Below are 57,671 nucleotides of genomic sequence, written 5' to 3'. Positions count from 1 at the left end.
AAGCGGCCTACCGGGGCGTACAGCTAAAGATCAGTTTATTGTTTTGTTGGCCGATATTGATGCTGAAACCGCAAACTTAATAGCTGAAAAAGTGCGTAACGGTGTTGAAAAACTTCGCTTTGTGAGCTCAAAAACAGGTATTAAACTGCCTAGTATTGACCTATCACTAGGAATTGCTCAGCATCAACATGAAGATGATTTTAATAAGTTAGCTAAAAAAGCCTCCCAAGCGGCATTTAAAGCTCGCTCTTTAGGGCTTAGCAGCTACACCGCTGGTCAATAAATTACCTGATAAATCATATTCAAATTGCACCTACCGCGTACAATCAAGTACACTAACCTCTATTGTCACGATAGAGATTAATCATGAACGAAACCGAACAAAAGACCACGCATTTTGGATATAAAACAGTAGCCGAGAACGACAAAGCTTCTATGGTTGCTGATGTATTTCACTCAGTTGCTGCAAAATACGATGTAATGAATGATTTAATGTCTTTTGGTGTGCATCGTTTGTGGAAACGCCAAACCATTGCAAGCTCAGGTGTTCGTAAAGGCCATCACGTTCTTGATTTAGCCGGAGGCACTGGCGATTTAACAGCAAAATTTAGTCAATTGGTTGGCGAAACTGGCCAAGTTGTATTGGGTGATATCAACTCATCTATGCTTAAAGTTGGTCGTGAAAAACTGCATAATCTTGGCTTAGTTGGCAATATTGATTACGTTCAAATGAACGCCGAAATGCTACCATTTCCAGATAATAGCTTTGATGTGATCACCATCGCCTTTGGGTTACGTAATGTAACCGATAAAGACAAAGCATTACGCTCTATGTACCGTATATTAAAGCCAGGTGGTCGCTTACTTGTATTAGAGTTTTCAAAACCTGAGCATGAACTACTTAGTAAAGCTTACGACTTTTACTCGTTTAATTTATTACCAACCATGGGCAAAGTAGTTGCTAATGACAGCGAATCGTACAAATACTTAGCTGAATCCATTCGTATGCACCCAGACCAAGACACTCTAAAAGCAATGATGGAAGATGCAGGGTTTGAGCAAACAACATATCAAAACCTTACTGGCGGAATTGTTGCTCTACACCGTGGTTTTAAATATTAAGGCAGGCATTTATGGCGCTTGATAACACAGCTAACAATAATAGTGGCGTAACACCCGCTGAGTTTTTTATGTTACCTAATTTTATACTGTCGCTTATTGAGCGAGTACTAAATCAAGCGCTTAATCTTGACCCGCAATTATCACAAAAGCTAAGTACAGTTAAACATCAGCGCTTAGTAGTTGAAGTAAGAGACTGGCAGCAAAGTATTCAGCTAATTTACAGTGATGAACAATTGCATTTATACAGCGCACTAAATAACGAAAATGCAGATTGCATGATAAGCGCCGATATAAATACGCTGTTAGCACTTAAAAACCCTGCAATGCTTACTCAATTGATTCGCCAAGATAAGCTCGACTTACAAGGCGATTTAAACATTGCACAAACCTATAGTAGTGCGTTTTCAAGCCTTGATATTGATTGGCCTGAGCAACTATCTAACTACATTGGTGATGCTCCTGCTCAACTGTTATTTCAAAACTTAACGATGCTCAAACATCAAGGCACTAAAGCTCACACAAAAATAAGTACAATGCTTAGCAGCTTATTCCAAGATGAGCTCGCGATAACCATTCATCCGTTAGAGCTCGAGCAATTTAAACAGCAAAATAGAGCGCTAAAAAGTAAAGTAGCGGCTGTTGAGCAGCGCATAAACACCTTGTTAAACTCTTTCTCACCTTCTGATACACGCTAAGGACTTTTTTGTGTCGACTGCACGTTTGTATTACATCACTAAAACACTACTTAGCTATGGATTAGACGAGTTAGTACCTAAACACAAAATCCCTTGGTTTGGTAAAGTAGCGCGAGGTAGTTTGTTTTGGTTACGTAACCAACATAAGGAAAAACCAGCTGGTTTACGCCTACGCTTAGCATTACAAGAGCTTGGCCCTGTGTGGATTAAGTTTGGCCAGATGCTCTCTACTCGCCGTGATCTACTCCCACACGATATCGCACTAGAGCTTGCTTTTTTACAAGACCAAGTTGAGCCATTTGAAGGTGAGCTTGCACAACAAATAATAGAAAAAGCACTCGAAATTAACGATATAAGCGAGCTATTTAGTGAGTTTTCACAAACACCACTCGCATCAGCTTCTATTGCGCAAGTGCACACAGCGAAATTGATTGATACTCAAAACATTGAGCAAGATGTAGTAATAAAAGTAATTAGACCCAATATTCACGAACAAATTAATGCCGATTTAGCGCTAATGGAAAAGCTCGCTAAAGTACTGGCTAAAATACTTAACGAAGCTAAGCGTCTTCGCCCTGTTGAAGTAGTAAAAGAATACAAAAAAACACTACTCGATGAACTCGACTTAATGCGCGAAGGGGCCAATGGCATTCAATTAAAGCGTAATTTTGAAGGCTCAGAATCATTATATATACCTGCAGTTTATAGTGATTATAGCCGAAGCAATGTGCTCGTAATGGAGCGTATTTACGGGATACCAGTATCGGATACCGAATCATTAATTGCGCAAAACACGAACATGAAATTGCTAGCTGAGCGCGGTGTAGAGGTATTTTTTACACAAGTATTTAGAGACAGTTTTTTTCATGCAGATATGCACCCAGGCAATATATTTGTTTCTCGCGAACACCCTGAAAACCCGATGTATATTGGTATCGACTGTGGCATTGTTGGCACGCTAAACAAAGAAGATAAGCGCTACCTCGCTGAAAATTTTATTGCCTTTTTTAATCGCGATTACCGTCAAGTTGCACAGCTTCATGTTGACTCTGGCTGGGTACCACCCGATACCAGCATCGAAGAGTTTGAATTTGCAATACGTACCGTGTGCGAACCTATTTTTAATAAGCCACTGGCTGAAATTTCATTTGGCCATGTACTAATTAATTTATTTAATACAGCAAGACGTTTTAATATGCAGGTACAGCCGCAACTGGTATTACTGCAAAAAACATTACTTTATGTTGAAGGGCTAGGCCGACAGTTATACCCACAGCTCGACTTATGGAAAACGGCTAAACCATTTTTAGAAGAATGGGTAAAACAACAAGTAGGCCCATTATCAGTACTGAAACAAATGTATGCTAACTTGCCGTTCTGGGCTGAAAAAATGCCAGAGCTGCCTGATTTAATTTATCAAAATTTAAAGCGCACACCTCAGGTTTACCCTCAAGAGCAAAAGGGTTCTCATAAACCTTTAATATTGAGTGTATTTGGTGGTGCGACTATGGTTATGGCAACGCTTTGTTACTTGCAACATGATTTTATCGTTGCGGGTATTGCTATTAGCTTATCAACAATAAGCTTTATAGCAGCATGGCGTAGCTCATAAACAAAGTGCTATTTGTGCTATTGGGCGTATAATTAATTTTTAAAATACGTATTTAATCGTTTATTTATTGGAGAAAAACATGGGTCTTGGTGGTATTAGCATTTGGCAGTTATTAATTGTTTTGGCAATTATTGTTTTAATCTTCGGCACGAAAAAATTACGTGGTATGGGTGGTGATATTGGCGGTGCTGTTAAAGGCTTTAAAAAAGCAATGTCGGACGATACGACAACCGAGCAAGAAAAATCAGAGCAAATTCAGCAATCAGAGAAAAGTACAGTTCACGATACTACCACCACTGAAAAAGCCAAAGAAAACGATAAGGCTTAATTAGAATGGGAATGTGGGAACTTGTTGTTATTTTTATTGTTGGCTTAGTGGTACTGGGTCCTGAGCGTTTACCGGTTGCTATAAGAACAGTGAGTAAATGGATCAAAACAGCTAAGTCGATGGCTAATTCAGTTAAAGCCGAAGTAAGCGAAGAGCTGCGCGTTCATGAACTTCATGAAAACCTAAAAAAAGCAGAACAACAAGAGCTAAAAGATTTAAGCCCAGAGCTACAAAACTCATTAACAGAGCTACAAAAAGCAGCTAAATCTGTTACCCACAGCTACAAAAAAAACCAACCTGATGCACCAAACAACAACGAACGTGATGAAAAAAAGTGAAATTTATTTCTCACTTTGTGGTCAACTTACTACATGGTATAAAAAATAATGGCTGAGGAAGTTAAATCGGGATTTGTAGCGCATTTAATTGAGCTACGTGATCGGCTTATTAAATCACTGCTTAGTATTTTAGTGATATTTATTGCGCTAGTATATTTTGCAAACGATATATATGCATTTGTGGCTGCACCTTTGGTTTCACATTTACCAAGTACTGCAACTATGATTGCAACCGATGTAACTGCACCCTTTTTTGCCCCCTTCAAATTAACGTTATTTGTGGCTTTATTCGCCTCTATACCGTGGATATTGCATCAAATTTGGGGGTTTATAGCGCCAGGGCTCTACCAGCATGAAAAGAAAATGCTGATGCCTATTTTGGCTTCAAGTATTTTGCTGTTTTATGGTGGTATCGCATTTTGTTACTTTGTAGTGTTGCCAATTATATTGGGGTTTTTTACAAGTGCCGGCCCCGAAATGATGACACTTGCACCGGATATAAGCAGCTATTTGGGCTTTGTACTTAAGCTGTTTTTTGCTTTTGGTGTAGCGTTCGAAATACCTGTAGCTATTATGCTGCTATGTTGGAGCGGTGCAACAACAACTAAAAGCTTAAAAGAAAAGCGCCCTTACATTGTGGTTGGTGTATTTGTTGTGGCTATGTTTTTAACGCCACCCGATGTATTATCACAGACTTTATTAGCACTTCCCATGCTGCTTTTATTTGAGCTAGGGCTAATTTTAGCGAAATTTTATACAGTTAAAGAACAACAAGAATCTGAGGAATAAAATGAAAAAGCAACTACTCTCACTACTGGTTTTAATAAGCGCGCCCACATTTGCAGCACAAGAAATTAACGTTCAAGCATTGCAAGCATGTAGCTTTATTGAAAATGATTTTAATCGCTTACTTTGCTACGACAACACGGTTGCAGGCAAACCACTAACAAAACCAAGCGAGAAAAAAACACTTACTCCGCCAAAACCAGTTGCTAATATAACGCCTAACGTAAGCGCTCCCGTTGCAGCAGTTGCAACATCAGCAGCAAAAACTGATGACTTTGGTCTAGAGCATAAAGAAGCAGATGAAGAAAAAGATACGCAGGTAAAGGCAGTTGTTACATCTGTAGAGAAAGCAGCTTATGGCGAGCTAATAATTACATTAGATAATAATCAACAATGGCGCCAAATCGGCTCTGATAGCATGCGCTTGAAAGAAACAGATACCGTGACTATTAGCCGAGGTGTATTTAATTCATTCCTACTACGTAAAGAGGGTCAAAACCGCTCTATTCGTGTGAAGCGCACTCAGTAATGACTAATACCTTAATTGATGCAGGTGTTAATTTAACTAATCATCAATTTGATCAAGTTCATGATGACGTAATTGCCCGCGCAGATGCTGCGGGCGTTTCAAAAATGCTCATTATAGGTTGTGATATCGCAAGCAGCCAACAATCGTTAGAGCTAGCGATTAAGTACAACCAATATGCAACAGCAGGTATTCATCCACATGATGCTAAATTGGCGACGAGTGAATTAGAAGAGCAATTAACCACGCTTGCAAATAACAATCAGGTTATAGCTATTGGTGAATGTGGGCTGGATTATAACCGTGATTTTTCACCTCGTGATGTGCAACGTGACGTTTTTAAACGCCAACTCGCTTTGGCTGAAAAGCTAGATTTACCAGTATATTTGCATGAACGCGATGCAAGTGAAGACATGCTAAATATTTTGCGAGAATATAACGTACGCGGTGTTCTTCATTGCTTTACAGGTAATACACACGCATTAAAAAACTATTTAGAGTTGGGCCTTTATATTGGCATAACCGGCTGGGTGTGTGATGAAAGGCGCGGTCAAGAACTGCAAAAATTAGTTCCAAGTATTCCTTTAGAACGACTGTTAATAGAAACAGATTCACCTTTTTTAATTCCACGAACAGTAAAGCCAAAACCGAAATCACGTAAAAATGAGCCCGCGTTACTGCCTTATATTTGCCAAACAATTGCTCAGCTTTATCAAATTGATGAAAGCGAAGTTGCAGATCAAACGACAAAAAACTTTTACCATGTTTTTGGTTTAGAGAATCGTTAATGACGCACGCAAAGGTATTTTTAGGCCTGTTATTGCTTCTTTGTTCTTTTTGCTCTTTTGCTAATCCTGTTGTAACTAAAAACTTTAAATCTGTAAAAGTAGATACATTAAGTTATTCTTTCTCACCTACCTCTGCACAAGATGCCTATATAAATAATAAGTCTAATTGGCGAGCAATAACTAATGAGCCTCTAAACTTAGGTTTTGAGCAGCGCCCTGTATGGCTAGCATTTACAATTAAAAATACGTTAACAGTGAATACCTCTTCTTTGCTTTCTTTAGATAACCCGCTTTTAAATGAAGTACAGATTTATCACTTTTACAACTCCAAATTACTATCGCATACTCAGCTTGGCGATGCATTTGCGCTTTCACAGCGAACGCTTAAGAGCGAATCTCTACTAGCAAAGCTAACACTACCCGCAAACAGTGTGAGTACTATAATTATAAAAGTAAGTAATTCTGCAGGATTACGTGTGCCTATTACACTTTGGCAACAAGACGCATACCTTGTCCATAAATCAAAACTTAATTTGATTTATGGACTACTCATAGGCTTTTTGTTTTCACTTGCTATCAGCTGCTTAGTTTTATATGGTTTTTCGCGCAAGTTATACTTTGCTTACGCTGGTGTAATCACTCTCATTTTAGGCGTGTTACTAGCGTATTTGTGCGGTTTTGGGGTGCGTTACTTTCACCCTAACACGCCTGCTGCACAGCAGTTTATGATCCCTGTATTACTCATGCTTACAACACTTGTGTTTTTACCACTTCAAAATCAAATATGTGAAATAAAAACATCTAAACTTGTTAAAGGGCAAAACATAATAACGAGTATATTTGCAGTGACCTTACTATTTACTTGGGCCCTGCCTAACGCACTACTGACTATTTTTTGCTTAACAGCTACACCTATTGTTATTTGCTATTATCTCGCTACAACAATAATGTACATGCACCATACACCATCAAAACCAGTACAAGCGTTAACCGTTGCCCTGATATTCTTTTTACTCGCTCTTGCTTACCTAATTATTGTTGTTTTTGGGTTGTACCCGCTGAGTATAAGTAGCTTAGCGTTTATATTTATTTGCTTTTTTAGCAGTACATTCTGTTTATGCTTTGGCGTTTTGAAGCAGTTTATATTAGAGCGCGATGAGCAAGTAATTACACAGCAAACCCTAATTGCTGAAAATGCCGCCCAAGATACACTTCTAAAAGAGCGTTTAATGCTACAAGAACAAGCGCAAAAAGAGCTTGAATCGCAAGTTGATGAGCGTACTTTTGAGCTGCAGGTTACACTTCGCGAGCTTGAAGATAAAAATCATGAGCTCGAGCAGCTTAATATGGAGGATGCGCTTACAGGTGTAAAAAACCGCCGCTTTTTTGATAAAAAACTCATTATGGAACTTCGTCGCTCACGACGTGAACAAACGCCATTAAGTATAATTATGCTTGATATAGATAGATTTAAAAGCATCAACGATAATTACGGACATTTAACTGGTGATCAAGTTATTCGCGCAGTTGCTGATACAATTAAACAACATTTAAAGCGCCCCCTTGATGATGTTGCACGCTATGGTGGTGAAGAGTTTGTGATTTTGTTACCAAATACTGCCCATAATGGCGTACTTGATATTGCTGAAAAAATACGTAAAGCAATTGAAATCAACCAAATAAATGTGGCTGGCACATTTATTAATACTACCGTAAGTGCGGGGACATACACCGCCGTTATAGATGATATAAACAACCCTGAGCTTTTTACTCATAACGCCGATAAAGCACTTTATTACGCAAAACAACACGGTCGTAACCAAGTAATTAGTTTTCCAATACCACAGTAGGAGCATAGATTATGGCCCAATCAGGACTCGACCTTTTCCCATATACCCGCATGCGTAGAATGCGCCGTAGTGACTTTTCTCGCCGATTAATGGCTGAAAATCAACTATCTGTAAACGACCTTATATTTCCCGTATTTGTGCTCGAAGGTAAAAACCGCCGTGAAGCTATTGAATCAATGCCGGGTATTGAGCGCTTATCTATTGATTTACTTTTAGACGAAGCGAAAGAACTTGTTGAATTAGGCGTGCCTGCCATAGCTATTTTCCCGGTAACACCTTCTGATAAAAAATCTCTTTTTGCTGAAGAGGCTTATAACGATGATGGGCTTGCACAGCGAACTGTCCGTGCACTAAAAGAAGCCTTTCCTGAACTAGGTGTAATTACTGATGTAGCACTTGACCCATTTACCACCCATGGTCAAGACGGCATTATTGATGATACAGGGTATGTAATAAATGATGTAACAACCGAAATTTTGGTTAAGCAGGCACTTTCACACGCGCAAGCTGGCGCAGACGTAGTTGCTCCTTCGGACATGATGGACGGTCGTATTGGCGCTATTCGTGAGGCTCTTGAAGCGGATGGTCACATTCATACTCGTATAATGGCGTACTCGGCTAAGTATGCATCAAGCTATTACGGTCCTTTTAGAGATGCCGTTGGTTCAGCAGGTAATTTAAAAGGTGCCGATAAGAAAACCTATCAAATGGATCCAGCTAACTCAGATGAAGCGATTCGTGAAGTGGCTCTTGATTTACAAGAGGGCGCAGATATGGTGATGGTTAAGCCAGGTATGCCATATCTGGATGTGGTACGCCGTGTAAAATGTGAGTTTGGTGTACCTACTTTTGCTTATCAGGTAAGTGGGGAATATGCAATGCATAAAGCTGCAATCGATAACGGTTGGTTAGCGGAAGAAGCCACCATAATGGAGTCTTTACTTGCTTTTAAACGCGCTGGCGCTGATGGTATTTTAACCTATTTTGCAAAACAAGCCGCATTGTACCTATCTAATAAGTAAATATTTTTAAGAAGGGCGTTCTGCGCCTTTTCATTTACATCCATTAACAATCATTAACACTTTTGTGTTATTTTTATCATTTATATTCTCTACACTGTTGTCCCATTTTGGGATTGATACACGGGAATAATTAAAAATGTTTAAAACAAAAATAACACCATTAGCACTTGTAATAGCAAGCCTCAGTGCGCCAGCATCTGCTGATCTAATCATTTCAGAATATATAGAGGGAAGCAGTAACAACAAGGCAATTGAGCTTTATAATAATGCTGACACTGAAATTTCTCTTGAAGGTTATAATTTAGGACTCTACTCAAATGGTAGTAGCTCGGTTGGTAACTCAATTGATTTAACAGGTACATTAGGTGCTAATACCACCTATATTATCTCAAACCCTAGTGCAGCAGCTGCAATTCTTGATATTGCAGATGCAACTAGCACAGCCACTTATTTCAACGGTGATGATGCCCTTGTTTTAACTAAAGACGGTGTGATTGTTGATAGTTTTGGTCAAGTGGGTGTTGATCCGGGCTCTGAGTGGTCTGAAGGCGGTGTAGCGACAGTTAACAAAACATTGCGCAGAAAAAATAGTGTTACAACGGGCCGAACTGACTCGACCGGCGCATTTGATCCTAGCGATGAATGGGAACAGTTTGATATAGACACTTTTGATGGATTAGGTTCGCACGCTGGTGACGGTGGCACGGCCCCTGAGCCAGACCCTGAACCAGAACCACTAGAACCCCTTGTTTGTGGTGCAGATAAAACCCTAATTAGTGCAGTACAAGGCGCAGGCGATGCAAGCCCACTAGTCGATACCATGGTTGAAATTGAAGGTATTGTAACGGCTGATTTTCAAGGTGAAGATGGCTTAGATGGTTTCTTTATTACATCACTAGCTGCAGACGTAGATAGCGATCCAGTGACCTCGGAAGGCCTATTCGTATACTCTACCGATACCGACGTTGATGTAGGTAACTACGTACGCGTACAGGGTACTGTTGATGAATACTTCGACTCAACACAGCTAGCAGATGTAACTCAAATTGCTATATGTGGTACTGGTGAAGTAGCTTCTGCAACCACTGTAAGCTTACCTTTAGAAAGCCAGGCAGACCTAGAAGCCTATGAAGGAATGTTGGTAAGCCTAGATCAAACATTGGTTGTTACTGACAACTATGGTTTAGGTCGCTACGGAGAAGTTGAACTTGCCACTGAGCGTTTGTACCAAGGTACACAAGTTGCATTGCCAGGCGATGCAGCAAATGCTGTTGAAGCGGCTAACTTAACTAAAAAAATCTTATTAGATGATGGCTCTACAGCTCAAAACTCGGAGTTATCAGCTTACCCAGCAGCAGGTTTATCTGCAGAAAATACACTACGTACTGGTGATACTGTAAATGCAGTAACAGGCGTAATTGCATACAGCTTTAGCACGTATCGCATCCACCCAACGGTTACACCACAGTTTATAGCAACGAATGCGCGTGAAGATGCGCCAGAGCAAAGTGAAGAAGCCGATTTACGAATCGCCAGCTTTAACGTACTTAACTACTTTAATGGTGACGGACAAGGCGGTGATTTTCCTACTAGTCGTGGTGCTGACTCAGAAGAAGAATTTGTACGTCAAGAAGCAAAAATTGTAAGTGCAATTAGTGCCATGCAGGCAGATGTTGTTGGCCTAATGGAAATTGAAAACGATGGCTTCGGTGAGTTTAGCGCTATTGCAAGTTTAGTAAATGCATTAAACGAAGCAGATACCGCTAACAACTACGCCTATGTTGATTTTAATGTAAGCCAAATTGGTACTGATGCAATTACCACTGCCCTTATTTACCGCGCAGATAAAGTAGAAGAGGTAGGCACAGCGGCAATCACTACTGATTATCCATTTGATTACAGCAACCGTGCTCCTATTGCACAAAGCTTTAAATCACTCTCTACCGATGAAGTGTTTACGGTTTCTGTTGCGCACCTTAAATCTAAAGGTAGCTGTGGCGATGACAATAACGACGACCTAGGTGATGGCCAAGGCTGTTGGAATGAAATTCGTACAGAAGCTGCAACGGCATTTAGTAGCTGGCTTGATGGTAAACCAACGGGTGTAGACGATGAAGATATTATTCTTGTGGGTGATATGAATGCTTACGCAATGGAAGATCCAATCCGCAAGTTCGATGAAAAAGGCTACAAAAATATAGTCGCTGAACTTGATGGCAATACGCTGGGTTATTCTTATAGTTTCTCAGGCCGTGCAGGTAGTCTCGATCATGCATTGGCAAGTGAGTCACTACTAAGTAAAGTAGTCGCGGCGACTGATTGGCACATTAATGCAGATGAACCTATCGTGCTTGATTACAACGTTGAGTTTAAGAGCGACGGCCAACAATCTACACTTTACGCCGAAGGCCCTTACCGTGCCTCTGATCACGACCCGGTGATCATCGATATTAAGTCTGAGGTTTTGCTAACACCAGAAGAGCAAACACCTGTTATCACTCCGGATCAGGTTTTCGCAATTGATGAAGGTACCTCACTTGATACCGTGATTGGACAGCTGGCTTTCAGCGATCCTAACGCAGATGTTTCTCCTGTTATTGGTTTTACGTTGACAGGAAGTGATAAAATTTCAATCAATGAACAAGGACAGCTAATTGTGGCCTCAGAGCTTGATTACAGTGTCGAGAATACAATTACACTGTCAATACAAGCAACAGATAGCGCTAACAATGTTTCAGAGCCCACTTCTGTAGTAATCAATATCAATGAAGTGCAAAATGATGATGACTCAGGCTCACTACTTTGGTTAACGCTTCTTTTAGCACCGCTATCTGTGTTACGCAGATTGAAAAAGAAATAACGCACCTAGTTAACAATAAAAGCCGCTTTATTAAGCGGCTTTTTTCGTTTTATACAAATGTAATTCAGATAAGCTTCATTAAAGCCCTCGTAATATGTACATATTGTCTATAAATGCCCTAATAAGTAATCTGTACTCTTATAAACCAGAGCAAATTCACTCAATTTAATCTGTGCTTATACTTTAAAATCAGCTACTTATTGAATAATTAATTTTTTAAACAGGCTCACATTTTGCTGTAATTGGTAAGCCGATATTTACAATCTATAACAAAAATCAATATTTACCCTAATACGTAAAAATAAGTGTGTTTTTATTAAGGAATAAGAATGAAACAATTAACCCAAAAACTGCCACAATGGCCAAAAAAGTCAGCGCCATTACTGGGTCTACTTATTATTTTTTCTACTTGGGGCAATAGCAATCAAGCAATTGCTGCAACCGGCGACGTTGCCATACCACAAAGCAGTTTATTTGATGTAATCAGCGCTCGTGCTAAAAAGTTAGCAAGCGAAGAGTACATAGCGCCTAAAAACATTGAACTTGAAGCGCTAAATAATATTGATTATCAAGATTATCGTTCAATTCGATTTAAAAAAGATAAGTCAGTTTGGAAAGATGAAGGCCTATACGAATTGCAACTCTTCCACCCTGGGTTTTTATATAAAACACCCGTTACTATAAATACTGTTGATGGCGACTCTAACCGTAGCCGCTTACCTTTTAGCACCGATTTTTACCAATACGATGGGACAGCAGCCCCTTTACAAGAAGAAATAGCAAAAAGTGTTGCTGGCACTCAGTTAGGTCATGCAGGCTTTCGTGTACATTTCCCATTGAATACTAATGAATACAAAGACGAAGTAATGGTATTTCAAGGAGCATCATATTTTAGGGTTGTTGGGCCAAATCAAGTGTATGGTTTATCTGCCCGTGGCTTAGCTATAGATACCGCTGAAAACTCGGGAGAAGAATTTCCAGTGTTTAAAGAGTTTTGGCTAGCTAAACCAAAACCTGAACAAACTAATATTACTATTTTTGCTCTGCTAGATAGCCCGTCAGTTTCTGGTGCGTATAAGTTTAACGTAGACCCGACAACAAATATGCTTGTTGATGTTGATATGCAAATTTTTGCCCGTAAGGATATTAAAAAGCTGGGCGTGGCACCGCTAACAAGTATGTTTTATCACGGTGAAAACAGCACTAAGTTCTTTGATGATTACCGCCCTGAAGTTCATGACTCAGACGGCTTATTAACTCAATCAGCTGATAATAAATGGGTATGGCGCCCACTTAACAATCCTTCTCAGTTGAGTGTTACATCGTTCTCTTACAATAATCCAAAAGGTTTTGGTTTAGCGCAGCGTGACCGTGAATTTAATAATTACCTTGATACAGAAGCGCATTATCATAACCGCCCTAGCCTATGGATTGAACCAAAAGGTGAATGGGGAAATGGCCGTGTAGAGCTAGTAGAAATACCAACCGATACAGAAACTAACGACAATATTGTAAGTTACTGGGTACCTGAAAAGCCAATGAAGGCAGGTGACTCGTTAAAGCTAAGCTACAAAATGACTACCTTTAATGCTTTTTTAACTCAGCACAAAAAAGCACGCGTACTAAGAACCAGAATTGGCAGTGCAGCCTTGCCAGGTGAAGATAATCCGCCGCCACCAAGTCACCGCCAGTTTACCGTGGACTTTACAGGCTCAGATATAAATCACCTTTCTGAGCAGTTAAAACTAGATGCAGACATTCAACTTACAACGGGCGAAGTAACCGATGTAAATGTGCAAAAACTGCCAAATTCACAAGGATGGCGTGTAGCCTTTAAAATTGCACCACAGGACGATCAACCTGTTGATATGCGTTTATCGTTAAAACTACGTGACAAAGAAATTAGCGAGGTATGGAGTTATGTTTGGTACCCAAATGACATCAAGTAATAAAGGAAAAGGCACACCCATGCCATTCAAAACATTAAGAGTATGGCTGTTTGCCATTGCTGCCTTGGGCACATCTGGGTACGGCATATCAATTATGTTTGAGATTTTGAGCTCAAACGGCATGACTTTGCTTGAATATGCCCTTTTGGTTTTATTCTCTATTACCTTTGCATGGATTGTAACGGCTTTTTGTAGTGGAACCATTGGTTTTGTGCTGCAATTGTTGCGTATCGACCCACTCACATTAAAACGTATTAAACCTATTGAGTTTGATAATGCAGCCCTTGCTAAGCAAAAAACGGCTGTAGTTATGCCTATTTATAACGAAGATACTCACCGAGTTATTGCGGGCTTTGAAGTAAGCTTACAATCTTTAAAAGAAACGGGTCAGCTTGATAATTTTGATTTTTATTTACTAAGTGACACACAAGACTCAGAAATAGCCAAAAATGAGTTAAGTGCGTGGCATGCATTATGTGAACGTCTTGGTGATACTGCCAAACATGTATTTTATCGTCGCCGTGAAGACAACAAACACCGTAAAGTAGGTAATCTTACCGACTTTTGTGAACGCTGGGGTAGCCAGTACGATCACATGATTGTACTTGATGCCGATAGCGTAATGACGGGTAAATGTATGTTAGAGCTAACAACTAGCATGCTTAATAACCCACAAGCCGGTTTGATTCAAACAATCCCTATTCCTGTACGCCAAGACACCTTTTTTGGTCGTTTTTTACAATTTGCTTCAGTGCTTTATAGCCCAATGCTCGCCACTGGATCTGCATTTTGGCAAACAGATAAAGCCAACTATTGGGGTCATAACGCAATTATAAGAGTCGAGGCGTTTATTACCTGTTGTGGTTTACCAACGCTTAAAGGTAATGCACCTTTTGGCGGCGAAATTTTAAGCCATGACTTTGTTGAAGCTTCGTTACTTCATAGTGCTGGTTGGGATGTACTACTGTTATCTGAAATTGAAGGTAGTTATGAAGAAGTACCTAGTAATATTCTAGACTATGCTGTACGCGACAGACGTTGGGTACAGGGTAATATTCAGCACTTAGCCTTATTATCTTCATCAAAATTAAAACTCATGAGCAAACTGCATTTTTTATTAGGTGCAACAGCGTATATCTCGTCATTAATTTGGCTTTCAATGCTTGCACTTAGCACTATAGATGCTGTTACTCGTGCGCTAAACAGTGATGTTTACTTTAACCGCGTTTATCAGTTATTCCCAACTTGGCAAATAGCTAAAACAGATCTAATTGATTCGTTACTTTACTTAACCATTGTTATTTTGTTAATGCCTAAATTAATGGGCGTCATTGTTACTCTGATCCACAGGAACAAACGCTTTGGAGGCTCAATTAAACTTATACTGGGTTCAATTATCGAAACCGTATTTGCAATTGTTGTTGCACCATTAATGATGGTCTTTCATGCTTATTTTGTACTATGTGTATTTTTAGGTAAGAAAGTAAAATGGGATGCGCAACCTCGCGAAGGACGAATGGTTCCGTGGAAAGAAGCGTTTGGTTACACATTATTTTCAACCTTGGTAGCCATAGCCTGGGGTAGCGTTGCCTATTACTTCACGCCTGTATTCTTTTGGTGGTTATCCCCTATTTTACTTGGTTTGATTTTAGGGGCTCCAATTATTCGCTACACAAGCAGCATTAAACTAGGTGTACAATTAAGAAAAATGGGAATATTTATTTGTCCTAGTGAAGTCGATAACGACACAACTCTAGAGGCACTTAAAACACACTTAAAAGAGATTTCTGTACCAGAGGAAGGTTTATACCCACAAACCACACCTGCTCTTCCTCAAGAGCATATGGTCACGATGCCTATTCAAAGCTTTAGTAAGCCTCGCAAGCTAAAGATGAAAGCGCTAAAAGCTAAAGCAATTAAAAAGTTCAATTAGCGCTAAATCGATAGTCATCAGTAACTAACAAAAAAGGAGCAATGAATTGCTCCTTTTTATTACCTAAAATTTAGCCGAATCGAAATAACCGTTTTTTTAATTAGAGAACGGCTCTAATAAAGTATGTTATTGAATAAGTACACAGGCACTTACATAGGGTATGTAGCAATGATTTACTGTGTCTTTACTTTAACTCTATAAATTATAGGCAATAAAAAACCCGCAATATGTGCGGGTTTTTTTAAAGAATTAAAGCGCTAATTACTTAGCCGCTTTTTTCTCTTTTTCTGCAGCGATTACCGTTTCAGATACGTTAGCTGGACAAGGTGCATAGTGTGAGAACTCCATAGAGAACTGACCACGACCTGATGTCATAGTGCGTAGTGAACCGATGTAACCGAACATTTCTGATAACGGTACGTCAGCTTTAATGCGAACGCCAGTTAAACCAGCTTCTTGGTCGCTTAGCATACCACGACGACGGTTAAGGTCACCGATTACGTCACCAACGTGATCTTCTGGCGTGAACACGTCAACTTTCATGATTGGCTCAAGAAGTTGTGCGCCCGCTTTAGGGATCGATTGACGGAAAGCGCCTTTAGCAGCGATTTCGAATGCGATTGCAGATGAATCCACGGCGTGGAAGCCACCGTCGAAAAGTTCTACTTCAACGTCAAGTACAGGGAAGCCAGCTAGCACACCTTCTTGCATCATTGATTTAAAGCCTTTCTCAACTGCAGGCCAGAATTCTTTAGGTACGTTACCACCAACAACTGATGATGTGAACGTGAAGCCTGAACCCACTTCGCCTGGCTTGATGCGGTAATCAATTTTACCGAACTGACCAGAACCACCAGATTGTTTCTTATGCGTGTAGCTATCTTCGATTTCACGAGTGATAGTTTCACGGTAAGCAACCTGTGGTTGACCAACGATAAGGTCTACACCGTAAGTACGCTTAAGGATATCTACTTTGATATCTAAGTGAAGCTCACCCATACCTTTAAGGATAGTTTCGCCTGAATCTTCATCAGTCTCAACTTGGAAAGATGGATCTTCTGCAACCATTTTACCGATAGCAACACCCATTTTCTCATTACCGCCTTTATCTTTAGGCTGTACAGCAATCGAGATTACTGGAGTTGGGAATACCATTGGCTCAAGAGTTACTTTGTCTTTCGGATCACATAGAGTGTGACCAGTTTGTACGTTTTTCATGCCTACGATTGCAATGATGTCACCAGCTTGTGCGCTAGTTAACTCTTTACGTTCGTCAGCTTGCATCTCAACCATACGGCCAACACGCTCTGTTTTACCAGTAAACGAGTTAAGGATAGTATCACCCTTGTTAAGTTTACCTGAGTAAATACGTACGAATGTTAATGCACCAAAACGGTCATCCATGATTTTAAATGCTAATGCTTTAAATGTTTCATCAGCAGATACGATTGCATGGTCGCCAGTTTCGTTACCTTCTTCATCCATAAGAGGTTGAGGGTCAACTTCTGTAGGAGATGGTAAGTAATCAACAACAGCGTCAAGTACTAGTTGAACACCCTTGTTTTTAAATGCAGAACCACAGAACGTTGGAAAGAACGCAAGGTCACGAGTACCTTTACGGATACAACGCTTGATATCTTCTAAAGAAGGTACTTCACCTTCCATGTACGCTTCCATTAGGTCATCGTCTTGCTCTACAGCAGTTTCGATAAGCATTTCATGGTATTCTTCAGTTTTTTCTACCATATCTGCAGGAACGTCTGTGATTTCGTAGTTTTCTGGAAGACCAGTGTCATCCCAAACGTATGCTTTTTTAGTAAGAACGTCTACAACACCAACGAAGTCATCTTCAATACCGATTGGTAAAGTCATAACTAGTGGTACAGCACCAAGTACTTTACGTACTTGCTCAGTTACACGGTAAAAATCAGCACCCATACGGTCTAATTTGTTTACGAAGATAATACGTGCAACTTCTGATTCGTTAGCGTAACGCCAGTTAGTTTCTGATTGTGGCTCAACACCACCAGAACCACAGAATACACCAACACCGCCGTCTAATACTTTAAGTGAACGGTAAACTTCAACTGTGAAGTCAACGTGTCCAGGAGTATCGATAACGTTGAAACGGTGATCTTTCCAGAAACAGCTTACTGCCGCAGACTGGATAGTAATACCGCGCTCAGCTTCTTGATCCATGAAGTCAGTAGTAGATTCACCATCATGAACCTCACCTGTTTTATGGATAGTACCTGTAAGCTTCAGGATACGCTCAGTAGTAGTGGTTTTACCCGCATCAACGTGCGCGAAAATACCAATGTTTCTGTACTTCGATAAATCTGCCATTATTTTACTCTTAATAAAGTCGATAAATTATTCGGCGGGAGTATAGCATTACTTCAAGCGAACATCACCATACAAGTCGCTTAAAATGCAATCAATTCAATAATTTTTTTAAAAGGGTCAAGTAAACTCAGTATGAACACTCTGAAATATTATATAACTCATTAAATAACTTAATTTTTATTTTATAGTTCTTAGACTTTAGCCATTACTTTTATAAAGATTAAAACAAAAGTTAATATACCTACAGTAGTACCTAGCCTAATAAAAACGTAATTATTTAAAACCCCGTAAGTAAAATAGCATTTACCTAGCCCGCCCTTAATGTCACCAACTTAGTCTTAATTTTTACTCAAACTCAATGGAATAGAAAACATACAATAAAGTTGTATCTTCAGTTATGTGTGATTCTGGCTAAACAACGCATATGCAGTGCGATCATAACTTGTAAGTGACGGATAAAAAGCATTTTTAAAAGCACTAAAGATTGTTTGTACGTTTAGGGAAGGACCTACTGAGCCTACCTGATTACAAACCTCGTGCAGCGATTAAACATCCCTAAATAGAAAAAATCTTAGTACTGAATACTCAAATAACAATAAGCTTTCACAATAAGTAAAAACTGACTGCAGTGATTTTTTTACTTATTGTAAGGGGCTTTGATAACCAAGATAAAGTACTTTAAAGCAAATTAATCTAAGAAAAATGGCTAATAAAATGCCATATCTTGACTAAATTTAATTCAATACATACTATTGATTTGCTCACAAAAAAAACAATTGTAAATGATATTGGATATAATCATCGAGGGAAATAATATGATCAAGTTAATAGCTAAATCTTTAATACTAAGTACGCTGCTGTCAGCCCCGTGTTTTGCTGAAAACGATAATACAACAAATTCTTTAAACAGTAAGAATCAAGCAACTGCTAATTTTGCAGTTGACTACTCTCAATACAATACTATTTTAGAAGCCTCTGTTCTTGAATTAGCTCGTTCAGATAGATCGTATATTTCCTATGATGAAAATGAGCAAGGTCCTAATTTAGGAAGTAACCGAGCAACTGATGCAGAAGCAAACCGCTTTTATTATGAGCAATTTATTGATCATCCAGAATTGACAAAGTCAATTGCAGCTATAAAAAGTAACCTTCTTAGTTATTTACAAAATAACCAACTTAGTAAATTAAGTAATGAAGAACAAACTGCATTTTGGCTGAATCTACATAATGTAACAGTAATAAACGAATTAGCTCAGCGCTATCCAAAAAACACGAACAGTTTATCTTATGCCGTGGCTGATAAAAGTAGCTTCTTTTATAAAAAGCAATTTACATATAATGGTCAAGCACTGAGTTTAGATGACATCGAATACAAAATATTAATGCCATTAAATAAGAATAACCCCCTTGTTATGTATGGCTTATACAAAGGTTATATCGGTTCACCAAATATTAGAACTCAGGCATATACAGCTAATAACTTAATGCCTTCGTTAATTGACAACGCTCAAGAGTTTATTAATTCAAATAGAGGAACTAATTACAGCAGTAAGCTTCTTAATGTATCGACCATGTATAAAGATAAAAAAGCATATTTTAATGACTTTAATAATGATTTACTTGTTCACCTGAGTTTGTATGCAGATAACGATTTGCTCAATAAGTTAAAAAATAAAAAAACGGCTATTTTTACCATCGATAACTATGATATTACTGATGTAACAGGTCCTAAACTCCGAGACTCTTACGATATTATTATTAGCAAGTGGGACAAAGCATTGCAAATTCCTCAGCATAGCTTTCCTCGCTTAAACAATCTCAATATTCCAGCTAAACGAATAGTTATTCTTAGAGAGTTACAAAGAAAAAATGATTTGTTAAAAACAAACGTTAGTGGTGAAAACGCCTATTACGCTAATAACCAATAATATAAATTAGTTTAAAAATATACCGTAAATAAAGCGACCCTCTGTAGTTGGATATACCAATTGCAGAGGGTCTTTTTATATCCACACACAAATATTATTTAAATAATGCATGTACTACCTTTCAACAGCACAACGCCATGCTAACAGGCAGATCTTATGGGATGGTTATTCCCCTTAAATAGGCGATAACGCAGCATAAACATCAAACATGCACTGCCCTTTAGGTTCTTTATAGAGATAATTAACTCTCTGTTACCTGCATAGATGTAGGTAAGGACGAGAGCGTTGCTCAATTTTTATTGCTTCTTACATAAATGTGAGTCAGTAGAGTAACGTAAGCGCAGTTGTAGCGACCACTAGATTACAAACCTCGCGCCGCTATAACCTTTCTTGGATTAAACAAAGTTCAATCCACAAAATTCAAAATCTCACTATTAACTTTAAAAATAAATTGCTATTAGGTAGGGCAAACCAGCGCTTTATTAAATTATTAGGCAGTTTCAATTTATATTATTTTTATATTTAACATTAGCTTATAAAGTAAACACAAAGATAATAGGAACTATTTGCATTTAGATGTTGACAGATAATTAAATCTAACTGATAATCAATATCAACAAGACGGAATGCATACCCCTTGTTAAGGAATGAACTGATTTGTTTCTCGACCCTGAAACAACGTGTGGCGCACGTAAACAGCTATGGTTACTTGTTATGAACCGCAACGCCCCTTGATGTTGATGATAAGTAACCGCCCTACTATTTTACTTGCTACATTGCTCATATCGGTGACGGTAGATATGAAACTAAAAAAGCCCTTTCGGGCTTTTTTTATGTCTGTAATTTAGTGAGTTGCTTACTCACATAAATTTCCCATTAACGGCGGTTTTTTCGGGCGCGTGCACGGCGCTGTTTTTTCTCTTCTTCTTTAGCTGCTTTTTTAGCTTCTGCTGCGGCTCGTAATCCTGCTACCATAATTTCTTCTTCTTCACGCATAGCGGGGGTTTCCATGGTGATGCGGCCAATAATGCCGTCACGAAGTTCGTTAATTAGTATTTCAGACATTTTGTACGTGTCTATTTGATTACCACCCCGAATACAGCCACGCTTTTTACCGGCCATTTCTACAAATTCCCAGTCACTTTCTGGCAGTTCGGCAATTTTATAGCGTGCTTTTAAAAGCTCTGGGTATGCACGTAGTAAATACTCAGCGGTGTAACTTGCTACTTCTTCGTATTCCAGCGCTGTGTCGCGTATTGCACCAGTGGCACCTAAACGATAACCCGAATTTTCGTTCTCTACTTTAGGCCAAAGCATTCCTGGTGTGTCGTAAAGCATAATGCCATCTTCAAGCTTAATGCGTTGCTGCGCTTTAGTAACTGCAGGCTCATTACCTGTTTTTGCCACTATGCGCCCAACTAATACATTAATTAATGTAGATTTACCGACGTTTGGAATACCCATTATCATGGCTTTAATCTGCTTATCAGCACCTACTTTTTGCGGCACTAGCTTTTTACACAGCTCGTTAATACGGTGTACTTCAGCAGCTTTATCATGCCCAAAAGCAATGGCTTTAACGCCACTTTCTTGCTCAAAGTAATCTTTCCACGCTTGGGTCATTTTAGGATCGGCTAAATCAGCCTTATTTAATATTTTGATGACCGGTTTGCCTTCGCGCAAAGTTGTCACCATTGGATTTTCGCTACTATAAGGAATGCGTGCATCTAGCACTTCAATGATCACATCCATTTGTGGCATTATTTCTTTAATTTCATTTCGGGCTTTATTCATGTGCCCAGGGAACCACTGGATAGCCATTTTTAACTCCTAACATATAATTTGACGCTATTTTAACTGGCAATTCATTTAATTGCGCTATACTGGCGCAAATTTTTTCAGATTAGACATTATGGCTCTTAAATCTACCATTATTAAAGCGCAATTATCGCTAAGCGATATGGATCGTTACGTGTACCAAGATTTTAATTTAACCTTGGCGCAGCACCCCTCAGAAACAGAACAACGCTTGATGATTCGCTTACTCGCTTTTGCGCTAAATAGTTGTGATGGTTTAGAATTTACTAAAGGGCTAAGTGCTGATGATGAACCTGAGCTTTGGCATGTAAACTACAGTGAAGAAATAGAGCTGTGGATTGAGCTTGGGCTGCCGGATGAAAAACGTCTCAAAAAAGCCTGCAATAAATCTAAAAAAGTGGTGCTTTATACTTACGGCGAAAATAATCAAACAATTTGGTGGCAAAAGCATCAGCCTAAGTTATACGAATTTAAAAACTTAAGCATTTTTAGCCTCGATTATGCAGCTACTCAAGCATTAGCCGATTTAGTTGATCGAAATATAAAACTCACTATTACCGTACAAGATGGTGAAGTATGGGTAAGCACCGATACAGCTAATATTGAAATTAAGCCGCAGCAATTAATGTAATAACCATAAATTAGAGGGCCTATGAAAGTTAAACACGTTATTGTTTTGCATGGTTTGTATATGTCTGGCTTTGTTATGCGCCCTCTTTGCTCGCGCCTTGAAGAATCAGGGATGACTGTACTCAATATTACCTACAATACGCTTGACCCAAACCTCGAAGCCCTATTTGAACAAATTGATACGTTTATTGGCGACGAACCCTCAGCGCTGGTATGTCACTCTATGGGTGGATTAATTGCACGCGCTTATTTAGAAGCAAGTTCAGCAGCTAGCCACTATGTATCTAAAGTTATTACCTTAGGTACCCCGCACAAAGGTAGTCATATTGCGCAAAAAATGAAGCAAAAAGGATTTGAATCATTTTTAAAAAATAGCGTGGAATTTTTATTAACTAAAAATGGTAATTGGCCCTTTAAAGCCAAGCTTTATAGTATTGCCGGCGACTTGCCTATTGGGCTAATGCCATTAATCGTTAAAGGCAGCCAATCAGATGGCACCGTATTACTCGATGAAACTAAACTAAAAGGTATGGCTGAACATAAAGTGTTTCATTTAAGCCATACCAGTATGATTTATTCACGCCAAGTGCTCGATTATATTTTAAAATGTTTAAGTGAGAATGATTAGTCCTCTGCATTGGCTACTATTTTATAACTAATTAAAAATACGATACCTAAAATTAGCGGTATTGGGGCTGCAATATAGCCAAACGTATCTGAGTTTGCCAAACTTGCTCCTGCTAAATGCGCTATTACCCCCAGTAAAAATGCAACTACTGCAATTGCGGCCACAATTAACTCTGCCTTATTTTGTTTTACTGTTTTTGCGTCCATAGTGTCTCTCCTAATTGTTTCAACGACCTAATTATGCGCCAATAAAGAGAGTGATTTTTGACCTAAATCAATAAATAAAAAGCGTGAGGTACTACCTTGAATAAAGTTTGTTTTAGATCATAATTTACGCAGTTTTTATATTTATTTACTTTCAAGAGGTAGTATTTAACTTAACCAGGCCCATATCTAATAGTAGAGTAAACCTAATTACGGCATAGAATTTTGATAGGCTAAAACTATCAATTCAATAAATTTAAACAATTTTACTACATAGTTAAATTCCGTAATACTTATCACTAGTTAACAAACAAACCGTTATTCAAGGAGCAAGTTATGTCACATGTAAATGCCATTGGTTTAAACAGCGAAAAAAGTGAAGACATTATAAAATCTCTCAATACTTTATTGAGCAGCTACCAAATCCAGTACATGAATGCACGTGGCTTTCACTGGAATATTAAGGGTCGTAATTTTTTTGAATTACACATTAAGTTTGAAGAAATTTATAACTTACTACTAGAAAAAGTAGATGAGATTGCAGAGCGTATTTTAACGCTAGACGGTGCACCACTACACGCATTTTCTGACTATCTAGAAGTAAGTCAAATTAAAGAAGCCAAAAACATTAGTGATGGCACTGCAGCGGTAGAAAACCTATTAGCGGGTTACAGCACACTAATAAAAATGCAGCGCGATGTATTAAACCAAGCTGGTGATGCGGACGATGAAGGTACTGCATCATTAATGGGTGATTATATTTCTGAGCAAGAAAAACTTGTATGGATGCTCAAGGCTTACTTAGATTAAATTTAAACAAAAAAAGCCCTCAATAGTGAGGGCACAAATAGGGATAAATCGTTAAATAACTAAGCGATTCGGTTACTATATTAGCCACCTCCCAGTACTAAACAACGCCACTGTTACCAGTGGCGTTGTTTTTGGTTTAAGTGGGCAAAAACCCTTTATTTTGGGACAAACAAAATATAAGCATTTGCTTTACTTGTTTTTTGCAATAAAAAAGCCTCAGTAGTTACTGAGGCTTTGCGAACGTAATTAATTAAACATCGATATTAAAATCGCTCTATTGATTAGAACTTGCTTCTAAAACCTATGTAGAACGATTGACCAATTGGGTCATACGTACCTGCATCCGTTTCAGTACCAGTGCTTGAACCACTTACACCAGATAAAATGCGTGGTGGCTCTTTATCAAATAAGTTATTAGCGCCTGCGTATAACTCCATTGAATCGTTTATATGATAGCTAGCTTGTACATCATGATACGTTACTGAGCCTATTCCTATACCACCTGGAGCTATACCAAAACCACTTAAAAATTGATCATCAAAGTCAGCAGCACCAATGTAAGTTAGGCTCCAGTTAAAATCAAAATCATTAAGTTTATAACCAAAGTTCCAGTTAGCTTTGTGCTCTGATGCACCAATTTCACCTGCAAATTCATCTTTATCTGCGCCAGGAAGTGGAATACTGTAACCATCTATTAAGTAGGTATATGCAAGGCGAGTTCTAAATGCGCCAGGGCCAATGTCTGTAGCGTATGTTAATGTTAAATCAACACCTTCAGTTCCTAAACCACCACTATTAGATACACCGCTGTCGATAAACTCAAGTGAACCAGCGCTATTGTTACCTGAAGGACCACTACGACGAGTTATAAAGTCACAGAAGCTTGTGTCCCCACCGCCATAACATTGATCAAGTATAAATTGACGAGGTGTTGATACAATTGCATCTGTAATTTCAATATCAAAGTAATCAAGTGTTATATCAAGGCCTGAAATAAGTTCTTCTGGTGTAAATACCACACCAACAGTAACAGAGTCGCCCACTTCTTCTTTTAAGTCTTGGTTGCCACGGTCAAAGCCACTAATGCCTTGTAAATCGGATTGATTAAGTGCAAATTCACCGTTTGTTGCTATGTTAGCTGCAACGCCAGCATCAGTACGACAGGCATCACCTAAAGCACCGCCGCCACTATTGGTAACACCTAAACATGGATCATTTAAACCACTAGGGAAAGTTTGCGAAGGTGGAGAAAATAGCTCATCAATATTTGGGGCACGTGTAGAACGCGCTCGCGTAGCACGTAAACGTAAACTATCCATTACTTCCCAATCAACACCTACGTTCCAACTTTCGGTGTTACCTACGGTTGAGTAGTCAGATAAACGCACGGCTGCATTCATTGTTACAGAGTCTAGTACTGGGATATTTGCCTCAACATAGTACTCAGTTACATCAAATGAACCCTCAGTTGCTGGAATCGCATTACCCGCATTTAAGCCTGCTTGCTGTAGAGCATCAAATTCGCTGCGAGAAAATTCTTCACGGTATTCAAAACCAGCAGCAATACCGACTACACCAGCTGGTAATTCAAATAAATCACCAGAAATATTACCACCAATGATTTCTTGCTCGACCGATGTTGCAAGCGAGCTAGGCGCACTTACAAAATCAATCGCACCTTGTGATAACGAATTAAAGCCATAAATATCTACTGGCGCACAATTAAATCCACGTGCTGTTGCATCAATACAAATAGCCTCATTAGTAATACCATCACCATCTAAATCTTGGCTATCAATAACGGCTTCTAAGCCTTGACGGAAGCTTTGTACGTTAACTAGACCACCAGAAACTTGTTGCTCTTTTGTTTTACCGTATACGTAGTAAGTATCATAAAACCATCCGTCCGCTATTTCCCCCTGAAAACCAAGCGCTAAACGAAAAGTATCACGCTCAGCTCGCGCACCACGATTACCAATATCACTCAAACGTTTTGCAAAAAAGATATCACGTAAACCATCACCATCGGTGTCAGTTGCTGCGTTATAAATATCATCTGGCACAAAGGCATTACGCAGTATTTCACCATTTACATTAAATTCAATAGGTACTTGGCCATTTGCATAAATATCATCAGAAGCGAATGGGAATGGCTCTAATTCAGACACTGTTGTCGTGGCCGCGTAAGTACCTTCATAGAAAAAACTATGTTTGTCGTTTAATTCATAGCTACCATTTGATGCAAATAAGTAGCGCTCGGTAGGTATTGCAATTGTACGCACACCACTACGGTTGAAGCCGTTTGCATCTACTCCATCACCGCCATTGGTGCTAAAGCTGTCTTGTAGGTTATTATTTGCATCGTAAGTGAATGTATCATCACCAGCGCTAAAACGCCCCTGAGGAGGGAATGAAGATAAAAACGGGCTTACTGCATCAAATATAGAACCTGGATTTGCTACTGGGTCATCTTCAAAATAGATACCTGAAAATTGGTCTACTGCTGAACGCTCTCGATCACGTGAAAACACAGCTCCCTGATCAGAATAGCCTAAATGAAACATAGCTTGGCCTTTGCCGTCGCCACTTGTTAAGCCTGAGGTAAAAGAGAATTGACGAGATTCATCATCGCCTTCACTAGACTCGCCATACTGCCCTTCGAACTCTATCCCTTCAAAATCATCTTTAAGTACAAAGTTAACCACACCGGCAACCGCATCAGAACCGTAAACTGATGATGCACCACCCGTCATAATTTCAACACGTTCAATAAATTGACTCGGGATGGTGTTTAAATCTACCGCTGAGCTACCAGGAACACCTGACACATAACGACGACCGTTAACCAAAACAAGTGTACGGTTAGAGCCTAAGTTACGTAAATCGACTGTTGCAACCCCTGCGCTTGCAGTATTAAAATTAGAGTTAGTTCGACTTATAGCTGGTGTACCAAATGCAGGGTTTTCTAATAGTAAGTCTTGAATATTTAAAGAACCAGAGGCATCAATAGCCTCACCGCTTAAAACCTGAATAGGTGCAGACGACATAGCCTCTGCTGAGCGAATTCGTGAGCCTGTTACTTGTACACGCTCTATTTTTTCTATCTCTTCATCTTCCGCTGCAAAGCCTTGAAACGAAAAACCAGCTAGTATTGCGCCACTTAAAGCAACGGTTAATGACGATTTTTTGAATGACCGAGCACCTGTCTTGTTTATTTTTTTCATATTAATTCCCCTGAATTGTTATTTTTGTAACTAGTTAGTTACAAGAATTGCAACATTAAGGGGAATAAATATAAGACTCTATAAGGTTTATTCAGTCGGCTTTTTATTTGGTGTAAAGGGCAGGTTTGGTGGGGTAAAAAACTTCTTGTTTTATTTTTATTAATAAAAAATAACTTTTGGTCACATATTTTCTCAAATATACGGTCTTTATTATTATAGACAGCAGGAGATACATTATAATGATTGCTTCGTTTCACGCATTAACACACATTAGCACTTCAAAGTTTGCAACATTTTTAACACAGCATGTGCAAGCACATCGGCATTTTAACTCTCAACTTCATATACCTAATAAGCCTTTAGACCAAATAGATACCTTGCAACATAATGTATTATTTTATGAGCTGACAGATCTCTCTGATCCAACTCAAATTGTACACCTCACTGACCTTGCTAAAAAATTAAAGTTGGTCATTATTGCCCAGTCTGGACACTTTGCAAACTTTGCCTTTGAAGTAGGAGCCGTGGACTTTTTAACAACTGATGCAACCACACCACGAGTAGAAAAGTGCTTCGAAAAGCTCATTCATCTTTGCCCAATAGCCAGTGCTGCTGAGCAAAAGTACCAGCAAAGTATTGATGAAGAACACGCTAAATTACCGTCGTCACATATCGTTGTTAAAGATGTAGGGAAAGTGCGTTTGATAGATATTAAAGACATTGTTTGGGTCAATGGTGCTGGAAATTACGTTGAGCTTCACTTTGCTGAGGGCACCTCCCCTATTTTACACCGTGAAACCATGAAAAATATTGAGCAGCAGTTAGAGCCAGAGGGGTTTATACGCATACATCGCTCTACGCTTGTCAGAAAACAAGCTATTACAGAGCTAATGCCAACTGATAGTGGCGATTACAAAGTAAAACTCAAAAACGATACTTACTTGAATTTATCAAGAAGGTATAAAGGTTGTTTAGAAAGTATAATAAGCCCCATGGTTTAGAGGCTTAATAATAGTGAAGTCACAACCAATATGTTTTTATATATTCATCGTCAGGGTGTTGATGTAAATAGCTTGCTGAATCTTTATAAAAGTTAACTTCAACATCACTGTTATTCCATACTTTTTCAAACATATCTCTAGCAATAATGTTGGCATATAAGTAGTCAACACGCTGGTAACCACGTTCTTTTACACTGGCAAAATAAGTCTCTAAGGAATCTAAGCTATCAAGTGTTAATAGTTCAAATTCTTTAAGATTTACCACAACAAATTTTACCGCACCTTTAGAGTGGGTACTCAACTCATGTACCACGCCATTTGTTAACGAGTTAATCCCTTCATTATTAAAGCTCCCCACTAACTTTAAATACATAGTGGGTGGTTGAGAACAAATATTAAACTCACCATGTGCTCCAAACATAAATTACCTTTTATATATCAGTACATGATTAAAGCTTAATACAATTTTTTAATTTTGCAGTTAATTTATAAGAGCAATAAAAAAAGCCATTTCGAGCGCTTTTTCTTCGAGGCTTTTGAAGCGACCCGATGCTCCGCCATGCCCTGCATCCATATCTGTTTTAAACACTAAAATATTATTATCGGTTTTAAGTTCACGCATTTTTGCAACCCATTTCATAGGTTCCCAATACTGTACTTGTGAGTCATGAAGGCCTGTTGTTATTAGCATATGCGGGTAGTTTTGCTCGCTAATATTATCGTACGGTGAGTAAGCTTCAATTATATCGTAAAACGCAGGGTCGTTTGGGTTACCCCATTCGTCATACTCATTGGTAGTAAGCGGAATACTTTCATCAAGCATGGTTGTAAGCACATCTAAAAATGGAACATGGCAACCAACACCACAGTATAGTTCTGGAGCTTGGTTTACAACGGCGCCCATTAATAAGCCACCAGCACTTCCGCCTGATGCAAAAATTTTATTTTTATCACCATAACCTTGCGCTACTAATGCCTTAGTTACATCAATAAAATCGTTGAAGCTATTTTGCTTATGCTCTTTTTTACCTTGCTCATACCATTGGCGCCCCAGCATTTCTGAGCCTCTAACATGGGCAATTACATATACAAACCCACGATCGAGCAAGCTTAATGCTGTACTTGAAAAGCTTGGATCAAGTGTATAACCATAAGCACCATAGCCGTATTGAAACAACGGGTTTGTTCCATCTTTTTTAAAGCTGTCTTTTTTATACACTATTGATACAGGTACTTTGATACCGTCGCGTGCGGTTACCATCAATCGTTCAGATTCATAGTCATCGGCGTTGAAGCTACCTAGCACTTTTTGCTGTTTGAGTAATGTTTTAGCGCCGGTTGCTAAATCAACATCATACAAAGAACCTGGCGTTGTGAGGCTCGAATAATAAATACGCGCGCTTTTAGACTCAGGCTCTGGGTTCATCGCTACTGCGGCGTAATAACAAGGGTCATCAAACTCCAATGTCATACGCTCATTGCGCTTATTCACAACTACAAACCGAGCTTGCCCTTGCTCTCGCTCGCTCAGTACTAAAAAGTCGTTAAATAATTCAACGCCCTCTAACAATACACTTTCGCGATGCGCCGTATGTTCTTGCCAACGTGCTTTGTCCGCAATAGTTTGGCTAGTCGCCGTCATTAATCTAAAGTTTTGAGCTTGCCAGTTAGTTACTATGTAAAAAGTATCGCCAAGTTTGTCTACATCAAACTCGTGACCCTCTTCGCGAGGCATTAATGCTTTAAACTCACCTTTTGGATTATTAGCATCTAATACCCATGTATCGTTTGTTTCTGTACTCGCTAAATCAATAATAATTAAGCTTTCATCGCGGCTTTTACCAAGACCCATAAAAAAGCTACTGTCGTGCTCTTCGTAGACCATTACATCTTGAGTTTGTTTAGTACCCAGTTCGTGTCTAAACACCTGAAAACCTAATAGCGTTTGCAGGTCTTTTTTTACATAAAAAACAGTTTTATTATCGTTTGCCCAAACAATTTGCCCTTCGGTATTTTCAAGTACGTCATCAATCATTTCATCTGTTAAAAGATTTTTAAAACGTACGGTGTAAATACGACGCCCTTCAGTATCTTCAGAATACGCCATAAGCTGCTCGCATGGGCTAAGGGCAACTTCACCTAATTCAAAAAACTCATAACCCGTAGCAAGCACATTTACATCTAACAGCAGACTTTTATTGTCTGTGCTCATGCTAGTGCTTCGGTAATGGCGAGAGTACTCATCATCACCGCGTACTTCTGAGTGATACCAGTAAGCACCATCTTTTACAGGTACTGTATTGTCATCTTTTACTATGCGCCCTTTCAGCTCTTTAAAAATAGCTTCTTGCAGTGGCTTCATTGGCGCTAGTTGTGCAGCGCAATAGGTGTTTTCTGCTTTTAGGTGCGCTAATACATCTTCGTTTTGACGCTCATCGTCACGCATCCAATAATAATTATCGACCCGCGCTTTATTGTGGGTAGTTAATGTATAAGCTTGCTTTTTAGCAACAGGGAAATCAGGCAATAAACTTAAAGAGTAATCAGGACGAGGCACAAAATAACCAATATAAAAAATAACAATGTGGTCAGTTTAACATAAAAATAAAAAAGCCCACCCAATACTTGGGTGGGCTAAAACGGTAAACGCTTCATCACTAAAACCGTTATACCTTTGGGAAGATAGTCTATTTAGTACACTTAATTAACAGGGTACTTTTTGCCAAGCCATAGCCCAGCTTTTGCCTACACCAGGTTCAAACATAGGTTTTTCATCATCGCTTGCACGGCAAAACTCATTAAATGGCCATGGCTTGCATTGATAAACATACCCTGTTTTAGGTTGTAGTACCTTTGTACCAGCACTGTAGTTATTAATATGTTCTGGGTATATATAATCATATTGCTGGCTGCACTTTTCAGGGCGTTCATGGCACTTAGCAATGCAATGAAAATTAACTTCAGCTTTGCAAATACCACTTGTTTCTAAAGCAAATATTTTATTATGCCGATACGCTACAACCAAACCTTGTTCAGTCATTCGCCCTGCGCTTACTAAAGGTACATGCACGTTTATATACTCGGCGATTAAACGTGGCCAAGCATGCGGTTCACCTTCTTCGCAAGAGATAATTTTATAATCAAACGATAAATCAACGAGCACTCCTTGCATGTCGTAAAAAGTTACACTCACCACGTCGCCAATAAATAATTGGGTATGATGATTTAAGCAACCTATTACTGACCACGTTCCACAGGCCAGCGTCGTATGCATAAACACAGCAACACCTTAGAGTCACAAAAATTTATCCATGGTATATGGATACACAATAAATATATTGAGGGCAAGAGATACACGATAATACACAGTGCAGCAGTCCCGCTATCGTAGTTTTACAAGTAAAACCTTAGACCGGAAACTTTGCGTCCTAACCTTTAGGTTAGTTTGCCAACAACTCGGCGATTATAATTAGCCACCGCACAACAATCAAACAAAAGAATGTAACCGAGACAAAAAAACAACCCTTTAAGATTGTTTTTAATCCATTTATTAGCTAAATAAATAATTTAACGGCTCTTTGGCCCAACTAAATGCTAGCACCGCTAATAACCCTAAAAAGATCACCCACGCAGGCCAAGATGATTTAGTAAGCTTTGTTTGTGCATTTTCATCACCAAGTTCTTTAGTACCTGTAACCATTGCTTTAACAAGTGGCTTACCTTTAAATTTATATACAATAATAGCCAGCATATGCAAACCAATAGCGTATAACAAAATGTCAAAATTAAGGTGGTGTAGCCAATTAGCAAAATCTACGGTATCGCTCGATACATACTCAACTAATGGGCCGTCTGTTAAAATACCATCACTGCTCATTAGCCCTGTTAAAAGCTGAGTACTAATAAGTATAAAAAACAAAATTATCATGTAGCTGCCCTGCGCAGAGTGCCCAGGTGCATCTGTAGGGGTTTTAATTGCGCTAATTACCGACTTTGGTGAATGTATTAGCGCACTAATTTTTGCTGTTTTACTGCCAAACACTCCCCAAATAAAACGGGTAACAATAAGTGCAAGCGTAAAAAAGCCCATTACAAAATGTAGCTCAATCATGCCCTCTTCGGCACTAAAATATAACGCAGCAATACTCATTACTAATAACCAATGAAAGCTTCTAATAAAGCTATCCCAAACCTGTACTTTTGACATTGCGCCCACCCTAAATAAAACAGTACTATTTAATATGATATCTACTTTAACATCATCATATTAAGGTATCCTTATGAGTCATTCCACAAGTCATATGAGTAAAAACCATGCAAGGAACTAAAAAAGCTATTTTAAAGGGCTTTTTAGATATGCTGCCACTTTGTTTAGCGGTTATTCCGTGGGGTATTTTGTGTGGTTCTTTAGCTATTCAAAATGGCTTTAGCGCTTTTGAAACCCAAGCTATGTCACTTTTGGTTTTTGCAGGCTCTGCGCAATTAGTCGCTATAGAGCTTATGGCGGGTAATACTCCGCTACTCACTATTTTATTTACTACGTTTATTATCAGCTCTCGTCATTTTTTGTATGGTCTCGCTGTTCGTCATAAAGTCATTGATAAACCCATGCGCTGGCGCTTACCGGTAAGCTTTGTATTGACCGACGAGCTATTTGCTTTTTCGCACCATCGCAAAGCATATAGAACAAAAATAAGATTAATATACGCACTTAGTGCCGGGTTTAGCTTTTATATAGCTTGGAACTTGTGGACTCTCATTGGTATTGTGGCGGGCTCTATGCTGCCTGACTTAACCAATCTAGGGCTAGACTTTGCAATTGCAGCTACGTTTATAGCGTTAGTTATTCCAGGTGTTAAAAACTTAGCCACCTTAGTCACCGTGATAGTCGCGGGTATAAGCGCAACTCTATTAAAAAGCACAGGGTTTGAGCTGTGGTTAGTATGCTCGGCTTTACTTGCTATGTGCGCAGGGTACTTCACATCAAGAATAACCACAAAGAAGGACGCGCACTAATGATGATCACAATATTACTTATGGCGTGTATTACCTTTTTTACGCGTTACTTATTTTTGCACCGTGCATTACCATTTAAGGAGGGCCCCAAGATGCAGCAATTTTTAAGCTTTAGTGCCCCAGCCGTACTGACAGCTATTTGGGTCCCTATTGTATTTTTAAATAAAGAGGGTATTAACCTTAATTGGCAAAATCCCTATTTAAGCGCGGCTATTGTGGCCGTTATTGTGGCTTACAAAACACATAACATTTATTACACCACCCTTGCAGGAATGGGTCTTTTTTTAATACTTAATTAGGGCATGTTGATCGTCCCTAGAAAGAGCTAAAGGGCAGCGCATGTTTGGTATTTATGCCGCGTTATAGCTTATTCATAGAGAATAACCACACTACATAGGCTAAGCCTTGCTTACAAACAAACATACTGATGCAAATTTACCCACAAAAGTTCAACATGCCCTAAGCAACCCTACATTTATTAATAGATTTTTGTTACTGCAGTGAAACTTTATACTTTTCGATATATGCATCAGCGAGTAGAATGCTTGAAACAATAATAATAAGCGTCAATCATGCACGAATTTTATCAATTAAGCGCAACTAGCTTGCAAGGCCAGCCCATTAACTTTAGTGATTTTAAGGGGAAGGTTGTACTTATCGTAAATACCGCCAGTAAGTGTGGGTTTACCTACCAGTATGAGTCTCTTCAGGCCTTACACAATAAATATGCAAGCCAAGGTTTGGTTATTTTGGGTTTTCCGTGTAATCAGTTTGGCCAGCAAGAGCCTGGCGACGCCACCCAAATAGAGCAAGGCTGTTTAATTAACTACGGTGTTAGTTTTTTAATGTCGGCCAAAGTCGATGTAAACGGTGAGCATGCCCATCCTATTTTTCGTTATCTAAAATCAGCATTGCCTGGTTTTTTAACACGTAAAATAAAATGGAACTTCACTAAGTTTTTAATAGCGGCCGATGGCACACTGATAAAACGCTACGCTCCTTTTACTAAGCCTGAAAAGCTAGAAATAACCATTCAAAAAGCACTTAAAAACATTACGGCATAAAATTAATAAAGAGGCGTATAGCCTCTTTATTGCCAGTTAAAACTAAGCGTTAAACATGTTTATAACCACACGTATAAATACCTAAACAAAACTGGCGATGTATTTTTACTAGTACAATTTACTCTATGTAATCGCTTAAATCGTCTTCGCCTAGGTTTTTACGCAAACGTTTTTGTTCAAGATAGTCTTCCAACTTTTTCTTAACTTTTTGCTTGTTTTTATCATGTTGATTACGCCCGACCATTTCGTATTCGTCTTCAACAAAATCATCATCTAGCGCATCGTAACTAAATGTCTTACCCACAACCCACTCCATAAAGTGTTTGAGACCAATTAAGGATTTTATAATCGCAATAATTGGTGAAATTAAAAATGTTCAGTACTAAATATGATTTACATATTAGTACCAAAATAAAGCCATGTAGCTATCGTAAATAGTCTTCATGTCAGTATTGTGAATAAATAGCGCTAAATTCGAATTGAGGAAAGTGAGAGTTTTTTATCGTATCGATAAATAAAATTTATCACTTTTTATTTTTTAGCCAATTTGACTAAAAAATAGTTATTTACTTAATGAAAGAATCACTATCAAGCCGCCCATAAACACCTAACCCATTGTTTAAAATAAACAAATAAAACTGGCACCAAACTTGTTATTAGTTAATCGTCATCAACAAAAAAGTAGAGAACAAACATGAAAAAATTACTATTAGTAAGTGCTTTAATTTGTACGCCCGCTGCAATGGCTCACAACGATAACGATTCTGCAATTTCATTTAGTAACGAACAGTGCAATGTTGAATTTAAAAATGATGTACGTATTAAGCCAAACGAATTAGAAATTTTTACAGCTAATAATCGCACCATGCAGTTCACTACTGACGGCGATTTAACTATAAACGGTGAGTTAATTAACCTTAATAGCAACCAACGCGCAGCGTTAAACACCTACTCTGATAGCTTACGCACTCAATTACCTGAAGTAGCGAATATAGCTTTAGAAGGCGTTAAAATTGCAGGTGTTGCACTCGCTGAAGTAGGCAACGCATTTAATATTGATGGCTTAGATAATATGTCTGAACTGATGGACGATATTAAAGTGGAAGTAGAAAACACTTTTTATCAGCAAGGCACCTTTGTCATGGGCCAGCAAAGCTTTAATCAGTTTGGTGAAAACTTTGAACAGCAATTCGAAAATCAAATAGAAACGGCTGTTGAGTCTGCAGTTATGCAATCAATGGGCAGCATTTTAGTTGCACTAGGCTCTGAATTATTAGGCTCAGGTGGTGATATGGAAGCATTTGAGCAGCGCATGGAAAATATGGGCGCACAAATAGAAGAAAAAGTAGAACTACATGCTAATGCACTTGAAGAACGTGCTAACGATTTATGTGGTAATTTTGCCGACATTGCTAAGCAAGAAGAGCAATTAGTAGCACAGTTACCTGCGCTTCAAGGCTATGAGTTATTTACAATTAAGCCAACTAAGTAACCCAAGTAACTATATTTAACATCCCTTTAGCAGCATTTAAGGTTACTTAAATGCTGCTTTTTTATGTACTGATTTACATTATTTTCTTGCTAATAAAGTAAGCTCGCCTAATGTAATAATAGCGTGCTCCATTTGCTCACTCCATTGCACACCATAACTTAATCTAAAACAGCTTTTATATTTACTCGTCGCAGAAAATATAAGCCCAGGCGTTATGCTTATGCCTACCTCAAGCGCCAGTAAAAAAAGCTTTTGGCTATCGTACTCGCCACCTAAGTCGAGCCAAATAACGCAGCCGCCTTGAGGGTCACTTATGCGAGTATTTTTTGGCATGGCTTGTTGTAAACAAAAGCGCATACGGTCTTTGTTCGTTCGCAAGCGCTGCCTTAATACCTTTAAGTTTCTATCGTATTCACCGCTGGCAATAAATTCCGATAACGTCCATTGATTAATTAACGATGTTGAGCAACTTAAAGCGCGCTTATACCGCCGAGCTTGCTGAGCGTACTTACCCGCAATTAACCAACCAACACGATAGCTAGGCGCTGCCGTTTTAGAAAAAGAGGAGCAACTAATTACGAGCCCTTTTTTTGAATAGGTTTGTGCAGGTGTACCTCGTTGTGGGGTAAAGTATAGATCGCCGTAAACGTCATCTTCAATAAGTACCACGTTATGGTTTTCTATTAGCTCTACCATTTGCTTGCGATTTTTATCGTTCATAAAGCTGCCAACTGGATTGCTAATAGCGGTAGAAAATAAACATACTTTAATGTCGTGATCGTTTAATGCTTGCTCTAAGTCGTTAAGCCAAATCCCGTTATCTGGACACAGTGGTATTTCGAGTGCTCTTAAGCCTAAACTTTCTATTAATTCAATAATACCGTGATAACACGGGGTCTCTATGGCAACGGCATCACCGGGCTTTGTTACACACTTAAGCGCTATTGCAAGCGCCTCTTGTGCACCATTAGTGATCACCAACTCATCTATATTAATACCTATACCAAAACCCAAATAATAATGTATAAGCTGCTTTTTTAACGGTACAAACCCATCCATTGGGCCATAATTAATGGCGCTGTTACCAGCAATTGTCATCACTCGGCGCATATTTCTCGCAAGTGCTTTATCGGTTGGGGCAGCCGCAACGGGGTTTGCGATACCAAAAGGCACTACGTTAACTTGATGAATCGCACTATATACTTGCTCTATTAGCGCTTGTTTATTAACAATAACAGGCTCGCGACTTAGCTTTACACGCTTAGGAAGACTGCGTGCTATAGCGACGGCTTTTAAAAAATAGCCCGATTTTTCTCTTGCCTCTATTAAGCCTTGATCTTCAAGCGTTTGATAAGCCTGCTTTACTGTAGGAATACTTATGTTTAGGTTAGTAGCCATTTTTCTTAGAGATGGCAGCTTTTCACCGGGCAACAAAACATGCTGTTCGCTCATATCTTTAATAAGTTGAATAACTTGCTGATATAAAAATTCAGGGGGTTTGTTGTTTACGGTTTTTAAGTTCATCGCACATCAAATCTGTATAGGTTACATTTTTACTTTTCTGTATATGGTAAGTATACAGCTAGCTCTTAAAATAACCACTCACCCGGTATTTAGGATCGACAATGAAAAGTGCAGCGCTATACATTACAACTGTTTTAATTTGGGGCTCTACTTGGCTAGCTATTGAGTTTCAGCTAGGTGATATTGCTGTAGAGCTGTCGCTATTATATCGCTTTGCTATCGCAGCCGCGCTAATGTGGTTATATGTAGCGTACAAAAAACCCGACGTGCGTTTTTCGTTGGTAGACCATGGTTTTTTTGTGCTGTTGGCACTATGTAACTTTAGCCTAAATTATTTAACGTCAGCCATGACCTCAATTGCGTTTTCTATGCTGCTGGTTATGAATATAGTAAATACACGATTATTTTTTGGAAAACCTATATCTAAGCGGATCTATACAGGCGCAATACTTGCTGTACTGGGCATAACGTGTCTATTTTGGCCACAACTACAGCAGTTCGACTTGAGTAATGGTGCGTTGGTCGGGTTACTACTTGCTCTTAGTGGCACCTTTGTGGCTTCATTAGGAAACATGGTAAGCGTAAGAAACTCACGCAAGCAAATTGGTGTACTCCAAGGCAATGCTTGGGGCATGTTATACAGCGCAATTGGTTTAGTTTTATATGTACTAATGAGCGATGTGCAATTTAGTTTAAACGCCCCAAGTAGTTACTGGCTTTCGTTACTTTATTTATCAATATTTGGCACTGTAATAGCATTTAGCTGCTACTTTGCGCTACTTAAAAATATTGGCCCTGAGAAAGCCAGCTACGTTATTGTACTGTTCCCGCTTGTTGCGGTAACACTCAGTAGCTTTTTTGAAGGCTTTGAGTGGCATGCAAATACCTTTGCAGGATTTAGCTTAGTACTTTTAGGTAATGCCATCGTGCTTACCCCTACAAAACAAATTAATGCCTTTTTAGCAAATAGAGTCATTGCTAAAAACGGCTCCGTCCCCAGTTAGAAGCGTTTAACGCAACTAACACAAAAGCGCCTACCCTAATGTAGGCGCTTTTTTATTGGGCAATGAAAAAGTAAAGCACCAGTATGAACGCTAATCTTTGCTGGTGTTTCTCCAACCAGCTCTCCATCCGCTTCTATTAGTAACCCTTGAGTCATTATTTCGGCGCTAGGTATGCGGCTATAGGTAAGGTTTTGAATATGTTGGTGACGCTTAAACAATAATTTTATAAAGCTCAGCACATTATAAAACACTCCGCCAGAGCGCATTTGATAACACTCAAGCTGCCCATCACTTAAATCTGCATTGGGAGCAATCTTTAAACCACCGCCAAAGTATTTATGATTTGCAAACACCGTAATTAAATTAGGGTATTGCATAGTTTGGATATTAAATATCCCTTTTAATTGCTGAGCACTGTAATACATTAGCTCTCTTGCGCTTATCCAGCTGTAATCAAACGCTGAAAAGCATCCTTTCGCATTAATAGCCTTTACTACATGAGCATCAAAACCTACCCCGGCAATATTAATAAAGTAACGAGTATTTATTTTTCCTATATCAATTGCGATGGGCGGATTGAATAGTGCTTGTTTCCATTGTTCTTTATTACAGTCAAACCCTCTTGAGAAATCATTACCGGTACCACAAGGTAGCAGCGCTAAAGAACAATGACTTCCCATTAATGCGTTAACGGCCAAATGCAAAGTACCATCACCCCCTAATACAACGGCTTTGTTGACCTTACTTAATTGCGCTTTTATTTGTTCACAGTCGTGTTCAAAGTTTCCCGTAGTAAAAAAAATACAATAAGTTAGCTGGCGTGTTTCACAGGTGCCTAAAAGCCAATTTAAAGACTTTTTACTGTGTTTTTTAGTGCTTGGTTTAGCAATTATCAGTAATGACAAATTTTTATATCCAACTATAAAGTAGATAACGAGATAATGAGTGTTTTAATTAAATTTTTTTAATCTGAATAACTAATCAAAAAATAATAAGTTAAATGCATAGCAAAAAATAAAAAACTGGCTATACCCCAACATAAAAGACAAAAAAGACTATCCAGATATACATAACTATGCAGATAAACAAAAAAGCTTACTGAATCAAATCTTAACAAATAAAAATCGCATTAGTTTAACTAATGCTTCAGGCTCAATTTTTATTGCTTTATTTTTAATCAAGCAACGTGCAAAATGCACGCGATTTCAACAGATACAACCCGGAGCAAAGTAATGAACCCAATCAATACCCTAAACCAAGCAGCTGATACTCACGTTGCAGTAAAACCAACTAACCGCAAAGCAAAAATGTTAGCCAAGCTTAACCGTATTGGTAAAAGACTAGCACTTAGCGGCGCAGCTCAATATAAATAATCACTCAACCATGATTATTTTTTCGGTGCAGCAAGCACCCAACCACTAAATTAAGTCACTTATTTAGCTCCTCTTGTTTGCTGCAACCTCTTTATTTTATTAAAAATTGCTTTAATTCCCTCTTATTTACAAAAAAAACCTCATTTACGTATATTTTTTAGGCAAACAGTCATTTTGCTATTTACACAGCGGTATCACCTAAGTATTATTCTGCGTCACGGAGAGATGGCAGAGTGGTCGAATGCACCGGTCTTGAAAACCGGCATAGGTTTGTAGCCTATCTAGGGTTCAAATCCCTATCTCTCCACCATATTTTAATTGGTGGCATTATTTTACTTCCATCAATACAAACGGTTATGCGTTGGAGAGGTGTCCGAGTGGCCGAAGGAGCTCCCCTGCTAAGGGAGTATAGAGTTTGTAGCTCTATCGAGGGTTCGAATCCCTCCCTCTCCACCATATACTGTATATAAGCCACTTAACTGTGGTTTTTTTGTGCCTAAAATTTAACACCAATACTAAATTGGGAGGGTGAGAACCCTCGACAGGGTTCGACAAAATGTCTGGAACATTTTAGACCGCTGCAAGCGTCGCGCAGCGATTGATTACATGGATGTAAGCAAGTCTATCCCTCCCTCTTCACCATATACTATATAAGCCACTTAATTGTGGTTTTTTTGTGCCTAAAACTTAGTGATACCACATAAATAAATTAGCAAGCGCTAGCTTAACTATAAATTTATGATGCTATCCAAAATTGCCGCCTTTAAAACACCCTCTATAGATATTTCTATACTTTATAAAAATTAAACAAATTGTGCCAAACAAAAACTTAGTGCATTATTAATATAACTTTAGCCAATTTAGGTTTAGCAATGATCAGGCTCATATTGCTACTTGCGTATGCAGTACCATTTGTTTCCTTTGCAAAAAATACAACGGTTTATAAATGTGTGATTAAAGGCGTTCCTACTTTTAGTCAAACACCCTGCGCAAAGGACGCACAAGTTGTTACTCTCAAAGAAATAAATGTGATTGAGGCTTATAAAAGCTCAACGCCAGGAAAGAATATTACCGACTCATCCGTCGATAATTTTTTAAAAGTTCAAGAAATAGATCGTGAAATAAAAAAGCTACAGTTAGAAATAAAACAAAGCCAAAAAGAATACACAGCAAAAGCCCAGCAAATTAGTTACATAACTCAAGATCAGGCAAACCGTTTAGGAGCATCTTCTATTGCCGATGCCAGAGCGACTAAAACAGCAGCGTTAAAAGAGGCTTATGACGCCTCAATTAACCAACTACAGCAGCAAATAAACGCTTTAAAACAACAAAAGCAGCAGCTTACCCCAACGCTTTAAGCACTGCATTTTGGTGTTTTGCAAAGTTTAAAATAACCGTCCCACTGCAATGTGGCCTATGTATAGATGACACAACGTACTCTTTTAGCTGCTGATTAATAAGTGTTAGCATTGCAAAGTTGTGATCTCTTACTTTGTCAGCCCCAAGCTTTGCAAAATACATAATGCTATTTGCAGCAATAATATAGGGGACAACTGAGGGCGTTCCTCCCCAAAATTTAAGCGCACTGCTGTTATATTCAAAGTGATGTATATTAAATTCAAAAGGGTTTTGATGTGAAAACCAACCAACATCTTTAGGCTCGCAACTATCTAACTGCGCCGGGTTTACCCATAAGTAAGCAGCGCCAAGGCCTGCACATAAACACTTAACGCTTGAGCCAATCATAAAGCCGGCATTAAGTGCGGTTAAATCAAGCGGGAACACACCGGCAGATTGAACAACATCAATGATTGATAAGCTACTAGTACGCTTACTCAAGACCACAATGTCGTTTACAGAGGCTTGTACTCCTGTATTTGAATAAACATGACTAATAAAAACTAAATCTATATTTGGAGTTAAGTACTGCTCCCACACATTAATATCAGATAAGTTTTCATACTCCGGGATAAATGTTATTTTTGCGCCTTTGGACAGCGCTTTTTGCATGGCAAAACCTATACTAGGGGGAAATCGCTTTGCGCCATAAGCACATTACACTGTTTTTTGTATTTGAGGATGCGACATCAATATCTTAATTAAGGCGCTTGATAAGTTTACTTTCGGGCAAAACTCGCTACTTCGCGCGTTAAATAAATTCCCTAATGCTTGAGTAAATTGCTCAACAGCAGGTAGCCATTGTTGCCATGGCTCTTTATTAGAGTCTGCCACGGTGCAAAGTAATGTTGAGCTAAGTACTGCTGAGTATTTTTGAACGCTCGCCCCACTGAGTGATTAAGTAAATAGCTACCATCGGCGATACGAAATCATTTAGTAAAAAACAATTGCCATTATAAAAAATTCCTCAAATAAGCTACTGTTAGCTATACTGATTATTCAAAATGTAATAATAATAATTGCCAAGGACCTAAGTGAAAGATTTTAACTCAAAATACCACTCTAGTATTTTTTACATCTTGTTTGCCTTGGCGTATATTTTTATTGGAATTACGCTTACTAAGCTCGCCTTTAATTCGCAAATTATTCCCATTTGGTTGCCTGCCGGCATTGCCTTAGTTGGGTGTTATATTTGGTGGTGGCGATTCATCCCTCCTCTGTTTATTGCCGCAATTACATTTAATTTGAGTATTTTTGATAACTCAGCACATGAAATGGTACTTGTTGGCAATTCGTTTAATGAGGCTATGTATATTGCCTTTGGGGTGGTTATACAAGCGATGGTGGGGGCAGCCCTTTTAAAATATTGGCTTGGCCATCCGCTGCGTTTTAAAAACCGTAAAAATATTATTTATTTTATTGTTGTCGTTGCGATAATAACGAGCTTAATATCGGCTAACTTTGGGGTGTTTGCACTTAGCCAATTTAACCCCGCCTACAGTATTGATGATCATTGGCAAAACGTAACTTACTGGTGGCTTGGAGATACCCTAGGTGTATTAATTGCCACACCTTTTTTACTCTCGTTATTACCTAAAAGCACGAGTAAATACCACATATCAGCCTTACCCACTATTGCTGTATGTAGTGTTTTATTTGTGTCGGTAGCAATTACAACTCAGCTATACGATCGTGAAAACCGAACTAACACTATAAAAATTGCTGAACGTGAAGTCCACGTTATTGAAAATAGCCTATACCGCTATATTAATCGAAGCCTTATTGCCGTTCAGAGCTTAGCAAGCCAAGTACAATCATCTTCTCAACTTAACCAGCAAGAGTTTTATGCTTACGCAAGTGAGCTACTTACTCAGCATTCATTTATAAAAGCTCTTTCATGGAATGTAAAAATATCGCAAAACGAACGCGAGGAATTTACCCAAACAATTTCTGATATTTACCATTTAGATTACGATGTTATTGGCGAGCCATTGGAAGAAGACGACCCTATGGTTATTGTAAAGTACATAGCTCCATTTAATGGCAATCAAAAAGCAATTGGTTTTAATGTGTTTTCAAACGCCGAAAGAAAAAACTCCTTACTTAACCCTGCAATTAAGTTTCAACCTGTAGGGACTAAAATTATTCAACTCGTGCAAACTAAAGAGCCAACGCCTGCTTACTTACTTTTCGCCCCAGTGTACAACCAAGGCGACGAAGCAGACTCTATTAAAGGCTACGCAACGGGGGTATTTCTAGTCGATAATATTATTAATGAAGCTATCTCAAAAGCGCAATCTGATATGTTTGCTATTAATATTTTTGAGGATATTAATAACCCTCCATTTTATAGTAACTCCAAAAGCTTTGACCAAGCTGCGGGGAGTCGAATTATGACTTTTAATGTTGATTTTAGTGGTCAACGCTGGATTGTTAAACTTGCGCTCAAAGAAGGCTTTTTAGCCCAGCACAACAACCAACTGACATTGCTACTACTTATTTTACAGGTTGCTGTGTGCTCACTTATTTTACTTATCTTGTTATTATTTAATCAGCAGCAAGTAGAGCTTACTCGTCAGGTAGCAGAGCGCACCCATTCATTAGCGCAAGCTAAAAAGCAATCTGATCTTGCCAACCAAGCTAAAAGCCAATTTTTGGCTAATATGAGCCACGAAATACGCACTCCTCTTAATGCTGTTATTGGGTTTTCGTCGTTAGCACGCGAAGTAGACGATACTAAAACGTTGGTAGGCTACTTAGACAAAATAAACTCCTCATCCAAAAGTTTATTAAATTTAATTAACGACATTCTCGACATATCAAAAATAGAGTCGCAAAAGCTCGCGATGGAATCGATATCATTCGATTTTCATGCATTAGTGTCTCGTATAAATAATATGTTTGAACAAAGTGCATTTAACAAAGGAATCAACTGGCAAATAGACTGCAAGCTACCAGTAAACACCTGGTACATTGGCGACCCAATGCGTATAGAGCAAATTCTGCTTAATTTATGTAGTAATGCAGTTAAATTTACAAATGAAGGAAGCGTTGCATTAAATATTGCAAGTGAATTTACCGCGGCTAATAAAGTACAGATAACCATTGATGTAATAGATACGGGAATTGGTATAAAACCAAGCCAACATAAAAAACTATTTAATGCATTTACTCAAGCTGATAGCTCAACATCAAGGCAATTTGGCGGCACAGGGCTTGGCTTAACAATAGCAAAAGAGCTGAGCCAACTAATGGGGGCTAATTTAGCTTTACAAAGTGAACTTGGGAAAGGCTCAACCTTTACACTCACTATCACTCTTCCTACTACAGAGCCTGAAGAGTCACCTGAAATTGCCTACGCAGATACAAATATTGCGTCCCTAGACATTCTTGTTGCAGAAGACAACCCCGTTAACCAAATGGTGATTAAAGCTATGCTGGGCTCTTTAGGCATAGTGCCCAAAATTGTAGATAATGGTGAGCTTGCTGTTAATGCTGTAAAGCTACAAGATTTCGATTTAGTACTAATGGATTGCCAAATGCCTGTTATGGATGGCTACAGGGCGACTGCGCTTATTAGGCAATTTAAATCAGAACAAGATCTGCCAATTATTGCCTTAACAGCTGACGTAATGCCTGAGGACAAAGCGCATGCTCGTGCTGTTGGATTTAATCAACATCTTGCAAAACCACTCGAACTCATTAAGCTAACTGAGTGCCTTGTCCAATATGCAGAAGTTAATGAACAATAACGATTTAGTCTTAAAAGTTTGTATAGGTTTTGTTTTAAGTGTTTTATCTCACCTTGCTGCTGCTAAAGACTGCATTACTCAAGGCAACAGTTTTAGCTTTATACTAAAAGCTAAGCAGCAAGGGTTATTTAGGTTTAAAAACGAGCACATCCACCAGCCATTTAACTATCAAGCCCTTTTGCCATTTCAGCGCTATTTAGATTATGCATATGAGCATATAAATAAAGCAAATCCACGTGCAAACGTACCATGCCCTATAATAACGGCTACTTATAAACAACTTATTAAACAAGATGTGCGAACCGCAAAGCCAAGTATTGTTGATATTATTACGCCCTTTGAGCTTAAATACCCGAAGAGTAAAAAGGTTGCCTTATTAATACACGGGCTAACAGACTCTCCTTTTACTTATCACGATTTAGCACGCATTTACTATGAGCAAGGTTACAGCGTACGCACGCTTTTATTACCCGGCCATGGAAGCGCTGCGAGTGCATTACAAAACGTAGACGTAAAGCAATGGCAAGAAGCAGTAAATTATGGAGTGAACCGTGCTTTAACCGATTTTGATGAAGTCATATTAGGTGGCTACTCTACAGGTGCGGCACTCGTTATTGATTATCTAACAAAGCAAACGCCATCACCTAAAATTAAAGCGCTTATGTTATTTTCACCAGGTACTGAACCACACAATAAAAATGGCTGGCTTGCTAAATGGATAGACGCTATTCCTTTTGTAGATTGGATAGATAAAGACGCTGATATTGATTTTGCTAAGTATGAGTCATTCCCTTTTCATGCTGCTGCAGCCTCATACGATGCCATGCAATTAGTAAGTATCGATCAACTAAATAAACGCCCCGCACTTAAACTACCTATTTTTAGTGTACTTAGTGATATTGATACCACAATTGATACACGCGCTTCGCTTAAATTATTAAGTGCCCTACATAAGGGTAACTCGCCTAAATATAAAACACGCGATACTCTAGTACTTTATGGCAATACTGATGTTTTACCTGCAGGCTTTGCAGCTAATTACAAATTAATAAACCCAAAATGCACGACAAAACAGTGTAAAAACATTCATGGTATATCGCATATTGCAATTGTTAACTCGCCACAAAACCCGCACTACGGCGCAAATGCTACCTATCGTAATTGTGGTAGTTTTATTAACGACGATGCACACTATAAAACCTGTAAAACAACACCACACCCACAATTAGGTGAACGTACAAAAGCAAATTTAAAAAACTATCCTGCATTACAGCGGCTCACTTTTAATCCTCATTTTAACGAGCTCAAAAAACAAATTTTAATATTTATTAAAAACCTAGAACACACAAAAGGTAAGCAGTTATGAGTGCTCTATCGCACCAATGGTTTACAAGCATAAATCAAATAGATGCTCACGACTGGCAACGCTTATTTGGTAGCGAGCCCTTTACATGCCACGCATTTTTATATGCATTAGAGCAAAGCCAATGCGTAAATGAACAAACAGGCTGGCAGCCTAAGCACCTAGCAGTGTATGAAAATAATAAACTCATTGCATTAGCGCCTGGGTATTTAAAAAGCCATTCATACGGCGAGTACGTATTTGATTGGGCATGGGCAGAAGCATACGAGCAACACGGATTAAAATATTATCCTAAGTGGCTATGTGGTGTGCCTTTTAGCCCTATTGAAGGTAAGCGAATTGCTATAGAGCACAATGATCACGACTTGGTATATCACTACATAAAAGAGCAGCTAAAAACACACAGTATTGAGCAAAGTTGGTCTGGCTGGCATATAAATTTTTGTGAACAAGCACAGGCAAATTCACTTTGTACAGAGCAAATAATGCAAAGAGTGGGTGTGCAGTTTCAGTGGTTTAACAAAGGCTTTAATACCTTTGATGACTTTTTACAGACCCTAACTGCACGAAAACGTAAAACACTTAAAAAAGAGCGCGCTAAAATAGTCCAGCAAAATATAACCATTGAATGGCTTCAAGGCGTGCAAATAACCCCCGAAATCATGCAGCTTTTTTGCGAATTTTATCAGCGTACTTATTTAAAGCGCTCTGGGCATTTAGGGTATTTAAATATGGAATTTTTTATACTGTTACATGCGCTAATGAGCGAACAACTCGTTATTATGCTTGCAAAAAAAGACGATAAAGTAATTGCAGCAACACTTAGTTTAATTGGCGAAAACACACTTTATGGACGTTATTGGGGCGCAAACGAAGAAGTTGATTCTCTGCATTTTGAACTGTGCTATTACCAAGGTATTGAGTTTGCTATTAAGCATAACCTGAGCTGCTTTCATTCTGGGGCGCAAGGTGAGCATAAAATAGCGCGCGGGTTCGAGCCCGTACTTACCTACTCTGCTCACCACATTGTTGATGGCGACTTTAGTAATGCTATTAGTGATTACCTTAAAAGAGAACGCCAACACATTCATATCTATAAAGATCAGTGTGCTGAGTTACTGCCGTTTAAAAACGAGTAACTGATTATTTGCAGGCATGGCTGTATCGCTAATAAGCGAAAGTCCTGCCTGCTTTGCCAAACCCTCAACTGCTTCAAAATCCCTTATCCCGCTTAACGGATCGCGATCTATTAAAAACGTATTGAAGTCATCATTACTTGGGCTGGTAAATTTACCTTGGTATTTGAACGGCCCATAAATACACAACATACCACCGCTATTTAAATGACGCTTAACACCGTCAAAAAAGCGTTCAACTAATTGCCAACTAACAATATGAAATGTATTTGCAGTATAAATAGCGTCAACCTTATCTACAGGCCATTCATTATTTAAATCAAGCTCAAGAGGTGTATGTAAATTAGTTAAATTAACTTCGCTATGCCATAAGTTAATGCCTTCGTGGTTAACCTTTCGATCGCTTGTATACCATTGTAAATAAGGTAAATGCTCGGCAAAAAACACACTATGTTGCCCAGTACCAGAGCCTACTTCAAGCACACTGCGACTTGATTTAAATACTTTTTTTAACTGCGCTAATATAGGTTTTTTATTGTTTTCACACGCTTGTGAAAATGGCTTTGTCATAGGTTTGCACCAAAATTGTAGGCTAATGCACAACAGTAAAGCAAATTTTGATTACTGTGTACTTAGTAAAATTCTAAAAAATAGAATTATATTATTTATCAACGAATTAAAAATTAGTATTTTTATTGGTATATATTATGCTTTTTAATAGTGAGCGTTAAAAAGGCTCAACTTTTATTACATAGAGAGGATTAATATTATGCATTTACCCCCATACACTGCTGTAGACGCTGTTGTCTCAGTAACAGAAAAAAACATAGAAAAGCCTAGTAGCGCCTGTGATAGTAGAGCCACTGTAATCGATTTACTTTCTCACTGTAACCAAAATCAACAGGCGCTAAAAAAACATGAAACAGACCAAATATTCATTCTTGGCTACAATTGATACTAAACTTAAACCCGTAAATAATTTTTACAATAACTGTTTACACTGAAACCGATTAAATGTAATGATAACTATTATCGTTAGCTTAAGTCGGTTTTTTTATGTCTTCAGATCACGCTCTGCGTAATTATCATCATGAACTAACATGTCATTGCTTACGTCCGGGACTTCATGCCCCTATGCTCGTGGCAAACTACATCGAAACCGCTCTAAGCTTAGCTAAAAGTTTTGAAAAACAACGCAATCCTCTACTTCAAGAGCTTTATTTAAAACGTACACTCTATGAAATTATCAACAAAATGTGCGACCCTCTAATACACAATGCCATTCGCAAACAGTGTCTTGAGCAGTTATATAAACCATTACTGGCATTAAAACGTTATTACAAAACGCATAACAACACAGCCAAGTTTTTATTACTTGAACGTGAAGCGCGCGTTCTTAGTCACGAATTCAACCCTTTTTAAGGAGTAAAATATGAGTAACTTTAGAACAGAATCAGACAGCATGGGCGAGTTAAAAGTACCCGCTGATGCTTTATATCAAGCGCAAACCCAACGCGCAGTAAATAACTTTACTATTAGCGGCTTAACAATGCCCAAGCAATTTATTACGGCGCTTGCTTACATTAAGCAAGCCGCTGCACAGAGTAATTTTGAGCTAAATCATTTAAGTAAAGGTAAAGCGACGGCCATAGAGCAAGCTTGCCAACAAATTATTGATGGCGAGCATTATGAGCACTTCCCTGTCGATATTTTCCAAACCGGCTCAGGTACAAGCTCTAACATGAACGCCAATGAAGTCATCGCAACGCTTGCAACTCGCATTGGTAATGAGCCAATTCATCCTAATGATGACGTAAATATGGGGCAAAGCTCTAACGATGTAGTCCCTACAGCCATTGCCCTTAGTAGTGCCATTAACGTAGTTTATGAATTACTACCATCACTTGAAAAACTATCGCAAAGCTTAGAGCAAAAAAAGGCAGACGTTGGCGCAATAGTTAAAACAGGCCGTACACATTTAATGGATGCGATGCCCGTTACGTTTGAGCAAACACTCAGTGCATGGCAATCACAAGTAAACAACGCAGCCTCAGGCATTCGCCATAGCTTAGAGCGAGTATGTGAGCTTGCGCAAGGTGGTACAGCTGTTGGCACCGGTATTAATGCCGATGGCGAGTTTGCATCAAAGTTTGCTAAAAACTTAAGTGCAAATGTGGGTATAAGCTTTAAACCAAGCAGTAACTTTTTTTACAATATTGGTTCGCAAGATGCCATTGTAGCGCTCTCAGGGCAGTTAAAAGTACTCGCGGTATCACAAATGAAAATAGCAAACGACTTACGCTGGATGAACTCAGGCCCACTTGCTGGTCTTGGCGAAATAGAGCTTGAAGCACTACAACCTGGCTCGTCTATTATGCCGGGTAAAGTAAATCCGGTGATCCCTGAAGCGGCAGCCATGGTAAGCGCTCAAGTAATAGGAAACGATGCAACTATTACCGTTGCAGGCCAAGCAGGTAACTTCGAGCTAAACGTAATGTTACCTGTTATTGCGCATAATATTTTGCAAAGTATTGAGCTACTTGCTAATAGCGCACAAGCCCTTGCAGATAAAGCTATTGCGAGCTTTAAAGTTAACCAGCCCAATATAGACAAAGCATTGGCTAAAAACCCAATTTTAGTTACAGCACTTAATCCGGTGATCGGTTACGAAAAAGCCGCAAAAATAGCTAAGCAAGCCTATAAAGAAGCCCGACCTATTATCGATGTAGCCGAGCAAGAAACTGACTTACCACGCGAAGAGCTCGAAAAACTATTAAACCCTACTAAGCTCACACAAGGTGGCTTGTAATTTTTTTAAAAATCTAAATACGGCTTTAATTACTTGATTATATAGTTTTTATTGCCGTAAAAAATGCACCGTGTATGATAGTGATGAATATTTCATCACTATTAAGGTTTATTATGCGTACCCCATTGTTAGCCATACTTTTACCGCTTTGTTTAACTGCTTGCTTAGAAACAACATCAGCTGATGCAGAGCAAACTACTCAAAATAAATTAAAAGAAGTACCGCAAACAACGCTTGTTGAAAATAAAAAAGAACACTCTAAATCAGCAGCTCAAAAACTTTCAAATACCGAGTTAAAAAAAGTATCGGTTGAGGATATAAAAACAGCTAAAACCGAGCTAAATTCGCTTATTGCTGATAATCAATGCGACACCAGTGAGCAGTGTAGGCTTACTCCTGTTGGCAGTCGTGCATGTGGCGGCCCTAGTAGCTTTGCTGTTTACTCAACTAAAACCGCTAATGAAACTGACGTTTTAGCACAAAGTAAAAAAATCACATCTCTAGAAAATCACTACAATGCTCAAAATGAAATGATGAGTATTTGTCAGCATTTAACAACACCAAGCACGCAGTGTGTTGAAAATAAATGTGTTAAACTTGAAGGCTCAGCGGTAAGTGCATTTTAAGGATAACGTTATGAGTTGTTTACCATCGGCAGTTAAACTATCAATTATAAGCATTGCTAGCAGCTTTTTATTACTAAGTGGCTGTGCCAGCACGGCAACGTCAAGTAATGAACAAAGCAAAACTTTGTCTGACTTAAACTACGATCTGAATAACATGGTGAGCAATAATAGTTGCACCGCGAGCTTTCAATGCAAAGTCCTTGAAGTTGGCGCCCGCGCATGCGGTGGACCGAGTAAATACGCGGTTTATTCAACGCTAAACACCTCTCAAGAAGAAGCGGAACAGCTTGCTCAACAAATAACAAAACAAGAAGAGATACAAAATAAAGCGCAAGGCTTAACCGATTGCTCTCCTGTACTTGAAGTGCAATCGTTATGTATTAATAAGCAATGCCAGTCGTTTGATATTAAATAGCTCAAACGTCAATTTCAGCGTTAACCTATAAAAGGTATTAACGCTGAAATAATTAACACCATCACCACGCACACTCCCGCTTTAACGATGTATCTCATTGGCATTTGCTTAAGCACCCAGTACGCATAAATAAAGCGCATAAAGTAACTTGCAGCGGTGCCAAATAAAGCAAAAATAATTAAGTAAGCAATTAAAATAATATTCATATAAATCTAAATTAACTACTTAGTGTTTTTAGTATGAGCAATTAATAACTCTGCTACTTGTTGCTTTACGGCTCGCTTATCATCGCTTTGTACATCAAACCGCGTTGCAAGTTGTGCTATTTCGTCGTCATTTAAATTAAACGATAAACGCTGGCGTGTTTTTTTAGATTTTACGTCCAAACCTAAAATTTTACGGATCATGTCTGATGGCGTGAGCTCTTGATCGATGGCTTGTTTTTTTATCGACTTTTGTACTTCGCTACTTAAATCAAATGCCATTTGTGTGGCACGCACGGCTTGTTCTTGGCGTAACCACTTATCTTTAGCATCACTCACTTCGCATCTCCAGGAAATAAGTCGACGATATCGGTGATTGGGCGTGTAAGCGTTAGTGAAACTTCTGTTTCGCCACCATCCCATATTTCGATATTTAAACCATGCCCTTCGTCAGGCGATGCTAAACAAATCATTTCACATGGCTCACCACCTTCTTGCTCATAGCGCGGTAGTGACTGACCACGAAAGTCTTTATTATGGAAGTAGCATACGTATGGCGACTCACTTTGTTGATAGCTTTTAGCCAAAAACGGCATAAAACGCTCGGGTGTGTTTTGCACCTGAATATTAGTTAATGACTCTTCATCAAAAATGCGCGCAAAGTCGTCTAATCCAAATATTTGCTCTACTTCATCACGCTGAATTTTTATTGAAAAGTTGGCAAACTGCTCACCATCATCTTGCTCAATTTGTAAAAATACAACCTGTCCGCTGTTAGTCTCAAGCACAAATTCAGTGTCACTACTGTGCTGATATTGGTATGTTTGAATATCAATAACACGTAACGTTTCACCTTTTAACCACGACGGATATGCAAACGAGTCGATAACACTAAACATATCGCCTTTTTTAAGCTCGCTTGCGTGATTAAGCTGACGTTCTGGCTCTTTTTTAGATTTGAAGAAATTAAACATAATGAGGCATCCCTAAGCAAAAAAGGTAACTAAGCTAAGCTTAATTACCTTTTGTAAATAATGTACTAACTATTAGCCGTTTTGCTTGGCTTTAATACGCGCTAAAATATCAGCACTTTTTGGGCTTGTATCGCCAATACCGGCTTCAGCCATTTTTGCTTTTAAATCGTCGCCATTAACTTCTGACTCAAGCTCTTTTGCAGCGCCTAGCTGGTCGCTACGATCTTGTTGGCGTTGCTTAATACGCTCAAGAGACTGACGAGCCGATGTCATAGACGAGCTATTGGTATTAAGTGTGCTGTTAACAGCCATAGTAGCTTGCTGTACGCTTTCTGTAGTTTTAACCATAGTAAGCTGACGTTGGTTTTCTTTAATCGACTTTTCAGCGTCTTTAACTTGTTGCTTAAGTGCTACAATGTGGTTGCTAAAACCTGCTAATACTTGCTCGTTTTCAGCTTTTTCAGCTTCAAAGTCACCAATTTTTTCGGCAATTTCTAATGCTAAGGCTTCGTTACCTTTTTCAAGTGCTTGGCCTGCATACGCTTCGTGCTCAGCAATTGATGCATCAACAGCGCTAATTTTACGCTTAGTTTGCATTTCTTTAGCCATTACTTCTGTAAGGCTTTTTTTAGCACGGTGAAGTGCATTTTGTGCATCTGCAATTTCTTGTTCAAAAATTCGGATACCGTTTGCATCTACAATTGCTTCGCCTGCTTCACGAGCGCCGCCACGTACTGCTGTAAATAATTTTTTTAAAATACTCATAATCTTAACTCCACTAACTAGTTACTAATCGTTTAAATACAAGGTCACGGCTTCTAGTGCGTCAATAGCGTTGTCAGCTAGTGTCACTAGTTCGTGGGTAACGTCATCTAGCGATGAATTTACCGACAGTGCACCAAAAATCGCGTATTTGTTATCGATTTTAGCAAATGCACTCAGTGGAATTGGCACGTTTAAACGTAGTAGTGTTTCGTTTAACTCGTTGCGTAATTCACTTTTTACTTCGTCTTCGCCAAACAAGTAGCTAATACATAACAACTGCTCTTGAGTTTGCGTAACAAAAATTGGAAGCTCATCGTTTCCATCAACAATGACTTGTAAAACATCTTGCTCACCTGGATTGGCAATCAAGAAAGACTCAAAGTTAGCGCCTTCAGTTTCAAAAGAAGCTAATTTTATTGAAAGTTCATTTAATTCCATGTCTCTGCCTTTTTGTCGTTTGACATATTATGTCTGAGTTAAGATTCGCACGACCGACATATTATGTCAACCATGTTTTATTAATTTTTATACAATTCGCTTTCTATTTGCCAAGCTGTACGGTAATAATCGTATAACTGGCCAGAGCCTAACCTATTGATCTCAATACTTTTAACTTGTTCAAAATACTGATTGGGAAACACAAAACTCGCCAGTAAATATTCTTTACTCACCCACCTAGATGGCACAGGCATTTCGCTTATGTTTTTAATTCGTCTACTTGCGGGTTGACCCATTTTAGTGGCAATAGTCCAGCCCCATTGTCCAAACGAAGGAATATTTTGCTGGTATTGTTCAACATAACTAAACCCTGCAGCCTTAACCGTTTTAGCTATACTTAAAAACGCTTTTTTAGCATGATAAGGCGAGGTTGATTGAACTGCCATAGCACCATCAGGTGCCAATAGTTGACGTACATGGTTATAAAAATAGTCACTGTACATTTTGTTGAGATCGGGATGATTAGGATCGGGTAAATCAATTAAAATAGTGTCAAATTGCTTACTTTGATCGAGTAATTTTTCAACCTCTAAAAATGCATCACCCACAATTATATGTGCACGCGAGTCTTGCATAGATTTATTATTTAACTTTAATAGACGTTTATTAATAGGCTCTGGGGCCGTAAAATCACCGTCTTTATGCCCAAATAAATTAAGTAGCTGAGCATCTAAATCAATCAGCGTTACCTCGCTCACAGGCCATGCTAAAACATCTCTAAGGGCAAGCCCGTCGCCACCACCAATTATTAATACGCGGTCGTGTCGATTAGAGGCAAGCATTGCCGGATAAACCAGCATCGAATGATATATTTGCTCATCAATGCTTGAGAACTGTAAGCGTCCATTTAAATACAAATCCGTAATAGGCTCTGGCTGATTTTTACTTAAGCGTTCGGTTAATACTACATGCTGGTATTTAGTGGCTTGAGAGTAAATAACTTTATCTTTATATAGCACGTTACTTAAGCTATTCATCCAACTACTACCCAGCACTAAAATAAACCCAAATAATGCCAGCAATATGATATGACAAACTAAAAGTGCCTTAGCAAAGCGCACATGTGCATGGTAGCGCCATAAAAAGGCAAGCCCTGCGATTATATTAAAAAGCGCTGTCCACGCCGCAGCTTGCATTATAGGCATTGAGAGCATAATGCTTACCCAAATAGCTGCGCCAATACCTGCGCCAATATAATCGGCGCCGTAAATTGTTCCTGCGTTGTTTTCTAAAAACCGCCCGTACACATGTTGGCGAATACGCGCTATTAACGGTATTTCCATACCAATAAATAAACCCAGTATTAAGCCAAATACATAAGGAAGGAATCGTGACCACTCTTGTAACTTTTGAAATACATAGCCGTTAAGTACAACATCGGGAGGTAAATTAAAAATACTAGAAAATAAATGAGGGAGCGAATAACTTACGGCAATTACGCCAGCAATAGCTAAAATGCAGCCCATGCCAACTAATGCAATTATACTTTCTAGCCAAGCAAAAGCAGTAAATGCATCTTTAAACCAGCGGGCTAAAAACGCACCTAGGCCCATAGCCACTATCATTGTGCCAATCATGGCATAAATCGCGCTTTCTACAGAGCCAAGTACACGCCCTGCGTAGTGCGAAAGTAAGTATTCATAAATAAGGCCACACCCTGCGAGTATGGCCATAACCGTAATAAGTAATATATCGTGCCCAAGTAAACGTGCTTTACTTGGGCTAGTGTTAGTTGATGACACTGATTATGCGCCTAATAACGTTGCCATAGTAATACCAACAGCAAACGATACCGCTGCAGAAATAGTCGCTACGCCTACATTTTTTTGGCGATTTACTTCATCTGAAATATCACAGCCAGATAAAATAATTTTTATTGTCACTAAGTGCAAAATAATAAATGCAATTAAGCAAACAACTGCGCTAACAGCCCAGTAAAGCAAGCTTGCATTGATGTTATCGGCTGCATAAGGTGCAATACCTGTTGCTGCAGTAATTGCCAATGCACTACCAATTAAAAAGCCAGCGTAGCGAATACCTACCGCTAAGTTTCCATCAATAATTGCTTGTTGTAAGCAGTCGCCGCTTTTATTAGTGCGCTTAAATAGTTGCACGCGATATTGGCTTACTAGTAATAATACAAAGCTTCCAATAATAAATGCTGCCACTACAATTGGCAGACCGTGCCAGCCCTCTGTTGCTACCCACAAAAGTGCAGAGCGAATAACAATTGCAACACTCACTACATGACCAAAGTCAATTATAGAGGCCGTTACATTACCTTTAACAATTTCATCGTGTAGGCTTACTTTACGTAGCGCTACTTTATCTTGAAAAAAGTGGCCTAACTTAATTAATACAATAGCTAGCACACCATAACCTAGCATTTGCAGTGCTTCTTGCTGAAGCGACGCTGCAAAAGCTCCACTGCTCACGCCTGTTAATACAATTGCAAGAGCAACTAAACCTGCGGCAAAGCTGATACCAAAAGCAAAGTTATCGCGTTCTGTTATTTCGTCATTCGCATGTAAATTTGATACCCAACCTTTAATGTATTTTAAGCTTACAAAGAGCAACACAATAATTGCAAAATCAATCGCAAGTGCTTGTAGCGACCACATAGTTATTCCATTAAATTCGTACATATTTCTAACTCCAACTTATTCTTTACTTACCACGGCTCACGCCACGAGAGGTTCTACTACCGCTATTACGCACCGATCCTGAGCTATTGCTATAACTGCTCGAACGCGAGTAACTACTGCGGCTTTTAGGTGGCGTATAACTACTACGGCTTAAACCTGTTGCACCTGTTTTTTTGCTCGCATATGGACTTGTAAACTGCTTACCTTGGCGTTGGTAAGATTGGCGTGTACGTGTTTCAAGCGCGCTTTGTGTTTTAATTTGTTTAGGGCTTGAGTAACGAGCACGGCCATAGTCATTGTAATAACTATACTTGCGGCGCTTACTCCAGCTACCGTATTCAACACGATCGAACACATCACCTAAAATACGGTACATACCGTACCACTGCCAAAAGCTAATCCCGTTACTATTAGTTTGCCAGTTTCCATAATTAGGGTTACCCACCATTTGGTTACCGACACCCTCTCCTTCAGCTTGCTGGCTAATTGCACCAATACGAGCAAGGCTACCTTTTGACATATCAGCAAGCATATTAATAGGATCGGTCAACGCATCTGAAAACAGCGTAGGTTTTGCGGCTTCACGCAGTAAATCAACGCTGTGTAGCGTATCTTCGTAAGGAGGAATTAAATAAGTCCCTTTAATATCTTTAAGCCGCTGTGTTAAGCCACTATAAAGTGCACCTTGTCTGGTGGCATCGAGGGTAATTACATCAACAACTTTACTTAGTTCTGGTTGCTGTTGTTTAAGAAGTTGGCCGTACTCTTTTAAAAGTATAGCGTTACGTATAGTTCCATTATCAAGCGCGGTACCAAGCTGTGATAGCTCAACATCTGCTTTTTTAATAGACTCTTGAATTGTTTGTTGCAACTGCTCTTCTTTAGATTGACAACCCATAAGCACTGCGAACAAACAAAACAGGCTCATAAGTTTCCAAGCTTTTATATTCGACATTCATGTCACCTGATTTACAAAATTAACGCAGGTAGTTTTACACAGGACAGTTATTAAACCAAGAATGAAATTGCAACAAAGTGAGAAGAAACGAGCATCTCTGTAACCAGCGTATGATTTAATCAAATATGAAGCTATATAGTGAGACTAAAATTAAAGTAGCTCTTTAAAGGTACTTACGCTCACTTTAGCGTTGGGAGTCGCTACGATCGCCCAACCTACGTGATAGGGGCTTGATGAGTGTATATTAGCTGTACACATT

Annotated in this window: 54 protein-coding genes, 2 tRNA genes, 1 pseudogene and 1 riboswitch (1 of these 58 running past the window's edge); of the genes and pseudogenes, 36 read left to right on the top strand and 21 right to left on the bottom strand. The window is 38.9% G+C overall.

Annotated elements, in window-relative coordinates:
* The 14 genes from J8L73_RS15895 to mdoH all read left to right on the top strand — a co-directional run.
* Positions 1 to 283, top strand: the final stretch of a protein-coding gene (locus J8L73_RS15895) for a diguanylate cyclase (RefSeq protein WP_211018546.1). The gene continues 704 nt to the left of window position 1, outside the view; 283 of the gene's 987 nt are visible here — the last part of the coding sequence; its start codon lies beyond the left edge, outside the window; the stop codon is at positions 281 to 283.
* An 83-nt stretch (positions 284 to 366) separates the two neighbouring features.
* Positions 367 to 1,122, top strand: a complete 756-nt coding sequence (ubiE, locus tag J8L73_RS15890) for a bifunctional demethylmenaquinone methyltransferase/2-methoxy-6-polyprenyl-1,4-benzoquinol methylase UbiE (RefSeq protein WP_058548777.1) — start codon at positions 367 to 369, stop codon at positions 1,120 to 1,122.
* Between the two features lie 11 nt (positions 1,123 to 1,133).
* The gene (locus J8L73_RS15885; RefSeq protein ID WP_211018515.1) at positions 1,134 to 1,817 is read left to right on the top strand and encodes an SCP2 sterol-binding domain-containing protein; all 684 of its coding nucleotides are present in this window, start codon (positions 1,134 to 1,136) and stop codon (positions 1,815 to 1,817) included.
* A 10-nt stretch (positions 1,818 to 1,827) separates the two neighbouring features.
* Complete coding sequence (gene ubiB, locus J8L73_RS15880) at positions 1,828 to 3,429, top strand: ubiquinone biosynthesis regulatory protein kinase UbiB (RefSeq protein ID WP_211018513.1); 1,602 nt, start codon at positions 1,828 to 1,830, stop codon at positions 3,427 to 3,429.
* Positions 3,430 to 3,508: 79 nt separating this feature from the next.
* Entirely contained in the window at positions 3,509 to 3,757 is a 249-nt protein-coding gene (gene tatA, locus J8L73_RS15875) for a Sec-independent protein translocase subunit TatA (RefSeq protein ID WP_211018502.1), read from the top strand.
* Between the two features lie 5 nt (positions 3,758 to 3,762).
* A complete protein-coding gene (gene tatB, locus J8L73_RS15870) occupies positions 3,763 to 4,095 on the top strand; it encodes a Sec-independent protein translocase protein TatB (protein WP_211018501.1) in 333 nt (110 codons plus the stop codon).
* Positions 4,096 to 4,143: 48 nt separating this feature from the next.
* Positions 4,144 to 4,884, top strand: a complete 741-nt coding sequence (tatC, locus tag J8L73_RS15865) for a twin-arginine translocase subunit TatC (protein ID WP_211018500.1) — start codon at positions 4,144 to 4,146, stop codon at positions 4,882 to 4,884.
* Position 4,885: 1 nt separating this feature from the next.
* Positions 4,886 to 5,410, top strand: coding sequence for a hypothetical protein (locus J8L73_RS15860; protein ID WP_211018499.1), 525 nt, complete (start codon positions 4,886 to 4,888; stop codon positions 5,408 to 5,410).
* Entirely contained in the window at positions 5,410 to 6,195 is a 786-nt protein-coding gene (locus tag J8L73_RS15855; RefSeq protein ID WP_211018498.1) for a TatD family hydrolase, read from the top strand. The genes J8L73_RS15860 and J8L73_RS15855 overlap by 1 nt, the downstream gene beginning before the upstream one ends.
* Entirely contained in the window at positions 6,195 to 8,045 is a 1,851-nt protein-coding gene (locus J8L73_RS15850) for a diguanylate cyclase (RefSeq protein ID WP_211018497.1), read from the top strand. Before J8L73_RS15855 ends, J8L73_RS15850 begins: the two co-directional genes overlap by 1 nt.
* Positions 8,046 to 8,056: 11 nt before the next feature.
* Positions 8,057 to 9,067 (top strand): porphobilinogen synthase, encoded by a 1,011-nt coding sequence (gene hemB / locus J8L73_RS15845; RefSeq protein ID WP_211018496.1) that lies wholly within the window; start codon positions 8,057 to 8,059, stop codon positions 9,065 to 9,067.
* 136 nt (positions 9,068 to 9,203) lie between these two features.
* The gene (locus J8L73_RS15840; protein ID WP_211018495.1) at positions 9,204 to 11,927 is read left to right on the top strand and encodes an ExeM/NucH family extracellular endonuclease; all 2,724 of its coding nucleotides are present in this window, start codon (positions 9,204 to 9,206) and stop codon (positions 11,925 to 11,927) included.
* Between the two features lie 329 nt (positions 11,928 to 12,256).
* Positions 12,257 to 13,876 (top strand): glucan biosynthesis protein G, encoded by a 1,620-nt coding sequence (locus J8L73_RS15835; RefSeq protein ID WP_211018494.1) that lies wholly within the window; start codon positions 12,257 to 12,259, stop codon positions 13,874 to 13,876.
* Positions 13,848 to 15,809 carry a glucans biosynthesis glucosyltransferase MdoH gene (gene mdoH / locus J8L73_RS15830; RefSeq protein ID WP_211018493.1) on the top strand — a complete coding sequence of 654 codons (1,962 nt, stop codon included), beginning with the start codon at positions 13,848 to 13,850 and terminating at the stop codon, positions 15,807 to 15,809. The genes J8L73_RS15835 and mdoH overlap by 29 nt, the downstream gene beginning before the upstream one ends.
* 261 nt (positions 15,810 to 16,070) lie before the next feature.
* On the opposite strand, the gene fusA is transcribed toward mdoH, so the two are convergent.
* Positions 16,071 to 18,155, bottom strand: a complete 2,085-nt coding sequence (fusA, locus tag J8L73_RS15825) for an elongation factor G (protein WP_211001552.1) — start codon at positions 18,153 to 18,155, stop codon at positions 16,071 to 16,073.
* Positions 18,156 to 18,970: 815 nt separating this feature from the next.
* On the opposite strand from fusA, the gene J8L73_RS15820 reads away from it, so the two are divergent.
* A complete protein-coding gene (locus tag J8L73_RS15820; protein WP_211018492.1) occupies positions 18,971 to 20,083 on the top strand; it encodes a DUF547 domain-containing protein in 1,113 nt (370 codons plus the stop codon).
* A gap of 876 nt (positions 20,084 to 20,959) precedes the next feature.
* On the opposite strand, the gene ylqF is transcribed toward J8L73_RS15820, so the two are convergent.
* Entirely contained in the window at positions 20,960 to 21,904 is a 945-nt protein-coding gene (ylqF, locus tag J8L73_RS15815) for a ribosome biogenesis GTPase YlqF (RefSeq protein ID WP_211018490.1), read from the bottom strand.
* Positions 21,905 to 21,995: 91 nt separating this feature from the next.
* On the opposite strand from ylqF, the gene J8L73_RS15810 reads away from it, so the two are divergent.
* Positions 21,996 to 22,532, top strand: coding sequence for a YaeQ family protein (locus J8L73_RS15810; RefSeq protein WP_211018488.1), 537 nt, complete (start codon positions 21,996 to 21,998; stop codon positions 22,530 to 22,532).
* A gap of 21 nt (positions 22,533 to 22,553) precedes the next feature.
* Positions 22,554 to 23,159, top strand: coding sequence for an alpha/beta hydrolase (locus J8L73_RS15805; RefSeq protein ID WP_211001554.1), 606 nt, complete (start codon positions 22,554 to 22,556; stop codon positions 23,157 to 23,159).
* Here J8L73_RS15805 and J8L73_RS15800 read toward each other — a convergent pair.
* Complete coding sequence (locus tag J8L73_RS15800) at positions 23,156 to 23,365, bottom strand: hypothetical protein (protein WP_211018486.1); 210 nt, start codon at positions 23,363 to 23,365, stop codon at positions 23,156 to 23,158. The two genes, J8L73_RS15805 and J8L73_RS15800, sit on opposite strands and share 4 nt — an antisense overlap.
* A gap of 333 nt (positions 23,366 to 23,698) precedes the next feature.
* Between J8L73_RS15800 and J8L73_RS15795 the strand changes: the two genes are divergently transcribed.
* Entirely contained in the window at positions 23,699 to 24,172 is a 474-nt protein-coding gene (locus J8L73_RS15795; protein ID WP_211018484.1) for a Dps family protein, read from the top strand.
* 281 nt (positions 24,173 to 24,453) lie between these two features.
* Here J8L73_RS15795 and J8L73_RS15790 read toward each other — a convergent pair whose 3' ends face one another.
* Positions 24,454 to 27,396 carry a TonB-dependent receptor gene (locus tag J8L73_RS15790; RefSeq protein ID WP_211018483.1) on the bottom strand — a complete coding sequence of 981 codons (2,943 nt, stop codon included), beginning with the start codon at positions 27,394 to 27,396 and terminating at the stop codon, positions 24,454 to 24,456.
* Positions 27,397 to 27,635: 239 nt separating this feature from the next.
* On the opposite strand from J8L73_RS15790, the gene J8L73_RS15785 reads away from it, so the two are divergent.
* Entirely contained in the window at positions 27,636 to 28,397 is a 762-nt protein-coding gene (locus J8L73_RS15785) for a LytTR family DNA-binding domain-containing protein (RefSeq protein ID WP_211018481.1), read from the top strand.
* Positions 28,398 to 28,416: 19 nt separating this feature from the next.
* On the opposite strand, the gene J8L73_RS15780 is transcribed toward J8L73_RS15785, so the two are convergent.
* The 4 genes from J8L73_RS15780 to J8L73_RS15765 all read right to left on the bottom strand — a co-directional run bounded on the left by J8L73_RS15780 (position 28,417) and on the right by J8L73_RS15765 (position 32,604).
* Complete coding sequence (locus tag J8L73_RS15780) at positions 28,417 to 28,818, bottom strand: hypothetical protein (RefSeq protein ID WP_211001559.1); 402 nt, start codon at positions 28,816 to 28,818, stop codon at positions 28,417 to 28,419.
* Between the two features lie 60 nt (positions 28,819 to 28,878).
* Positions 28,879 to 30,954, bottom strand: coding sequence for a S9 family peptidase (locus J8L73_RS15775; protein ID WP_211018479.1), 2,076 nt, complete (start codon positions 30,952 to 30,954; stop codon positions 28,879 to 28,881).
* Positions 30,955 to 31,101: 147 nt separating this feature from the next.
* The gene (locus J8L73_RS15770; RefSeq protein ID WP_211001561.1) at positions 31,102 to 31,671 is read right to left on the bottom strand and encodes a chitin-binding protein; all 570 of its coding nucleotides are present in this window, start codon (positions 31,669 to 31,671) and stop codon (positions 31,102 to 31,104) included.
* 95 nt (positions 31,672 to 31,766) lie between these two features.
* A riboswitch (cyclic di-GMP riboswitch) is annotated at positions 31,767 to 31,857 on the bottom strand.
* 90 nt (positions 31,858 to 31,947) lie between these two features.
* The gene (locus J8L73_RS15765) at positions 31,948 to 32,604 is read right to left on the bottom strand and encodes a cytochrome b/b6 domain-containing protein (protein ID WP_211018477.1); all 657 of its coding nucleotides are present in this window, start codon (positions 32,602 to 32,604) and stop codon (positions 31,948 to 31,950) included.
* A 107-nt stretch (positions 32,605 to 32,711) separates the two neighbouring features.
* On the opposite strand from J8L73_RS15765, the gene J8L73_RS15760 reads away from it, so the two are divergent.
* The 3 genes from J8L73_RS15760 to J8L73_RS15750 all read left to right on the top strand — a co-directional run bounded on the left by J8L73_RS15760 (position 32,712) and on the right by J8L73_RS15750 (position 34,477).
* Positions 32,712 to 33,413, top strand: a complete 702-nt coding sequence (locus tag J8L73_RS15760) for an AzlC family ABC transporter permease (protein ID WP_211018469.1) — start codon at positions 32,712 to 32,714, stop codon at positions 33,411 to 33,413.
* Positions 33,413 to 33,712: an AzlD domain-containing protein gene (locus J8L73_RS15755; protein ID WP_211018466.1), complete on the top strand. Its 300-nt coding sequence runs from the start codon at positions 33,413 to 33,415 to the stop codon at positions 33,710 to 33,712. Before J8L73_RS15760 ends, J8L73_RS15755 begins: the two co-directional genes overlap by 1 nt.
* A 273-nt stretch (positions 33,713 to 33,985) precedes the next feature.
* Entirely contained in the window at positions 33,986 to 34,477 is a 492-nt protein-coding gene (locus J8L73_RS15750) for a glutathione peroxidase (RefSeq protein WP_211018464.1), read from the top strand.
* A gap of 118 nt (positions 34,478 to 34,595) precedes the next feature.
* On the opposite strand, the gene J8L73_RS15745 is transcribed toward J8L73_RS15750, so the two are convergent.
* Positions 34,596 to 34,781 carry a hypothetical protein gene (locus tag J8L73_RS15745; protein ID WP_082660591.1) on the bottom strand — a complete coding sequence of 62 codons (186 nt, stop codon included), beginning with the start codon at positions 34,779 to 34,781 and terminating at the stop codon, positions 34,596 to 34,598.
* 390 nt (positions 34,782 to 35,171) lie between these two features.
* Between J8L73_RS15745 and J8L73_RS15740 the strand changes: the two genes are divergently transcribed.
* Positions 35,172 to 35,969, top strand: a complete 798-nt coding sequence (locus J8L73_RS15740) for a YggN family protein (protein ID WP_211018462.1) — start codon at positions 35,172 to 35,174, stop codon at positions 35,967 to 35,969.
* 78 nt (positions 35,970 to 36,047) lie between these two features.
* Here the strand turns inward: J8L73_RS15740 and J8L73_RS15735 are convergent, their stop codons facing one another.
* On the bottom strand, positions 36,048 to 37,493 hold the full coding sequence (locus tag J8L73_RS15735) for a PLP-dependent aminotransferase family protein (protein WP_211018461.1): 1,446 nt from the start codon (positions 37,491 to 37,493) through the stop codon (positions 36,048 to 36,050).
* Positions 37,494 to 37,594: 101 nt separating this feature from the next.
* Between J8L73_RS15735 and J8L73_RS15730 the strand changes: the two genes are divergently transcribed.
* On the top strand, positions 37,595 to 38,497 hold the full coding sequence (locus J8L73_RS15730) for an EamA family transporter (protein WP_211018459.1): 903 nt from the start codon (positions 37,595 to 37,597) through the stop codon (positions 38,495 to 38,497).
* 35 nt (positions 38,498 to 38,532) lie between these two features.
* Here the strand turns inward: J8L73_RS15730 and J8L73_RS15725 are convergent, their stop codons facing one another.
* Positions 38,533 to 39,402 carry a diacylglycerol kinase family protein gene (locus J8L73_RS15725; protein WP_211018457.1) on the bottom strand — a complete coding sequence of 290 codons (870 nt, stop codon included), beginning with the start codon at positions 39,400 to 39,402 and terminating at the stop codon, positions 38,533 to 38,535.
* Positions 39,403 to 39,729: 327 nt separating this feature from the next.
* Between J8L73_RS15725 and J8L73_RS15720 the strand changes: the two genes are divergently transcribed.
* From J8L73_RS15720 to J8L73_RS15705, 4 genes are all read left to right on the top strand, one after another.
* Positions 39,730 to 39,870: a hypothetical protein gene (locus tag J8L73_RS15720; protein WP_211018447.1), complete on the top strand. Its 141-nt coding sequence runs from the start codon at positions 39,730 to 39,732 to the stop codon at positions 39,868 to 39,870.
* Positions 39,871 to 40,089: 219 nt separating this feature from the next.
* Positions 40,090 to 40,180, top strand: a tRNA-Ser gene (locus J8L73_RS15715).
* 53 nt (positions 40,181 to 40,233) lie between these two features.
* Positions 40,234 to 40,326 (top strand) — tRNA-Ser (locus J8L73_RS15710).
* Between the two features lie 416 nt (positions 40,327 to 40,742).
* Positions 40,743 to 41,228: an RNA-binding protein gene (locus tag J8L73_RS15705; RefSeq protein ID WP_211018445.1), complete on the top strand. Its 486-nt coding sequence runs from the start codon at positions 40,743 to 40,745 to the stop codon at positions 41,226 to 41,228.
* Here the strand turns inward: J8L73_RS15705 and J8L73_RS15700 are convergent.
* Positions 41,227 to 42,191: pseudogene (locus J8L73_RS15700) on the bottom strand (aminotransferase class V-fold PLP-dependent enzyme); the annotation flags it as partial. The gene J8L73_RS15705 and the pseudogene J8L73_RS15700 sit on opposite strands and share 2 nt — an antisense overlap.
* Before the next feature lie 111 nt (positions 42,192 to 42,302).
* Here J8L73_RS15700 and J8L73_RS15695 point away from each other — a divergent pair.
* From J8L73_RS15695 to J8L73_RS15685, 3 genes are read left to right on the top strand one after another with little or no spacing between them, the layout of a single operon-like run.
* Complete coding sequence (locus J8L73_RS15695) at positions 42,303 to 45,020, top strand: ATP-binding protein (RefSeq protein WP_211001571.1); 2,718 nt, start codon at positions 42,303 to 42,305, stop codon at positions 45,018 to 45,020.
* Positions 45,010 to 46,386: an alpha/beta fold hydrolase gene (locus tag J8L73_RS15690; RefSeq protein WP_211001572.1), complete on the top strand. Its 1,377-nt coding sequence runs from the start codon at positions 45,010 to 45,012 to the stop codon at positions 46,384 to 46,386. Before J8L73_RS15695 ends, J8L73_RS15690 begins: the two co-directional genes overlap by 11 nt.
* Entirely contained in the window at positions 46,383 to 47,522 is a 1,140-nt protein-coding gene (locus J8L73_RS15685; RefSeq protein ID WP_211001573.1) for a GNAT family N-acetyltransferase, read from the top strand. The genes J8L73_RS15690 and J8L73_RS15685 overlap by 4 nt, the downstream gene beginning before the upstream one ends.
* Here J8L73_RS15685 and J8L73_RS15680 read toward each other — a convergent pair.
* Positions 47,499 to 48,089, bottom strand: a complete 591-nt coding sequence (locus J8L73_RS15680) for a DUF938 domain-containing protein (protein ID WP_211001574.1) — start codon at positions 48,087 to 48,089, stop codon at positions 47,499 to 47,501. The genes J8L73_RS15685 and J8L73_RS15680 overlap by 24 nt on opposite strands.
* A gap of 199 nt (positions 48,090 to 48,288) precedes the next feature.
* Here J8L73_RS15680 and J8L73_RS15675 point away from each other — a divergent pair, with 199 nt between their 5' ends.
* The 5 genes from J8L73_RS15675 (at position 48,289) to J8L73_RS15655 (ending at position 51,369) form a co-directional block, all read left to right on the top strand.
* Entirely contained in the window at positions 48,289 to 48,474 is a 186-nt protein-coding gene (locus tag J8L73_RS15675) for a hypothetical protein (RefSeq protein ID WP_058548816.1), read from the top strand.
* A gap of 101 nt (positions 48,475 to 48,575) precedes the next feature.
* Complete coding sequence (locus J8L73_RS15670) at positions 48,576 to 48,941, top strand: hypothetical protein (RefSeq protein WP_227006902.1); 366 nt, start codon at positions 48,576 to 48,578, stop codon at positions 48,939 to 48,941.
* A gap of 10 nt (positions 48,942 to 48,951) precedes the next feature.
* Positions 48,952 to 50,328 (top strand): class II fumarate hydratase, encoded by a 1,377-nt coding sequence (locus J8L73_RS15665; RefSeq protein WP_211001575.1) that lies wholly within the window; start codon positions 48,952 to 48,954, stop codon positions 50,326 to 50,328.
* Positions 50,329 to 50,441: 113 nt separating this feature from the next.
* Entirely contained in the window at positions 50,442 to 50,954 is a 513-nt protein-coding gene (locus J8L73_RS15660) for a hypothetical protein (RefSeq protein WP_211001576.1), read from the top strand.
* A 10-nt stretch (positions 50,955 to 50,964) separates the two neighbouring features.
* Entirely contained in the window at positions 50,965 to 51,369 is a 405-nt protein-coding gene (locus J8L73_RS15655) for a hypothetical protein (protein WP_138682478.1), read from the top strand.
* Positions 51,370 to 51,389: 20 nt separating this feature from the next.
* Here the strand turns inward: J8L73_RS15655 and J8L73_RS15650 are convergent, their stop codons facing one another.
* The 8 genes from J8L73_RS15650 to J8L73_RS15615 all read right to left on the bottom strand — a co-directional run bounded on the left by J8L73_RS15650 (position 51,390) and on the right by J8L73_RS15615 (position 57,409).
* The gene (locus tag J8L73_RS15650; RefSeq protein ID WP_211001577.1) at positions 51,390 to 51,575 is read right to left on the bottom strand and encodes a hypothetical protein; all 186 of its coding nucleotides are present in this window, start codon (positions 51,573 to 51,575) and stop codon (positions 51,390 to 51,392) included.
* Between the two features lie 15 nt (positions 51,576 to 51,590).
* Entirely contained in the window at positions 51,591 to 51,911 is a 321-nt protein-coding gene (locus J8L73_RS15645) for a hypothetical protein (RefSeq protein ID WP_058548821.1), read from the bottom strand.
* On the bottom strand, positions 51,908 to 52,546 hold the full coding sequence (locus tag J8L73_RS15640; RefSeq protein ID WP_211001578.1) for a DUF4178 domain-containing protein: 639 nt from the start codon (positions 52,544 to 52,546) through the stop codon (positions 51,908 to 51,910). Before J8L73_RS15640 ends, J8L73_RS15645 begins: the two co-directional genes overlap by 4 nt.
* A 72-nt stretch (positions 52,547 to 52,618) precedes the next feature.
* Positions 52,619 to 53,311: a PspA/IM30 family protein gene (locus tag J8L73_RS15635; protein ID WP_211001579.1), complete on the bottom strand. Its 693-nt coding sequence runs from the start codon at positions 53,309 to 53,311 to the stop codon at positions 52,619 to 52,621.
* A 24-nt stretch (positions 53,312 to 53,335) separates the two neighbouring features.
* Positions 53,336 to 53,749 carry a DUF2170 family protein gene (locus J8L73_RS15630; protein ID WP_006793818.1) on the bottom strand — a complete coding sequence of 138 codons (414 nt, stop codon included), beginning with the start codon at positions 53,747 to 53,749 and terminating at the stop codon, positions 53,336 to 53,338.
* Between the two features lie 80 nt (positions 53,750 to 53,829).
* Positions 53,830 to 55,551 (bottom strand): polyamine aminopropyltransferase, encoded by a 1,722-nt coding sequence (locus J8L73_RS15625; protein ID WP_211018443.1) that lies wholly within the window; start codon positions 55,549 to 55,551, stop codon positions 53,830 to 53,832.
* Positions 55,552 to 55,554: 3 nt separating this feature from the next.
* Complete coding sequence (locus J8L73_RS15620; RefSeq protein ID WP_211001581.1) at positions 55,555 to 56,454, bottom strand: DUF350 domain-containing protein; 900 nt, start codon at positions 56,452 to 56,454, stop codon at positions 55,555 to 55,557.
* Between the two features lie 22 nt (positions 56,455 to 56,476).
* Positions 56,477 to 57,409, bottom strand: a complete 933-nt coding sequence (locus J8L73_RS15615; RefSeq protein ID WP_211001582.1) for a CHAD domain-containing protein — start codon at positions 57,407 to 57,409, stop codon at positions 56,477 to 56,479.
* Positions 57,410 to 57,671: the final 262 nt, after the last annotated feature.

It is taken from the genome of Pseudoalteromonas sp. MMG006, assembly GCF_018101025.1.
GTDB lineage: Bacteria > Pseudomonadota > Gammaproteobacteria > Enterobacterales > Alteromonadaceae > Pseudoalteromonas.
This window is presented reverse-complemented; position numbering and strand designations above follow the sequence as displayed.

Coding starts and splice junctions, on each gene's coding strand:
- ubiE (WP_058548777.1), top strand. CDS start 367: ATGAACGAAACCGAACAAAAGACCACGCATTTTGGATATAAAACAGTA.
- J8L73_RS15885 (WP_211018515.1), top strand. CDS start 1,134: ATGGCGCTTGATAACACAGCTAACAATAATAGTGGCGTAACACCCGCT.
- tatA (WP_211018502.1), top strand. CDS start 3,509: ATGGGTCTTGGTGGTATTAGCATTTGGCAGTTATTAATTGTTTTGGCA.
- tatB (WP_211018501.1), top strand. CDS start 3,763: ATGGGAATGTGGGAACTTGTTGTTATTTTTATTGTTGGCTTAGTGGTA.
- tatC (WP_211018500.1), top strand. CDS start 4,144: ATGGCTGAGGAAGTTAAATCGGGATTTGTAGCGCATTTAATTGAGCTA.
- J8L73_RS15860 (WP_211018499.1), top strand. CDS start 4,886: ATGAAAAAGCAACTACTCTCACTACTGGTTTTAATAAGCGCGCCCACA.
- J8L73_RS15855 (WP_211018498.1), top strand. CDS start 5,410: ATGACTAATACCTTAATTGATGCAGGTGTTAATTTAACTAATCATCAA.
- J8L73_RS15850 (WP_211018497.1), top strand. CDS start 6,195: ATGACGCACGCAAAGGTATTTTTAGGCCTGTTATTGCTTCTTTGTTCT.
- hemB (WP_211018496.1), top strand. CDS start 8,057: ATGGCCCAATCAGGACTCGACCTTTTCCCATATACCCGCATGCGTAGA.
- J8L73_RS15840 (WP_211018495.1), top strand. CDS start 9,204: ATGTTTAAAACAAAAATAACACCATTAGCACTTGTAATAGCAAGCCTC.
- J8L73_RS15835 (WP_211018494.1), top strand. CDS start 12,257: ATGAAACAATTAACCCAAAAACTGCCACAATGGCCAAAAAAGTCAGCG.
- mdoH (WP_211018493.1), top strand. CDS start 13,848: ATGTTTGGTACCCAAATGACATCAAGTAATAAAGGAAAAGGCACACCC.
- fusA (WP_211001552.1), bottom strand. CDS start 18,155: ATGGCAGATTTATCGAAGTACAGAAACATTGGTATTTTCGCGCACGTT.
- J8L73_RS15820 (WP_211018492.1), top strand. CDS start 18,971: ATGATCAAGTTAATAGCTAAATCTTTAATACTAAGTACGCTGCTGTCA.
- ylqF (WP_211018490.1), bottom strand. CDS start 21,904: ATGGCTATCCAGTGGTTCCCTGGGCACATGAATAAAGCCCGAAATGAA.
- J8L73_RS15810 (WP_211018488.1), top strand. CDS start 21,996: ATGGCTCTTAAATCTACCATTATTAAAGCGCAATTATCGCTAAGCGAT.
- J8L73_RS15805 (WP_211001554.1), top strand. CDS start 22,554: ATGAAAGTTAAACACGTTATTGTTTTGCATGGTTTGTATATGTCTGGC.
- J8L73_RS15800 (WP_211018486.1), bottom strand. CDS start 23,365: ATGGACGCAAAAACAGTAAAACAAAATAAGGCAGAGTTAATTGTGGCC.
- J8L73_RS15795 (WP_211018484.1), top strand. CDS start 23,699: ATGTCACATGTAAATGCCATTGGTTTAAACAGCGAAAAAAGTGAAGAC.
- J8L73_RS15790 (WP_211018483.1), bottom strand. CDS start 27,396: ATGAAAAAAATAAACAAGACAGGTGCTCGGTCATTCAAAAAATCGTCA.
- J8L73_RS15785 (WP_211018481.1), top strand. CDS start 27,636: ATGATTGCTTCGTTTCACGCATTAACACACATTAGCACTTCAAAGTTT.
- J8L73_RS15780 (WP_211001559.1), bottom strand. CDS start 28,818: ATGTTTGGAGCACATGGTGAGTTTAATATTTGTTCTCAACCACCCACT.
- J8L73_RS15770 (WP_211001561.1), bottom strand. CDS start 31,671: ATGCATACGACGCTGGCCTGTGGAACGTGGTCAGTAATAGGTTGCTTA.
- J8L73_RS15765 (WP_211018477.1), bottom strand. CDS start 32,604: ATGTCAAAAGTACAGGTTTGGGATAGCTTTATTAGAAGCTTTCATTGG.
- J8L73_RS15760 (WP_211018469.1), top strand. CDS start 32,712: ATGCAAGGAACTAAAAAAGCTATTTTAAAGGGCTTTTTAGATATGCTG.
- J8L73_RS15755 (WP_211018466.1), top strand. CDS start 33,413: ATGATGATCACAATATTACTTATGGCGTGTATTACCTTTTTTACGCGT.
- J8L73_RS15750 (WP_211018464.1), top strand. CDS start 33,986: ATGCACGAATTTTATCAATTAAGCGCAACTAGCTTGCAAGGCCAGCCC.
- J8L73_RS15740 (WP_211018462.1), top strand. CDS start 35,172: ATGAAAAAATTACTATTAGTAAGTGCTTTAATTTGTACGCCCGCTGCA.
- J8L73_RS15735 (WP_211018461.1), bottom strand. CDS start 37,493: ATGAACTTAAAAACCGTAAACAACAAACCCCCTGAATTTTTATATCAG.
- J8L73_RS15730 (WP_211018459.1), top strand. CDS start 37,595: ATGAAAAGTGCAGCGCTATACATTACAACTGTTTTAATTTGGGGCTCT.
- J8L73_RS15720 (WP_211018447.1), top strand. CDS start 39,730: ATGAACCCAATCAATACCCTAAACCAAGCAGCTGATACTCACGTTGCA.
- J8L73_RS15705 (WP_211018445.1), top strand. CDS start 40,743: ATGATCAGGCTCATATTGCTACTTGCGTATGCAGTACCATTTGTTTCC.
- J8L73_RS15690 (WP_211001572.1), top strand. CDS start 45,010: ATGAACAATAACGATTTAGTCTTAAAAGTTTGTATAGGTTTTGTTTTA.
- J8L73_RS15685 (WP_211001573.1), top strand. CDS start 46,383: ATGAGTGCTCTATCGCACCAATGGTTTACAAGCATAAATCAAATAGAT.
- J8L73_RS15680 (WP_211001574.1), bottom strand. CDS start 48,089: ATGACAAAGCCATTTTCACAAGCGTGTGAAAACAATAAAAAACCTATA.
- J8L73_RS15675 (WP_058548816.1), top strand. CDS start 48,289: ATGCATTTACCCCCATACACTGCTGTAGACGCTGTTGTCTCAGTAACA.
- J8L73_RS15670 (WP_227006902.1), top strand. CDS start 48,576: ATGTCTTCAGATCACGCTCTGCGTAATTATCATCATGAACTAACATGT.
- J8L73_RS15665 (WP_211001575.1), top strand. CDS start 48,952: ATGAGTAACTTTAGAACAGAATCAGACAGCATGGGCGAGTTAAAAGTA.
- J8L73_RS15660 (WP_211001576.1), top strand. CDS start 50,442: ATGCGTACCCCATTGTTAGCCATACTTTTACCGCTTTGTTTAACTGCT.
- J8L73_RS15655 (WP_138682478.1), top strand. CDS start 50,965: ATGAGTTGTTTACCATCGGCAGTTAAACTATCAATTATAAGCATTGCT.
- J8L73_RS15650 (WP_211001577.1), bottom strand. CDS start 51,575: ATGAATATTATTTTAATTGCTTACTTAATTATTTTTGCTTTATTTGGC.
- J8L73_RS15640 (WP_211001578.1), bottom strand. CDS start 52,546: ATGTTTAATTTCTTCAAATCTAAAAAAGAGCCAGAACGTCAGCTTAAT.
- J8L73_RS15635 (WP_211001579.1), bottom strand. CDS start 53,311: ATGAGTATTTTAAAAAAATTATTTACAGCAGTACGTGGCGGCGCTCGT.
- J8L73_RS15630 (WP_006793818.1), bottom strand. CDS start 53,749: ATGGAATTAAATGAACTTTCAATAAAATTAGCTTCTTTTGAAACTGAA.
- J8L73_RS15620 (WP_211001581.1), bottom strand. CDS start 56,454: ATGTACGAATTTAATGGAATAACTATGTGGTCGCTACAAGCACTTGCG.
- J8L73_RS15615 (WP_211001582.1), bottom strand. CDS start 57,409: ATGTCGAATATAAAAGCTTGGAAACTTATGAGCCTGTTTTGTTTGTTC.